This window comes from Paenibacillus sp. MMO-58, from assembly GCF_037146255.1.
Lineage (GTDB): Bacteria > Bacillota > Bacilli > Paenibacillales > Paenibacillaceae > Pristimantibacillus.
The window spans coordinates 115344-173014 of the sequence record NZ_JBBCVY010000007.1; the positions used below are offsets into that span (position 1 = coordinate 115344).

The following is a 57671-nucleotide window of genomic DNA, read 5'->3' on the forward strand; positions in this document are numbered from 1 at the left end:
TAGGCAGCATCCCGTTCTACAGCGGACTAAAGGCCAGCAAGCTGCCCGGAATGATCTCCATGACGGAAGGTCCGATGGACAATGGAACGGGTACGGCTCTTGCCCATAATCATCACGGCACTGCCGTTACCGCTTCGTCTGAACCCGTGAAGGAGATCTCAGTCGGCAGCCTGACAGGTCCGGCGGAAGGAAAAGCCGATGTATCTTTTACGCTGACTGCCGAGAAGAAGATCATTGCGCTGGCTTCCGGAAGAACGGTAGAGGCCTGGACCTATAACGGTCAAACTCCCGGACCGGAGCTCCGCTTCAAGAAGGGACAGCTGGTCGAGGTCAAGCTGATTAACAAAGATATCGAAGAAGGCGTAACGCTGCACTGGCATGGCCTTGATGTTCCCAATGCGGAGGACGGCGTAGCCGGAGCAACGCAAAATGCCGTCATGCCCGGCGAGACCTATACGTACCGGTTCGTAGCCAATCAGGTTGGAACCTTCTGGTACCATTCCCATCAGGATTCGCAGGAAGCCGTTGAAAAAGGGCTGTTTGGCCCGCTGGTGGTAGAGCCGGAGGAAGGAATACCACCCCATACGAAGGATATCACGGTGATGACCCATATCTGGGATCACCAAGGCGTTGCCATTGGAGATAACGAAGGCATCCAGCATGCGAAGATCGCGCCGGGAACTCAAGTACGTCTTCGCCTTATCAATACGGATGACTGGGTACGGCAGTCCTACGTGCTGCTCGGAGCCCCTTTTCAAGTAGCGGCCATTGACGGGACGGAGCTTCACGAACCGCAGGATCTGAATAAGATCAGACTTGATCTGATTACGGGCGGCCGATACGACGTGACCTTCACCATGCCGGACACGCATGTTACCTTAAACGTGGGGTTAGGCGGTAAGCTAGGCATCGTGATGAGTCCGGACGGACAAGGCGATTTGCCTAAGCAAATCGCTAACCTGCCAATCTTTGATCCTACCCATTACGGGACGCCGGCTGCAACGCCTTTTGACGCAAACAGCCATTTCGACCGCGAATTTACGATGGTGCTGGATAACCAGCTTGGGTTCTTTAACGGCAAACTCGCGCTAAATTATACGATTAACGGCAAAGTTTTCCCGGATACGCCAATGTTTATGGTCCGCGAAGGCGAGCTTGTGAAAACAACGATTATTAACCGCGGCGCCGTTGAGCATCCGATGCATCTTCACGGGCATCATATGCTGGTTCTTTCACGGAACGGCGAAGCCGTAGACGGCAGCCCTTGGTGGACCGATACGCTTGATGCGGCTCCGGGAGATGTCTACGAAGTTGCCTTTGTTGCCGATAACCCGGGACTGTGGATGGACCACTGCCATAATCTCGCCCATGCGGCGGCAGGCATGACGATGCATTTGATGTACGAAGGCATAACATCGCCGTATACGGTTGGCGAGGCTGCGCATAATCATCCGGAATAAAAAAAAATAAGAAAGACGCGAGGCTGCTCCTGTGGAGGAACAGCCTCGCGTCCTTTTATTTATGATCTTCCCCTTCGCTGAGCAGAGCGATAAACGCCTGAAGCGGCTGGGACATCCATTTGCGGGGATGAATCAAATACTGCAGGTCAAAGCGGATTTCCGGATGGGAGAACGGGAGAGCGGCTATTCGTCCCTGCCGAATATCTTCCGCGACTACCATGCGGGGCAGCAGCGCGAGGCCTAGACCGTTCACGACGCATTGCTTCACCGCCTCCGGATTGCCTAGCTCGAACAAGGCGGTAAAGGCGATCCCGCTCTCCCGCAGCACCTTCTCGAACATGCCGCGGTACACGCAGGTTTCCTCCGACATGATGAGCTCTATGCCGCTCAAATCTTGCAGCTCAATCCGGGGACGGCCGGCAAGCGGATGATCTGCCGGCGCAGCCAGTACCAGCGGCTCTTCCCGCAGCGGCCGGCATTCCAGCGACGCATCGGCCGGCTTGGCGTCAAGCAGCAGCCCGATATCGTATTCGCCGTCCTTCACCTTGCTGATAATGTGCGATTCGCGGTCCGGCTGAAGCTGGATGGTCAGCTCGGGGAACAGCTGGCGCAGCTTCTGCAGGTAAGGAGGCAGAAAGTAAGCCGCCAGCGAATCGATTGCGCCGATCACAAGCGTACCTCCCGCGTAACCCGCGACCTTTTCCTTCGATTGCTCGTACAGCTCCAGCATCTGAACGGCGAGCGCAAACAGCTTCTCGCCGGGCGGCGTCAGGCGCATCTGCCTGCCGTACCGCTCCAGTAGCGGCGCTCCGTATTCTTTCTCCAGCTTCTGAATCTGAATGGTTACGCTGGACTGCGCATAACCAAGCTCTTCCGCGGCGCGTGTAATACTCCGCCTTCTCGCTACCTCGCAAAAGGTCTGCAAATAAACCAGCTCCATGCTCCCACCTCGGCTTTTGCCTAATTATTAAAATTATTGATGCTAATCATGAATCATTATAGATAACTGTAATACTTCAGCCATGCTACAGTAAAGACAGAATTCATAATTACAAACGGGAGGCGCTGGAAATGCTAACGGAACAAGGTCTGAAAGGAATTTACGTACCGGTGGTAACGCCTATGGAGGTTGGCGGAGAAGTGGATACCCGATCATTCGAATCCTATGTGAAGCAGCTGGTTGAGGATGGCGTGAACGGGATCGTGGTAAACGGAACAACGGGGGAATCCCCGACGGTCACGCTGGAGGAAATGGCGGCTCTTACGGCAGCCGCACGCTTGGTCTGCGGGCCTGCGAACCGGCCGGTCATTGTTGGGACGGGAACGAACGATACGACTTCCACCGTGCGGAGAACCGCATTTGCCGGGGAGCTTGGCGCGGATGCCGCCCTTGTTGTTGTGCCCTATTACAGCCGTCCTTCCCGGGAGGGCATCATCGAGCACTACAGACAGGCAGCAAGCACGGGCCTGCCGATCGTCGCTTATGAGATTCCTTCGCGCACTGGAATACGCCTTGCTCCGGATACGGTCCGCGCCATTCTGGACCTGGACGGCGTTATCGGAATCAAAGACAGCTCCGGCGGAATCGAGCTGATGATTGAGCTTGCAAGCAGCGGTGATCACAAGCCGGTATTATGCGGAGAAGATCTTTACTTCCACGCTATGCTCTGCTGCGGCGCAGCCGGCGGCATGCTCGCATCCGCTAGCGTCCGGACAACGGCTTTCGTAGAGGTGTATGAGCAGCTCATGCAAGGCCAGCTTGAAGCAAGCAGGCAGTCCTTCGGCGCTCTGCTTCCTTTGATCCGTCTGCTGTTCCGGGAGCCAAATCCCGCTCCGTTAAAATATCTTCTTGCGCGGCGAGGCAGCATAGCCTCGGAGCATATCCGTCTGCCGCTTACTCCGGTCTCGGAGAAGCTGCGGCAGCAGCTGAATGCCTGGCTGTAGCCTCTAGCCGGCCGGAATAGCCTCCCACAGCGGGGAATGAGTAAAGCCTTCCATCGACCGGATCGTATAGGCCGGATGCGGGCTTGCCAGCTCGGCCATGTCTGCTTTACGGTCTACCGGCTTCACTTCCATAATGGCGATTCCCGAGCCTACCGCATGGTCAATGCCTGCCGCGATCGCGGCAGCATGGCCGCAGCGGGCCGACAAATAGATAACTCTCACCCGGATATCCGCCGCGCAAAAGACGCGCAGCATATCAGCCGAACGGTCTGTGCTGTAATTATCGACAAAAATAAATTCGTAGCTGGCGGCGGCAGGCTTCATGATTTGCTTCAGGCGCTTATAGGCGCCAAACAGCGATTCCTCGTCATTGCAGACCGGCACGATAATCGAGTAGGTAACTGGCAGACGCGTCATTTTCCCCATCCCCTTCGGACAAAATGTTGCTCTATACTGCTACTATAATCGATACAGCTTAAATTCCCCTTAATTTAAGTATAAGTAAACGCTTTACTTTTATGTCAAATATAGCACGACAAGCCTGATTCGCATATAGCTTGTAATGCCCACATTTTGCTATACTAACTGCAACATTATTTTTGATCCAAGAAAAGGGGATGACCTTAACGATGTTATACAACCGGCTGGGAGGAAGCGGACTGAAGGTATCCGCGCTAGGCCTCGGTACGAACTCCTTTGGTTCGCGGGCAGACGAAGCCGCTTCGGCGCGCATTTTACACGCGGCCATCGACCACGGAATCAATTTTATCGATACGGCTAATATTTACTCGGCAACGGCTTCGGAATCCATCATCGGCGCAGCGCTTGCGGGCAGACGCCATGAGGTTGTATTGGCAACCAAAGCCGGGCTCGTTAGAGGAGAAGGTCCCAATGCGAAAGGCTCCTCCCGCTACCATCTGATGCTGGAGCTGGAAGACAGCCTGAAACGGCTCAAGACCGACTACGTTGACCTGTATCAAATTCACACCTTTGACCCGGAGACACCCCTAGAGGAAACGCTGCGGGCGCTCGAGGATATGATCCGGTCCGGCAAAGTCCGGTATATCGGCGCCTCCAACTATGCCGCTTGGGAGCTGATGAAGGCTCTTGGACTTAGCGACCGCCTTGGCCTGAACCGGTTCGTCTCCATTCAGACAAGCTATTCGCTGGCTGACCGGACTCCGGAGCGCGAGCTTGTGCCCCTATGCCTCGATCAAGGCGTAGGCATTATTCCTTACTTCCCGCTGGCAGGCGGGATCCTTACCGGCAAATACCGCGCGGGCGAAGAAGCCCCTGCCGGTTCGCGCGCTGCGACCAACCCGGGCTTCACCCGTTTCTTCGGCGAGAACAATCTTGCGCTCGGAAGCCAGGTCAGCGAGCTGGCGGGTAAGCTTGGCTGCTCCGCAAGCGTCTTGTCCCTGGCTTGGCTGATGAAGCAGCCTGCCGTTTCCACCGTTATCGTTGGCGCTACCAGCACGGAGCAGCTGGAGCATAATCTAGGCAGCGTGGAGCTCCCGCTTGATGCGGCGCTACTAGACGAGCTGGATGCTTTAAGCCGTTCATTCCGTAATGGCGAACCTTTTGCGCTATACCGTTTGCCTTAGGCAAACGGATTCGCATCGGCAGGCATAGGACATCCTTCAAATGTTTGGATGAAACAGGATATTGACTTTTATACCTACTGAAAGGTAGAATGCGTACATGAACAGTAACAAAAACACGGCTGATTTGATCCTTGATACCGCCCAAGCGCTTGTGCAGGAAGTCGGATTTAACGGCTTCAGCTATGCTCACATTGCTGAAAAGGTTGGTATCCGCACAGCAAGCATCCATTACCATTTTCCGAATAAGGAGGATCTAGGGGAAGCGTTAATTACCCGGTATCATAAGGGATTCCTGGCTACCGTGGCTCAAATTGACGCCGATACGCAGAACAATCTGGACAAGATACGCAAATACGTCAATATCTTCAGCATCCCGGTCGATAGTTATTGCACGTGCCTGAGCGTAATGCTCTCTTCGGATCTGGCTACCCTTTCGGAGAAGGTTGGGGCAAAGCTGGCAGATTTCTTTACCGCCAACTTATCGTGGGTGGAGCGCGTTCTGGAGGAAGGACGCCGTGAAGGGGAATTACGTTTTGAAGGCGCGGCAAGCTTGCAGGCACATATCGTTTTGGCCTCGCTTCAAGGGGCTCAGCTGCTGGCAAGAAGCTTTCGGGATGTAAACCGGTTTACGATTATTGCCGATGGAGTCATATCCGCTTTAACTTAACGGGCAAAGCGGATATTTTTTCACCACTTAATCTACCTTTTAGTAGATAGACAAAAGCTCTTAAACCAACAAACGAATGGAGAGAAAATCAAATGAAAACACTCGTTATCGTAGCGCATCCTAACTTGGAAGCATCCAACTGGAACAAAGCATGGGTCGAGGAGCTGAGGAAACAAGGCGACATCACGATTCACGATCTTTACAAGGAATATCCGACCGAAAACATCGACGTTCAGCGCGAGCAGCAGCTTGTGGAAGCGCATGACCGCATCATTTTCCAATACCCGCTTTACTGGTACAGCACGCCGCCGCTTCTTAAAAGATGGTTCGATTCCGTACTGCAGTACAATTGGGCTTACGGTCCGGAAGCTACCGCAACAAAAGGCAAAGAAATCGGGGCCGCGATCTCGACTTACGGCACGACGGATTCGTATCAGCCAACCGGTTCCAACGGCTTTACGCTGGAGCAAATATTGGCGCCGCTTCAAGCGAGCGCGCGTTTCATCAGCGCCGTCTACCTTCCGCATTTCACGGTGAACGATACATCCGATGTAACGCCTGAGCGTCTGGCTCAAAGCAGTAAAGCCTACGTCGAGCACCTTAGAACGGTTAAACCGCTGGCGGTGGCCAAATGAAACCTTTGTCGTTATTGAAGAAGTCGATACCGATAATTGGGGCTGGGGCGGTCTGCCGGCTCTGGAGTATCGCCGCAAGGTAGCGGCGGAGAAGGCTGCTTCTGAAGGTTGAGATTCATACCGCAGGCTGTTCACCTCACATCTAATGACGAGGCGAACAGCCTTCTTTCTTTTATGCCTGCTCCGGCCAGCCCTTTCGCTCCCGCAAAATCCCGATAAACACCTCGGCCGCCTTCGTATGCTGCTGATGCAACCCGGTTAGAAGCGAGAAATCGCGTTCCACCGGCCTGCCGCCAACGGTCAGCTTGCTGATGGTGCCAAGCACGATCTCTTTGCGCACCGCCCAATGGGACAATAACGAGACGCCAAGGCCCGCTTCGACGGACTCCTTAATAATCTGAGTGCTGCCAAATACCATGCGGTTCTCCGGATTCAGCCCCTGCTCGAGGAACATCCGCTCGGTCACCTCCCGTGTCCCCGAGCCCTCTTCCCTAACGATCCAGGTCTCCTGCTGAAGCCTTATGGCATCAATATCGTCAGCCGAGCCAAAGGGATGGGACGAAGCCGTCACCACGTACATCCGATCCTTGGCCAAAGACTCGGCGTACAGCTTCCCATGCTCCAGCTCGCCTTCGACAATGCCGATATCCAGCTGCCCTTCGGCAACTAGCGAGCTAATTTCCTTTGTGTTGCCGATTGTAATGGTCGGCTTAATGAGCGGGTAGTGCAGCTGCAAATAAGCGATGGCATGAGGCAGCACGTATTCCCCAAACGTATAGCTGGCGCCAATGGACAGCAAGCCGCTGGCGTTATGCATCAGATCGTCTACCAGCCGCTGCATGCGGGTATACAATCCCTCTATTTCTTTGCCATGCTTGTACACAATCTCCCCTGCTTTGCTTAACCGGACATGCTTGTTGCTGCGGTCGAGCAGCTTGGTTCCGATGTTGTTCTCCAGCGCTTGAATATGCTGGCTGACGGCCGGCTGGGTCATATGAAGCGCCTCTGCGGCACGCGTAAAATGACGCATCTCCGCAACCGTCATAAACACAAGTAACGACTGATCCACGCTTTCAATCAACCTCCATCATAAGTAATTTATTATTATAATGATTATAACTATTTATTTTTCTTATCGTAAAGATCTGGTTAAACTAAACTCATCAACCAACAACAAACGTCGAGGTGACGACAGATGAGTACGTTAACCCATTCTACCTTTACTCCCAAAAATAAACGTTTCCTCCAGCCGCTGAACTGGCTGTGCGGCCTGCTGCTGACGGCCGCGGTTGCAACAGCCGCCTATGAGCTGGCCCGCCTGCCGGGACTTGATCGTCTCGGTCAGATGGCCCTGGCGCTGACTGGCACCATTATCGCCCGGCAATTTCTAGGTTACCCGGAGAGACTCCGGGCAGGCATTCAATTCGCTTCGAAGCATCTCCTTCGGCTCGCAATTGTATTATGCGGACTACGGCTGAATATCAGTCTGCTGCTCCATCAAGGTCCAGCCCTCCTGCTGCAGGGTGCCGTTACGATCATTCTTGCGATCAGCCTGACCCTTGGCATCGCCCGTCTGCTGAAGGCCGATGCTCCGTTGTCCCTGCTCCTTGGCATCGGCACCGGCATATGCGGAGCGGCGGCTATTGCTGCCGTATCCCCCATTGTGAAAGCCCGCGATGAAGACACCGCGGTCAGCGCCGGTCTGATCGCCTTGATCGGCACGGCCGCTGCAATCGGCTATACCGTACTTCAGCCTCTGCTTCCGCTTACAGCCGGACAATACGGAGTATGGAGCGGCCTTACGCTTCATGAAATCGCCCATGTCCCCCTGGCTGCTGCCGCAGCAGGTCAGGACGCCGTTAACGCCGGTCTGCTTGCGAAGCTAAGCCGGGTGCTGCTGCTCGTACCGGTCAGCTTTATTCTGATGCTGATCATGAAGCGCAAGAACAGGAGCAATAACGCCTCCGGAACAACCATTGCCTTCCCGTGGTTCCTGCTTGGCTTCGCGGCTATGAGTCTCTTCGGAAGCCTGACGCCCGGCACACCGCTTGAGCTGCCGGCTCATATATCCGATCAGCTGCTGAAAGCCCCGTCTTTCCTGCTTGCGATGGCTATGGTTGGTCTTGGGCTAAACGTGGATTTGCGCTCCCTGAAAGACAAAGCGCTGCGCCCGCTTGCCGCGATGGCAGCCGCTACCGTGCTGCTCTCGGCTGCGACTTACCTGCTTGTCTACTATGTTTATTGAAAAAGAAGCTGACCGCCCCCTTGTAACGGGAAGCGGCCAGCTTTTCTTATCCTTGCAGCGCCTTGCGGACGCTTAATATATATTTGGACTGGTCCAGCGGATTCACGCCGCGGCGCGTCCGTTCCGCCGTTACATCCGGAGGGCATTCTTCATAACCGGCGAAGAAGGTCGCCATCGTGCCGCGCCCCTTCGTGAGCGAGTTCAGCTCCATCGAGTATTCCAGCGACGTTGCCGCCGGCACGCGCCCTTCGATAAGAAGCCGATCGCCCTGCAGCGTTGGCGCCTCGAACGTGCCCCGCATCAGGACAATATCATTCATGACGCGGCCTCCGTTCTCCTCCGGTACAACGATTCGGAACTGGAGCACCGGCTCAAGCAGCTTTGTGCCTACCGAATCCAGTCCGTTCATAATAGCCATTGGCGTCGCCACGACAAAATCAAGCGGATGCGTGTGCCACACATGATGCTGGCCTTCGATCAGCGTAACTTTAAGGTCAACGACCTCCCAGCCCTTCAGCCCTTGCTGCAGCGCCTCCGGCACGCGTCTTGCCACCTCGTTCTGGTATTGCGGAAGCAAATCCTCCGAGCGGACAAACGCTTCGTATTGCAGACCGCTCCCGCGCTCGCCCGGTTCAATGCGGAACCGGAGGATTGCCCAGCACGGCTTCGGCATCAGATACGCGATATAGCCCTCGCCCGGCCGGGTTGGCGTCTCCTTGTAAATGACGGAAGGCTGGCCGAAGCTCACCTGCAGACCATACCGGTTCTCCAGCACGTTTGTCAGAATCTCGAGCTGAATCGGCCCCATCACCTTCACGTGCAGCTCCCGCTCGTCCTGCAGCCACTGCACATCCAGCAGCGGATCCTCGTCAGACAGCTCCTGAAGCGCCGCGACAACGGCGGGATACTGCTGCTGATCAGCCCAATGCGCCTGCACCGTAAGCAGCGGCACCGCAAGCCGCACTTCCTCCGGCACGGCATCGGGAACGCCGATAATATCCCCGATCCGCACATGCGACATGCCGCATACGGCTGCAATATCGCCCGCTTCCAGCATGCCTAGGTCCTCCGATCGGCTACCCTCTACCTTGCGGATTTGCGTAACCTTTTCCTCGATATTCTGCGTATGATTCCGGATCACGTCCCGGTTACGCATCGTTCCTTCGTACAGCCGGACAAACGCCATGCGCCCCATCGTCTTGTCGCGTTCAATCTTGAACACAATACCCGACAGCGGCACTTCCCGGTTCCCGCCTGGCTCAGGCAAATAATCGATGACGGCATCCATCAGCTCGCTTATGCCAATTCCTCTGCCGGACGCGCCGTACAACACCGGGAACAGCTCCGCTCGCTTCGTCATTCCGCAAGCGTGGCTTTTCCAATCCCCAGCTTCGCCGCTTATATATTGCTGAAGCAGCTCCTCATTTCGTTCCGCAACCGCTTCCACTAATGCGGTTCTTGCTTCCTCGTCGGCATCCGTTCCCCACAAATCCGCAGAGCCCGCGAACTGCTGCTCGCTTCCGATCGGATGCTGCACCTCTATGAAATCCGGCGTCAGATAGCTGCGGATATCCCGCAGTACCGCTTTACGGTCAGCGCCGATCCTGTCCATTTTATTGATATATATAATCGTTGGGATACCCAGCTTGCGCAGCGCGCTCCAGATCATCTCCGTCTGCGCCTGCACGCCTTCCACCGCGGATACGATCAGCACGGCGCCGTCCATCACCCGAAGCGAACGCTCGACCTCCGACAGGAAATCGACATGCCCCGGCGTATCCACTAGATTAATCGTTGTATCCCGCCATACGAAGGATGTCGTTGCCGCCCGTACCGAGATGCCCCGCTCCTTCTCCACATCCAGCCAATCCGTTAATGCCGTCCCCGCGTCTACGCTGCCAAGCGCACGCGTCCGTCCGCTGACGAACAGCATATGCTCGGTTGTTGTTGTTTTCCCCGCATCCACATGCGCGAAGATGCCTACGTTGCGCCGTCCGGCGCTGCTTGTGCCTGTCATTGCCCTGGTTCTCCATTTCTGCCGCAGCCTGCGGCATGCTGTACCTGCTTCTTCCTACAGACTAACGCAACCTGAACGGATGGACAATACCAAAAAAACAACCCATCCACGGATAAGCCGTTCCTTTATAAAAAAATTAAAATGTCCGGTAGAACCTTCTCGCGCTGTCCTTCTCGGCAAGCGGCAGGCGAAGCTCTACGGGCAGCATTTCCGGGAAAGCCTTATGCGGCTCGCGCTGATACCAATACGCAACGGACGAATAGTCATTGGCCTGACAATTGCCATGCCCGTGTTCGATGCTGAAGCGGATGGATTTTCTGAAAATAATCGGATCGGTTATATGATAGCGGTATTGCGTCATTTTGCCGGAATAATCGTTAAACGAGATCGTATTGCTCTCCTTCCACGCATCGCCGTTCTCTCGAATGGGCGCATAGAGCGATAATCCATGGTAAGGTGCGTAGTATTGACCCGACGGATAACCCCAAGCGGCGCAAAAATAATCCTCCGTCCCCGTGCCATGCAGGCGCGGCGGCCACGGTTCTCCGTCAATAAAGAACATGTCATCCCCTTCGCCCGGCCAGCTGAAGCCCGGAACAGGGTTGATGTGATCAATGCTCAGGTTGCAGCCTACGTAATGGCCTTCGCCTTCGGCATCCAGCAGGACGTAGTTCTCGTCGCCCGTCAGATTCTTAATCTCGCTCACCTTATCGTCTTGCGCGTAATTCGGTTTATGCTGCTGATCCTGCTCCGCCTTAAGCTGGTCAAGATCCGCCGTACCCTTGGTAGGATTCTCCCTTCTCCAAGAGGCATGGAAATAGAAGCTGTCCTCGGACACCGGCTGCTTCATGTAGTCCACATAGAAGTAGAGCACCATATCGTTCTCGCATTCGTTTACGATCTCGATCCGCGCGCTTTGGCGGAAGGGCATTTCGAAGAAGCAGTTCATGGCCGCTTTATTCTCCACCACGCCTTGGGTCGTAATCATGTTAAGCGGCATGGACACATAGTGGCTGGCCACGCCATGCCCAACCCCAAAGAAATCGCCAACTGGGGAATCCACGCTCGGTTCGGCCTCCCCATCCCAATACATGCGGATCAGCACTTTACGGAACGCGTATTTGTCCCGGGTCCCAATCGTCATCCAGATATGCTTGATAATGCCGGAGTCTTCAATATCGGAGATAACCGCCGCCGTTCCGGCTTTAATCTCCATAAAATCCCGATTGCCGCCGGTTTTGTCCCAACTGGAATCCCGATGAGAAGTCCCTTCCTTGCGCAGATACAATTCGTGCATCCTAATCGCTCCTTTTAAGCAGATAAATGAAAGATGACTCCCGAACATATTCGGGAGTCATCTTGGATTCACCTCTTATTTGCCGGCTGGAATAAGCAGCTTCTGGCCGACGTAAATCCGATTCGGATTTTTCAGCTTATTGTATTTAGCAAGCTGCTGCCAGGTCGTGCCGTATTGGCGAGCAATTCCCCATAATGTATCGCCCTTCTTCACGGTGTAGACGATATCGGCAGGAGCCTCCGGCTTCGGATCAGGCTTTGGATCAGGCTTCGCCGGCGGTTCCGGCTTCACGGGCGGCTTTGGATCGGGCTTCGCCGGCGGCTCGGGAACGGTTGTTGCCGGTGCCGCCGCAAAGCTCAGCTTGAACTCCGAATAGCCGTCTTCCGTTGGACCTACGTAAGAAAGCGATTTGACCGCTTCCGCCGCAGCTTTCGCATCCGGCGAGGTCTTAAAGGCTACATTCACCTTGTCATTGATCGGCGCAAGCGACCAGTTGCCGTCTGCTGTCGGGTTAATGGTCTTGAACGAGCGAATATAATCAATGATGACCTGGCGGTTCTCGTCCGGCGAAGCCAGTATAATCCGCTTACCGTCCGGATTCGCGAACTTGCTCGACGAAGCGCGATAGTTGTTTGATGCAACTACGAATTTCTTCGCCGAATCGATTGGTTTCCCCTCGTATTTCAGGTTCACAATCCGGCTGGACTTCGCGTTTAATACCGTACCGTCAGCTTTATATTTCGCGGGCTTTGATACATCGATCTGATAAGTCACCCCGTCTATAACGTCAAAGTTATAAGTAGGGAAATCATAGTTGATTAGCTCCTGCTTCTCCGTCGAAGCCGGGTCAATCGTATTGAACTGGCCTGCCGACCATTCCAGCCATTCCTTTAGCTCTGCTCCGGTTACGAGTACGGCATTCACCGTGTTGGAGTACAAATACAGGTCGGCTACATTCTTAATCGCGATGCTGCCCGCCGGAATGTTGGTGTAATAAGCAGGACCTTGCCGTCCGCCAGCCTTAAACGGCGCCCCTGCCGACAAGACAGGAATCCCTTCGTAATCGGTACCTTGAAGCTGTTTCTCCACGTACCATTTCTGCGCATTGGTCACGATCTGAATGGACGGGTCATCCTGCACCAGCGCAAAGAAGCTGTTAATCGGCGCCGTGGTTGTGCCAACCGGTCCACGCACATAATCCAGCGTATGCTGATGATCCTCGGCTACCGCATCCAGAACCTCCTGATCCGCATCAACCAGCGGCTTCTTGTTCACCGTATCGAAGATCGGCTTCACCGATGTTTTCGAATCCGCAACGGTCCATTTGCCGTCCGCAAGCTGCAGCGTCAGGTCAATAATGCCAAGATTATTGCCCCAGAAGCCCGGTTCTACAGCCGGCACTCCGTTAATTGTCCCTTTTGTCAGGTCAACGCCCGTCTTGCCTTCAAACGACTTGTCCGGAAACACTTTATGTGCATGGCCGAACAGAATCGCGTTAATATCCTTCACCTTGCTTAAGTAGAGCACCGAATTTTCCATTTGTTCCGTCTGCGGAATATCCTCAAAGCCGGAATGCGGAATCGCGATAATAATATCGGCTCCTTTGGCTTTCATCTCCGGCACGAATTTCTCGGCGGTCTTCACGATATCCTTCGTAATAACCTTGCCTTCCAGCTTGGCTTTATCCCACTGCAGAATCTGCGGAGGCACAAAACCGATAACGCCAACCTTCAGCTTATGAACGGCGCCGGCCTCGTCCTTCACTTCCTTGTCGAGAATAAGATAAGGGGTAAAATAGTTCTTGTCGTTGGACTCGTCTTTATCGCCGTCATCGACATAAACATTCGCATTTACATAAGGAAAGTCCGCTCCGCCAAGCGACGTCTTCAGGAAATCAAGCCCATAGTTGAACTCATGGTTCCCGATATTCCCCGCATCATAATCAAGCAGATTTAGCGCCTTATACACCGGATGCGTCTCTCCCTGCTTGAGTGGGTCCACCGTCGCTACATAATCGCCAAGCGGGTTGCCCTGAATCAGGTCCCCGTTGTCGAACAGGAGACTGTTCGCCGCTTCTTCCCGCGCCTGCTTGATCAGGGTCGCCGTCTTGGCAAAGCCGTACTCGTCGGTAGGCTTGTCCGCAAAATAATCGTAGTTCACGATGTTTACGTGCAGATCCGTAGTCTCCATAATCCTCAGCTCTACCGTCGTGCCGCCATCGGCCGCAGACGTTACCGCGGAAAACGGCAAGACCGTTAAGCCGGCTGCTACAACGGCCGAGAGTGTCCGCTTCCATGTTGATTTACTTGACTTCACCAAAACAAAATCCTCCCTATCTATCCCTATTTGTCGATGCTCACCTTACACAGAGATGTAATAACAGGATGACGACGGCATCATTTTCCTCATTTTAGGGGAAGTAATCTGAATTGTCACGCAATTATTTTGTAATTTTATTACTAATTATGTAAGGTTTTCTTTCGTTCAGTAAGGGTCATGAACAGATGTAAAAAAAGAGGATACCGGCTGAAGGCGTTAGCCATTCAACCCGTATCCCCTTATTCACACCATTCACACCTTCTAGCTTATTGCTCGGTCAGAATAACCGGACCGTTCGCCGTAATCGCAATCGTATGCTCATACTGGGCGGACAGCTTGCCGTCTCTTGTACGCGCCGTCCAGCCGTCCGAGTCGATCTTCATTTGGTAGGTTCCCACATTCAGCATCGGCTCAATGGTGAAGACCATCCCTTCCTTAATCCGCGGACCTTTATTTGGCGGCCCGTAATGCGGCACCTGCGGATCCTCGTGCATCTCTTGCCCGATGCCATGACCGATGAAATCGCGGACAACCGAGAAGCCTTCCGCTTCGGCATAAGCCTGGATCGCATGGGATACATCCCCGATCCGATTGCCGGCAACGGCTTTCTCGATCCCTTTATAAAGAGATTCTTTGGTCACGCGCAGCAAACGGTCCGCTTCTTCGGAAACATTGCCTACCGGGTAGGACCATGCGGAGTCTGCCAGCCAGCCGTTCAGGTTAACGACCATATCGATCGTTACGATGTCGCCGTCCTTCAGCTTCTCCTTCTTCGGAAAGCCGTGGCAGATAACATCGTTGATCGATGCGCAGGTTGCGTACTGATAGCCTTTATAGCCCTTCTGCTCCGGTGTCGCGCCGTATTGCTTCATCAGCTTCTCGGCGAATTGATCAATCTCGTGCGTCGTAATGCCCGGTGCGATTAACTTCGCGATTTGTCTATGGATTTCGGCCAAAATCTTGCCGGCTTCATGCATGCGGTTGATTTCCGCTTCCGTCTTAATAATAATCATGTGTGCTTCTCCCTTATATGGTGTTCAATAATGAGCATACCAAAGCGACAAGCTTACATGCAAATACTATATCTCGTACGCAAACGAAAATAACCCCCTCCGGGTCGCGGAGGGGGTTATTGAATAACCGCTATATTTTATAAAATGACCGTAATCATTGTTCTTCTGCTTCGTCATCGGATGCTTCTTCAGCATCAGTCTCTTCTTCTTCGGAAATAGCAGCCTCTTCTTCGGCTACTGCCGCTTCTTCTTCAGCTGCTTCAACCGCCTCTTCCTCGGCAGCCGCTACAACCTCTTCAGCGGATTCTTCAACAGCTTCTTCAGCTGCTGCTTGAACGACTTCTTCTTCATGGCTCATCGTAATCACCTCCTGTTTCTTTATACCTTAATTGTAGCGTTTTCATAGAATCCTACAAGAGGTGTAAAATGTCGTAATCTGTGAGATTATGACTAATACGACGAATTTTTTACAGGACTGGACTTTAGTCGGGTTCCGGTTGTAGCCTAAAGAATGAGGACTTCCAAAAACCCGCATGATATGCTGTACCTAAAGGAGATGAGCGCAATGAATAAAAGGACCATTCTTGGCCCTGTATTTATTCTTCTCGGAGCATACTTACTGTTGAATAAGGGAATGCATTTCGGACCGGGTAACCTGTTCGGCTACTTCTGGCCAAGCTTGTTCGTAATCCCGCTTGGTTTGTTCTTCCACTGGCTTTATTTTTCCATGACGGGGAGAAAAGGGATCGGCGTCCTGATCCCGGGCGGTATCCTGCTGGTGTCCGGCGTGACGTCGCAGATCGCCATGCTCTTCAATAACTGGGAGTATATGTGGCCCGGCTTTATCGTCGCGGTTGCAGCCGGCCTCTTCGAATTCTACTGGTTCGGCAACCGCAACAAGTGGCTGCTGATTCCGATCAACATCCTGCTCGTACTGGGACTGTTGTTTTTCGCCGTGTTCTCGCTTGGAACATTCCTCAATCAAGTAGAGGTTGTACGTCCGTTCCTTGCTATCGCGCTGATCATTATAGGGGCAGCCGCCCTGGTTATGCGCCGCAAAGAGAATTAGTCCGTTTTTGCTTCAAAAACAGAAAGAGCAGCCTCAGGTTGGAGGATGCTCTTTTTCTATTTAACAATTAATCGATTGTTTCGACACAATCCGCTATGTTCCTGTTCTCCCAACTGCGATATACTAGATTCCATATGTAAAATAATCCTATTGCTGTGCACCTTCAGGAGGAATACCGTTTGTCTATCAAGACCAAGCTGGCCTGGTTCATATCGCTTACCGTCATTGTCATTCTTAGCTTAAACTTATCGATTTACTATTTCTCGACCTCTTCCCAATTAAAAAAAGGCGCCGAGCAGCAAATGATCGGCATTGCCAAGCAGATTGGCGAAACCCTGGATGCCGCGCAAAGGTCAAAGCAGCTTATCGAGGATTCCGTCGGCGAGAAGCTTCGGCTCGCCTCCATCTCCGCGCAAGATAAGCTTGATCCGGATATTAACAATATCAGCAACGAGCAGCTCGTCAGATTAAGCCAGGAGCTAGGCGTGGATTATATTACGCTCTGGGCGAAGGACGGGGACGACATAACCGCTCAGAAATCCTCCAATTCAAAGGCGATAGGAGCAAGCTCCAAATCTTTAGGTTACTGGTACACCGCCTTCAGCCAGCTGTTTGAAATGCGCCAGGTCATCATTCCCCAAGGCCAGAAGCTTAATCATTTCTGGTCTCCGCCGATTACGATCATTCCTTCCGATTTGAATGACGTCAACAAATTAGGCTTTTATTATAATGACAAGACCAACTACCTGATTAATCCCATCGTTCATGCCGGGGCGTTTTTTAATCTGGAGAACCTGAAGAGCAGTGATGCCATTGCACAGCAGATTATTGCGGATAACCCTTCGATTCTCGAAATATCCGGGTTCAGCCCGGCTTTTTATAATGATCCCCAAGTTGTTTCCTTGAACAAAAAGGTACCGCCTTACAAGCTGGATAATCAGAGCATGATATTCGGCAGGTACAATTACATCGATCTCCATGACTACACCAATCTGATGAAAGCCGATCAGACCGGCGGGATTGTCACCACAAAAGTAAAGATTCACGGTCATAAAGTTCTGAAGAGCTTTATCCCCATGTCTGGAACAAGCAAATCCGTTATTGTTGTAAATTTCAATTATGCCGCCATTAAGGAGCCTTTATATCATCAGCTTCTTATTCAGATCCTGATCTCGCTTGGCCTGATTGGCGCCGCTATTGCCTGCAGTTCCCTCATTGCGGGATTTATGATCCGGACACTGGAAATGATTATGCAGCGGGTCCACGATATTTCGAGGGGCAACTTTGGCGAACAGATTGAGCTCGACAGCAATAATGAGTTTGGCGCGTTAGCCTCGCAGGTCAACGCCATGAGCTCTAATCTGCACAGTTACCAGACGCAGCTTACCGCTGCGGCCAAGGAGCTTCTCCATACGAAGCAATATTTGGAATCGTTCATCAACAATACCTCCGACGCCATTCATGTCGTGGATCTTGAGGGCAGAACGATAGATGCGAACAAGGCCTTTGAGACGATGTTCGGCTGGACGCTGGCAGAGGCTGCCGGACAAAAGCTGTCCATGTTTACGCCTGAAGTTTTGGCCGAGCTTGTAGAAAAGGGAAAAATCATTCTGAACGGCGGACAGGTAACGGACTATGAAACCGTTCTGTACAGCAAGGACGGGCAACCGGTTGAAGTGAGCATTACGTTGTCCGGCATTCGGGATGAACGCGGATATTTTGTTGCTTACGCATCCATTGCGAGGGATATTGCCGAGCGCAAACGGACGGAAGAGATCATGCGCCGGTCGGAGAAGCTGTCGGTTGTCGGACAGCTTGCGGCGGGAGTCGCCCATGAAGTACGCAATCCCCTTACCACCCTGCGCGGCTTCGTCCAACTGATGCAGAAGGATAGCAGGCTGGACAAGTCTTACCTGAATATCATGCTTTCCGAGCTTGACCGGATCAACCTCATCGTAAGCGAGTTTCTCGTATTCGCGAAGCCGCAGGCCGATCGTTATCAGGAAGCGGATCTGTATGCGATTATGAATGATATTATCGTCCTTCTTGACTCCGAGGCCAATATCCATAACGTTCAGATGATCACTTGTCTGGAGCCCGGCGTTCCGCCTCTTCGATGCGAATCCAACCAGCTTAAGCAGGTGCTTGTGAATGTGATGAAAAACGGCATGGAAGCTATGCCGGACGGCGGCGAGCTGACGCTGGAGCTGGCGCGGGAATCGGAAGAGAACATTCTGATCCGGATCAAGGATCAAGGAGTGGGCATCTCCGAGGAGGATCTAGCGCGGCTGGGCGAGCCTTTCTTCACGCGAAAGGCCGAGGGCAACGGCCTCGGCCTTATGATCAGTCAGCAAATTATCCAGCAGCATAAAGGAACGATCCGATACGACAGCAAGCCCGGCGAAGGGACCTGCGTCGAAATCCGTATTCCCCTTCGTTAACCCTCTTCCGGCGGAGATAGCATAATTCTGCCGTTCTCCAACTGGACCCGCGCCTTGCGATGATCCTTAAATCCGGCCGCCTCCAAATAGCCATGCGGCACTTGGAGGCGGCCTGCTTTGTCCAGCACCGCATACTCGACATGAGATTCGCTCTCCGTCTCATCCTCCGCCAGCTCGGCAAGCTCCTCCATATACGATTTGCGGCGAAGCATCTCCGAGGAGATTTTGCCGTCCCGGATTGCTACAACGCGGTCCACCTTGCGGGCCAGCTCCGGATCATGGGTTACGATCACCACCGTAAGCCCAAGCTCCCGGTTTAGCGTACGGAACAACTCCAGAATTTGCGCCGCCATCCTCGTATCGACCGAGCCGGTAGGCTCGTCGGCCAGCAGCAGCCGCGGATGATTGGCTAACGCAATGGCGATCGCCACCCGCTGCTGCTCCCCGCCGGACAGCTGCTGCAGCTTATGATGGGCACGGTGGGATAACCCCACCGCTTCGAGCAGCTCGCGCGCCCGCTGCTGCTTGCGGCGGCCGTTCAGCAGAATCGGCAGCTCGACATTTTGCTGCGCGGTCAGATAAGGAATCAGGTTTCTGGCGTTATTTTGCCAGACGAAGCCTACGCTCTCCCGCTTATATTTCACGAAATCCCGTTCCTTGAACTTCATCAGATCCTTGCCGTCCACCGTCAGACTGCCTGCCGTCGGGCGGTCAAGCCCGCCTAGCATATTCAGAAGCGTAGATTTGCCGCTGCCGCTGTTGCCGATAATCGCCATCAACTCACCGGCCTCCACATGGAGGTCAAGGCCTTGCAGCGCAAATACTTCCAGATCGTTTGCCTTGTAGATTTTGACCAAACCTTCGCAATGTATCAACGGTTAATCCTCCCCCAGCTTAATAGCCTGATGGATTTTGAGGCGCGAGAGCATGTAGCCCAGAATAATAAGGCCGATCAGAATGGTGGATCCCACGAAGACGTAGATCCGGATCGAGTCAATCGGGTCGACCATCACTTTAAACGGCGGTACCAGCTGCTTCGCGTCAAAGGCATTCTGGAACAGAGGAACAAATAAACGGCTGGCCGTCAGCCCCGTGACCAGACCGATCACAATCGCGGCCCCGGAGGTCAGCATCTGCTCGACCGTCAGCATTCCGATTAATTGGCGCAAGGACAAGCCCATCGCCCGCATAATTCCGTTTTGCAGCATCCGCCCTCGCAGCACCAGCGTCCAATAGAGCAGGAACCCAGCTAAGCTGATGACAAGCGAGATAATAAACCCAAGCGTCAAGGTGCCGTTAACCGCCATCAGGAACGGATCCGATTTGGCCGTAGTCAGCTTGCTCTTCATATCGGAAATATCAACAATGCTTAGCTTTTTGTCTTCGATATCCCGGTACAAATCGTTTACGCTTGCGTCCGGCTTCATCTTCAGCCATACCTGATAAGGCTCAAGCGACAAATAAGTCTGAATCTGCAGGCGGCTTCCCACAATGAGCTTAGGTGCCGGCGTCTCGGCATCCCGCGGATTCGGATTAAAGGTAGGGAAATAATCCACCACGGCATATACGACAAACGGCTGCATATCGATGCCATCCCAGCCTACCCAGATCGTATCTCCGGCCTTCAGCTTATTCTCGTCGGCCAAGGTTTTCGAGATCAGCACCGCATTAGGCGCTGCAGCCATCAGGTTCAAATAATCATAGAACGGATAATCAAGCAATCCGTCGCGGAACCAGGCCGTCTGACCGAATTCGTCCGTATCGATACCAACCAGCTTGGCGGAGCCGGAGCCTTCCTCGGTGCTGTAGGATGCATTGTCATGAATCAGCACTTTTGCCGTGCTCTCGACGCCGGCAAGCTGGGTATAAGGCTCAAAAGGCGGCTCCGAATAGTGGATGACCGGCTTTGTCAGCGTGACGGCCGCCTGTTGCTGCTGCGGCCCTCCTCCCGGATTTTCCGGTGGCTTGTCGTTTGGCCAGTTCGCCTGAAGAACAACGTCCGCCCCGCTCGCATACCGGATCCGGTCTTCTCCGTTATGATTGATGGTGCGGGCGGCGCTTGCGCTAAACATGCCGGTGGCGATCGTCATCATCAGGAATACCATCAGGAACTGATAACCCGCGCTCGAACGTCCGACCTGAATAAGCGTCGCATACATCGAAGGCGGCCACCATTTGCGCCCGACCCAATAGATTAATCGCAAGAAATAAGGGTATACCCTTAGCAGCAGCATACCTCCGCCCAAAATGAACAAGGCAGGCACCGCGAACTGCAGCGGATCGATATGCAGCGCTTCATTATCGAGGCCAAGCGTTTGCAGCGTCTTCATCCGCTCGTGGAAGACTTTAAGTCCGTACAAGGACACGGCAAGGGCAATCACGTCAAGGAACAGCTTATGCCAGAACGGCGTCTGCCGCATGCGGGCCAGCTGCTGCTTATGCCCGACAATCGTGGTTTTGGTCGCAAAAACGACCGGCACTAACATGACGATCAGAGCGGTAACTGCTGCCGCCGCCGCATACAAATAGACCTCGCTGTTCAGATGAACGCGGATGCCGGAGCGCTGAACGAAGGACATAAAACCGTTCGAGGAGCCCAGCACCTTCGTCAGGAACATTCCGAGCGGCGGTCCCGCAGCGACCGCTATCGCGCCAAGCAGCGTATATTCCGCCAGATAGGACAGCATAATCTGCCAGCGGGCGGCACCGCGGCTGCGCAGAACGGCAATTTCGGTCTTCTGCCGGTTCGTAATCAGATTCGATACCATAAAGACGTACAGGCCAAGCATCGCGAGTACGGGAACGTTGAGCGACCACATCAGAATGCGCAAATTATCGGAGCTTTTGAAGTAACGGTCGATAACCTCGACATATTGCGCTTCCAGCGTATAGTGGTAATTGGCTTTTACCTGTGCCTTCATGGTTTCGGCAGCCTTCAGATAACCGTCAATATTGCGGAGCTCCAGATCCTGATATTTCGGTACGATATGCCAAGCATTCGAATTAACAAGCAGGCGGTGCGTCTGAATAAACTCCTTATCCAAAACGTCGCTGCTCATGATCAGGGAACTCGTAAATCCGCTCAAATCCGGAGACAGGAAGAAAAGATCATCGTCCTCTTTCTTCGTCATGATGCCAACCGGCTTTACCCGGACTTCGTTTTTATTGAGATCCTCGAAGACAAACACCGTACCGAGTACCGTACGCAGCGTGTTTAGACCTTTTTCCGTCACGAGCACCTCGTACACGCCGTCTACCGGCTTATCCGCCGGCATCCGACCGTCAATCAGCTTGATATGCTGCTCGAGGTCTTTGACGCTGGTCAAGCTCGTGCGGTATATCTTTTTCTTCTCGCCCGGAGGCGGAGCCTGGTCAAGACTAAGATCAAACGCGGATGTGTATAAATCAGAGGTCTTCTCGATCAGATTCACCGGGATCATCGGAATCACTTTGCCCGTCATAAACCTTTCATTCGCCTGCATCTGCTTGATGCGCTGCTCCGCGTTGTTCACGCCGATATACGTGAATTTCATATTCATCGTGCCCGGGTAAGAGCTCAGCTGCGAGGACTCCAGTTCCTTCACCAGCATGCGGGACAGAATGGCCTCCGTATACGTCGGAATACTGGAGACGAGGCCGACTGTCAGGACAAGTCCGATCAGAAGGCTGAGCTCCAGCCATTTGTTTTGCGTCATTTTGCGCACAATCATGGACAATAAAGCCACAGGTAAGCCTCCACTTCGCGAAAAAAAGAATTAGTTCAGAACGATCGTCTGGCCTTCCTTCAGCCCGCGGACGATTTCCACCTCTGTTGCCGATTGAATGCCTACCTCGACGTCAACTTCCCGCAGGGCTTTCCCGTCCAGCACGCGGACAAACGTACGTCCCAGATAGGAACGTAGCCCGCTCTTCGGAATAAGGACCACATTCTTATGCTCCGTGAGGATGATGGATACGTTCGCGCTCGAGCCAATCTCCGCACCCTCCGGAAGCTTGTCGACATTCACGTATAGCGTGCTGCTGTATTTGGATTTGAGGTCCGGATCGGTTGTCAGCGGCGCGGAGGACGGCGTCTGCACAACCTTGCCCGTCGTTTCGAAATTTTTGCCTGCGGTAATCACCGCATTCATGCCCACCTGGACTTCGCCGATGCTGCCGGCATCGGAAGAGCGATAGGAAAACCGAAGCTTGGTTGGATCCGCCACCCGAACAAGCGTCTGGTAAGGCTGCACGAAATCCCCCTCTGCCAGCTCTTCGACAAAGATGACTTGGCCGTCCATCGTCGCGCGAAGCTTGCTCTGTTCGGCGGTCTGCTCCAGCTTGTCCTGCTTCAGCTGTTCGATCTCCAGCTGCAGCTGGGCAATATGTATTTCTTGCGCATTGCCGCCTTGCTTCGCTTGCTTCAAGGCGTATTCGGCCCGCTCCGCCGCCAGCTTCTGCTCCAGCGTCTGCACATCCAGGCCGTCTACGACAAGCTCGGCTAACAAATCGCCTTTCTTGACCTTATCGCCGGAGGAAACGTACAGCTTCTTCAGCCGTCCGCCCTGCGATTTGAACTGGGCATATTCGCTTGCCGTGGATTCGAACACACCCGAGCCTTTCACTTCACGTCGAATATCGCCCGTCTTCACCTCGTCGGTCGAATAATTCTGCTCCGCCGGCTTGACGAGCGGCGGCTTCAGGGGCTCTTCCTCGCTTGGAATAAGCGAGCAGCCCGCAAGCAAGGACAGGCTAACGGTCAGGGCAAAAGCTAAACTATAATTTCGCAGCTTCAACAATGGTTCCATCCTCCAGTTCATAGACTTCATCCACAATTTCCATAATGGCCGGGTCGTGTGTCGTCATGACGACCGTCATGCCCTCTTCCCGAACAAGATTGCGCAGCACGCTTAAAATATGCAGCCCGGTCCGGCTGTCCAGCTCCGCCGTAGGCTCGTCGGCGAGCAGCAGCTTAGGCTTATGGGCAATCGCCCGGGCGATCGCCGTCCGCTGCTGCTCGCCGCCGGACATCTCGAAGGGGCGGTGATGCATCCGCGGCTTCAGGCCGACGTAGTCAAGAGCCTGCAGGGCCGCTTCCTTCCTCGCCGATGCCGGAACGCCGGCTATCCGCATGGCGAATTCTACGTTCTCGTAAGCGGACATAAGGGGAAATAACGCGAAGGACTGGAAGATCAGCCCCATCTGCGTCCTGCGGATATCGCCCCGCGCCTTGTCGGACAGTCCGCTTAGCGCAATACCGTCGAAATCTACAGTCCCTTCCGTGGGCGAATCCAGTGCCCCGAGGAGATTAAGCAGCGTTGTTTTTCCCGAGCCCGATCTCCCCTTCAAAGCAACCAGGCGTCCGCGCGCAATCGATAGATTAACGCCCTGCAGGACAACAGCAGCGCCGGAACCGCGTCCAAAAGTACGCTTTAGCCCATCCACCCGAAGCAAGGTCTGCTCTTCCGTATAATCCTTGACATCGTGAGCAGAATCCGTCATTCTCCTCAACCCCTTTTTCTTCAGGCATCATCATGCCGTTTATAATGTAACCGCTGTCAAATTCCGTCGTTTCCTTGGATTTTACAGGAACTTACAGAAGGTGTAAATGCTATTTTTATAGGGTATGTAGCAATTTTAATAGAAAACGAAAAAAAGAGCATACCTCCCGGCATGCTCTTCTCTTCCCCCTATTTGCCTAGTCTCGTGCAATAACGGAAGAACGGCTTCAGATTCGCCTGCTGAAGCAGCGGAACGGCCGCTTCAATCTGCTGCACCTCCCAGTCCCACCATTTCACCTGAAGCAGTCTCTCAATAACATCGGGCGGAAAACGGTACTTGATGATGCGGGCAGGGTTCCCGCCAACGATCGCATAAGGAGGTACGTCCTTCGTCACCAGCGCATGCGTGCCTACAATTGCCCCGTGACCAATCGTAACGCCGGACAAAATCGTAGAGTAATGCCCGATCCACACGTCATTGCCGATCGTAACATTGCCATTGGAATACGCGCCTTCCGTAAAATACTGCGTCATGTACGCGGTAAAAGGGAACGAACTGATCCACTCGTAGTGATGATTACCTCCTAGAAATATCGTTGCGGTATTGGATACCGAACAGAACTTACCGATCGTTCCAATCGTATTTTCCGTCCACGACAGCACGATTGGCGTGCCCATCGTAAAGGGCCCGATAAACAGCTTATTGTTAACCTGCCGCGGAGGCAGCGCCTCCAAAATCGTCCTCATATTCGTCACTGCTCAATCATCCTCCGACCTATCAACTTGCCTCGCTTAGGAGCAGTATATTCATAGAGCGCTTGCTCCGTACAGGCTACCCGGCAGGCAGCGGCGGATATATGGCGGTTGCCCGCATCCCTTGTTTTGGCGGGACGGTATCAGTATGATGGGAGTATTGAATGGGTAGGAGAGGAAGATAAGAAAGATGAAATGGAGCGCTATCGAGCAGCTTGGGGATCGGGGGCTTGTCCTGCTGGACCGGATGAACGATTTCTCGGAGGAAGACCCGCTGTATGCCTTCGCCTTGGACGAGCTGCTGTGCAGAAGCACCGGAAGAGGCGGACCGGCTATATGCCATTTGTGGCGCCATCCCCGCGCTTTCATCATGGGACTGCGCGACAGCCGCCTGCCGGGAGCCGGAGCAGCCCGTGATTTGCTGGAAACGGCCGGATGGGACACCGCGGTGCGCAATTCAGGCGGAGCCGCTGTTCCGCTGGATACCGGCATTGTAAACCTGTCGTTAATCTTGCCGAAAAGCGACGTGCTTGATTTCCACTTTCACGACAACTTCGAGCAGATGTACGAGCTCATTCGGCTGGCGCTGCAGGCATCGGGCAGGCAGGTCGACAAGGGCGAGATCAGCGGAGCCTATTGCCCCGGCGATTTCGACCTCAGCATCGGCGGCTACAAATTCTGCGGCATCGCTCAGCGGCGCCAGGTCAATGCGGTCATCATTCAAGCCTTTATTGTGGCGGAGGGCTCCGGCGCGGAGCGTGCCCGGCTGGTCCGCTCGTTCTATGATATTGCGGCAGCGGGCGCGGATGCGGCCGACTTCCCCGTCGTAACGGCGGACAGCACCGCCAGCCTGGAGGAGCTTGCCGGACTTGGGGCGGATGCTTCGCTTGCGTTCGCGGCAGCTGTAAAGCAGGTCATCATGGCCGCCCAGGAAGGCCGCCCAGCGGTGGGCAGCCTTATCCTGCCGACGGCCGAACAGGTCCGCGAAATGGGGGAGACTTTGCATAACCGCTACGCGATATAGCGTTGAAAACGAAAAAAAGACCCTGCGAGGGTCTTTTTTTCGTTTTCATTCGCCGTTTACATGGGCCGTTTGAGTATGTGTACGCCTGAATAAGACCCCAGCAGGGTCTTATCGATGATTCATTCCCCGCTTATATTGCCATTTCAGTGTGTTTACGCCTAAATAAGACCCCGCCAGGGTCTTATTTAGGTTAACATTGACTCATTCGCGATCAATAAGACCCTGCGAGGGCCTTATTTAAATCGATAGCTGTTACATTCGGGGAACTCCAGTTAACTTAAGGCCCCCCAGGGATCTTAAGCACCCTCATACAGACTTTTAAGCCTCACTTAAGATCCTTAAGGGACCTTAACCCACGATAAACCCGCCAATAGGATGCCGCATGCAGCTCCTTGCGTCAACTTAAGGTCCCTCAAGGGCCTTAAACGACCTCGAACGAGCTCGGTCAGCTCACTTAAGGCCCCTAAGGGACCTTAAAAAACGAAAAAACTCATCATCAAACTTCGCGTGGCACCATCGCCCCACCAGCTTTACAGAGCTCGATATAGTCCTCTCAACCCGTAATCTCCAGCTCTTCCCCCAGCAGCTCCTTCAACCTAGGCACTACTACTGTCTTGAAATGCTGCGGATCCCTGGCGGTTATATACAGTACCGCACCTGCATTCTCTTCCGTATAGTTCAGGAAATAACGATACTCCTCCACCGGCTTGTTCTGTTCCACAATTGCTCCGGTAAACCACCAGTCCGTGAGCTCAAATGCACGTATGATTTCCTCTTGTGCGTTGACCCGGTACCACAATATGTTTTTGAAATAAACCGGACGATCGTTAGGCAGCAGCCAGACCGCATTGGTATCAGCCAACCGGCTGTTTACGAAAGATTGCGTAGCCTCACCCTCATCTTCCAGCGTATAAGTTCCATAAACCTCGTACACGGCAGACCCGATTTTTCGCAGCAGCTCTTCATTCAGCTCGTTCAGCGGGACTTCCTGGAAGTACGCCAGCAGCTGGTCCATTACAGCCTGACTCGCCTTCGGGTCACGTTCCGGTGCATAGTGGCGAAGCAATATCGCCTTCACGGCCGTACTAATCGTATGGTCCGGGTCAAGGATAGCACCGGCATGAAACGTCTCCGCCGCGTCCATCATCAGGCTCTCTTTATGCGGATCCTTATCCCGGTCCCAATTCGTATATTGAAACAAGACATCCGTACCCGGCTCGCGAAAAGCTAATATTACCTTGGCCATCGTCCCATAAGCGGCAGGTCCATAGCCTAGTTCATAGCCCTGTTCCAGCCGAAAAGGAAACGAATCTATAATTAACTTCAAACGCTTTTCCTCCTTATAACAACAAAAGTGCCGATAAGCATGTATCGACACTCTACTTATTAATTTTCCGGTTTCTCGCCGATCATCTCGAGCAGCGCGATTGGAATGTTGAACTGCTGATTGTCGATTTGCAGCATGCGGAGCTGCTCCTCGGCATCAATCACGTTGTCTCCCTTAATCTCGCCCATCTCCATGTGCAGACGTTCCATCTGGCGGTCAAGAGCCGTTACCGAGTCAGCAGCGGCCTTCAGCTCCTGCAGCAAACCTTCCGGTACCGCGGCATTGTATTTGTAGAAAATTTTATGCTCCAGGCTTGCCCAGAAATCCATCGCTATCGTCCGGATCTGCACCTCGATGCACACATGCTCCACGCGGTCGGACAGGAAGACCGGCACCTCGATAAGCATATGCAGGCTTTTGTACCCGTTAGGCTTCGGATTCTTGATATAGTCCTTAACCTCAATCACCTTCAGGTCGGACTGTCTCTTCAGCATTTCGGAAATAAGATAAATATCTTTAATAAAAGAGCACGTAATGCGCAGACCCGCGATATCCCGGATATTGTTCTTGATGCTTGGCAGCGAAATCTCCAGATTTTTGCGGACCAGCTTATTCATAATGCTCTCCGGGGATTTCAGCCGGGATTTGGTATGCTCAATCGGGTTATAGTCATGGAGCATTTGAAATTCCTCTTTCAGAATTTCGATCTTGGTCTCCATTTCGTCCAGCGCAAACTTATACGTCATCATAAACCGAGTAATCAATTGTTTCAGTTGTTGGAACTGCGATACACTGCTAAGAAGATTCATGCTTCTTGCCTCCTGGCTCCGGCCGCCTCTTTGTGTGATGACCGGTAGTATTCCTATTCAGTATAACGCCCGCAAGGCCGTAATCGCAATTTTACCGCCTACCAACCGCGCTTAGCCCTCTTTATTCGCGTAGCATATCCCGTTTTTGCATCCGTAGGAATAGATCTCCCCAGTATCCGGGTAGGTCATTCCCTTTCTGTTGAAATCAGAAGGCTCCATCTCATCAATCCTTTGCTTTAAGAGGTAGGCCATCTCGGCAGACAATGGCACATCCTTCATTCCCCCGATTGCAAATCCCGATTGACCCTCATAAGCCGTCAAAATCCAGCTGCTTCCGTCGCTCCTCTGCGCTCTGATAACATAGGTAAAAGCTTGTTCTAAGTTAGTTGACTCCTCATTGGGTTCACCAAACAGGGTCAAAAGACACCCCCTGTATCTAGCTATTGCTTCCGTCTCATACGCATAGCCAACAAGCTGTGATGTCCCCATCGTATCAGCATTCACTTTGGTGAAAGTGACATCTTTAATTAGGCTGGCGGAATTTCTTATCTCCTCTTCAACAGCTTGATTATCATTGAGAATATCTGCCTGAATAACATCGTTGGAGAGTATAGATTGTTCTTTTCCTAAGTATAAGCTTAAAAATATATAGGCCAAGACCCCTACAACAATCGAAAAAAACAGGTATTTTTTTTTGTTCACAGCATACCTCCACCGAACCATTCCTATTGATCCCGTACAGCAGAGTATTCAATTACATCCACTCGCCCTTCGCCACGAGGAACACTTTGCCGCCTATCTTAATCTCGAATTCCCCGTTCTTCTTCGAGGCATCAATCAGCAGCAGGGAGTCCCGTCCAACGGAGTAACCTTGCTCTACCCGAAGCTGGATATCGCTTGCGCCAAGCACCTCATGCTCCAGCAGATAACCGGCCAGATTGCCGTTTGCGCTGCCAGTTGCCGGATCCTCGTAATACCCGGTATCATTCACAAACACACGGACATGAAGATCGTTAGCCTCATGCACCGTTTCTTCCGTGAACACAAGAAGGTTGGCATCCGCTGTATCCTTGAGGAACTGCCCGAACTTCTGATGATGGATGGAGCAGCGCTTTACCGCATCCAGCGTCTTCACGGGTACGATAACGGAAGGCAAACCCGTTGAAGCGACCCGGATCGGCAAGTCTGCAGCTAGATCTTCCACGTTGATCTGGAGGATGTCCGCGATAACCGACGGATCAACAACCTCGCCAAAGGCCGGCTGCTTCTGCGTCATCCACAGGACGGGATTCTCCCCTTCTTCAAACGAGACGGGAATCTGACCCACGCCAAGATTCAACCGAACAGGCTCCTTCCCTTCCTTCTCGTACAGATGCCGAATGACATAGGCCGTCCCTAGCGAAGGATGGCCCGCAAACGGAATTTCCGCGTCAGGCGTAAAGATGCGAACGTTATAACCCCCGTCAGCCAGCTTATCCGACATAATGAAAGTAATCTCGGAGTAATTGAACTCCATCGCAATCTGCTGCATTTCGGAAGTCTCGAGCTCTCTGTCCGGCAGCAGCACCGCCAATTGATTCCCCTGATATTTCCGTTCCGCAAACACATCCACCATATAAAACTGCATTCAACTTCCTCCTCCCGAAAAATGAGAAAAGAACGCCTCCGCCTCATGCGCGGACACGCCCTCCTATTTACAACCTATAACCGCTCCAAACGGCGGATCGTCTGGTTGACCACCTCTGACAAAACGAGACCAATCGCAATCGTGCCCGAAATCATAAAGGCTTTGACGCCAAGCTGAACCGCGACATCATAGTCGTTCTCCACGACCCTGCGCATCGCATCGTAAGCGATGCCGCCCGGCACAAGCGGGATAATGCCCGCAACGCTAAATACGATAATCGGCGTCTTGTACAGCTTCGCGAACAGCTGGCTGATCACGGCTACGATAATGACGGCAATCAGCGTAGCCGGAATCGTCTCCAGTCCCATTTCCGTGCAGGACCTGTACAACAGCCAGCCTACCATTCCAACAACGCCGCATTGGGGAAGCATCTGTCTAGGCGAGTTAAAAATAAGGCCAAACGCCGCCGATGCAATAAAGCTTGTAACCGCTTGTTCGATCCACAACACTCCCGACATGCCCGTCCCCTCCTCGACTTTAGTAAAATGACAGCACCGCCGCGATGCCCGCGCCGATGGCAAACGCCGTCAGAAACGCTTCTACCCCTTTGGACAGTCCCGACACAAGATGGCCAGCCATCAGGTCGCGCACGGCATTCGTAATATGCAGACCGGGCACCAGCGGCATAACGGAGCCGATAATGACGGTATCCATATTAAGGGCTAGTCCGCTTTTTACAAGCAGAATCGTTACCCCGCCAAGAATCAAGGAAGCTACAAACTCCGCAAACAGCTTAACCGGCACCAGCCGGTGCAGCAGCACCATGCTGCCGAAGCCTAATCCTCCCGCCAGGACAGCCGCCAGAAAGTCATGCCACGGGCCGCCGAACATAACGAGGAAGCAGCCGCTCGATACCGCGGCCACAAGCACCTGCAGCCAGGTGGGGTAGGCGAAGGACAACTCGTCGATCTCCGTCAGCAGGCGGTGAGCCTCGCTCACCTCCAGCTTCCCCTGACTGATGCGCCGCGATATATCGTTCACTAACGTCACCTTGCGCAGGTTTGTCGATCGCTCCGAGATGCGAATCAGTCTAGTGGTCGGCACGGAAGCGTCCATCGCAAACAAAATGCCGGTTGGCGTGACATAGCTCTGCGCACCCGAAATACCGTAAGCAGCGGCGATCCGCACCATGGTATCCTCCACACGGTACGTCTCGCCGCCGTTCTGCAATATGATTTTGCCTGCAAGCAGGCAGGTCTGCGCGATGAGATGATAAGAATGAATGGGCTGCTCCATTGCAGTAGAAGTCATAGCTTAATTCTCCTTATGCCAATGTTACGTAGCGGTCGTCACCGGTTGATCCGCGGGAGCCCGCTTTACGAGCGCATGCTTCTCCCACGCCCGGCTCCGCCAGCGGAAGAACATCGCAAAGGCCCGCAGCCATTCATCTGCCGCAATCGCAAGCCAGATTCCGGGAAGGCCCATATCAAGCTGGAACACGAAGAAGTAACCAAGCGGGAGGCTCATGCCCACCATCGACACCGTACCCGCCCATAACGGGAACTTGGCGTCCCCGGATGCGCGAAGCGAGTTCACGAGAATAATGTTGATTGTGCGGCCCGTCTCCAGTATAACGCTGTAGAGCAGGACGTTTGCGCCCAGGCGGATAATTTCCGGATCGTTCGTGAACATCGTCATCAGTTGCTCGCGGAAAATCATTACCACCGCAATCATCACCGCGGTCGATGCGGAAGCCCAACCCGTACTGTACCATACCCGGTAATAAGCATCCGTCTGGCGGCCAGCGCCGATCATCCGGCCTACGATAATCGATGTGCCTAATCCAATCGAGAAGGCCATTAAATAAATGAACTGCGAGACATTAGCCGCATATTGACGAGCGGCAAGCGATTCTTCGCCAAGGAAGGTCGCATAATACAGGAAGACCATCTGGCAGCCTTGATACATGACCTGCTCAAGAGCGGACGGAATGCCGATTTTTAATATTTTGCCAATATACGACTTGGATAATGTGAAATAATAGCGAATCTTTACGCGAACTTCCATCATGCGATACAGCATCCAGAAGAAAACGACCAGCGCCAGCGCCCGGCTGATGACCGTTGATACCGCCGCACCGTGAACGCCCATCTGCGGGAATCCGAAATGCCCGAAAATCAGCGCGTAGTTGCCGATCAAATGGATGATATTCATGCCCAGCGAGACGAACATCGCTTCCTTCGTGAAGCCATGCACCCGGATAATCGCCGACACGGAATTAATTAACGCCTGCAGGAAAATAAACCCGCCTACGAAGGACAGATAAGACTTCGCATGCTCCAGCACTTCGCCGTGCAGGTTCAGGCTCTGCAGGATCAGCCCGTTAGAAATCACAAACACGATGCTCAATAAAAGGCCAACAATCAGGTTCAGCGTAATGCTAAGCGCCGAAATTTGGGCGGCTTCCTTCATCTGCCTCGATCCGATATATTGCGCAACAACGATCGAAGCGCCGTTGCCGATAACCTCGAGCACCAGCAAAGCAATAAACAGGTACTGATTGGAGGCGCCCACGCCAGATACCGCATTATCCGAGATTGCGCTCAGCATAAAGGTATCGGCAAGCCCCATCAACATAAATAACAATAATTCCAGAAAAATCGGCCATGTCAGAAATAAGAGATTAAACTCCTTCGATGGCTTCCCCGCTTGTGCGGCCGTCATGATGCACCTCTTCTTAAGTCAAATTCTTCTACGGCAGCTGCTTTAGCACCATCACGGCCGCACCGGCCGCAACAGCTTCTTCCTTAAGCAAACCTTTCGAGAACAACGGCTTATACTGCGGATAATAATACGTATGGCTTCTTGCTACCTCCACCGCCGTCTCAAACACGCTTTCGTGCGCATTAAGAAGCGCTCCCCCCAGAATGACCTTCTCCGGATGCAGCACGTTAATCAAATTCGCTAACCCGATTCCAAGATAAGCAGCAGCCTGCTTAAATTTCTCCTGCACCATTATATCACCGGCCGACAGGGCGTGGAGCAGTTTTTCGAAACTCCAAATTTCGCCGCTGTCGCTGTCGCTGCCGCTGCCATGGACCTCCCGGCCATGCGGAAGTGCTCCCGCCAAGGCCAGACCGCGTACCTCGTTCTCGATGGCATGAACCGACACAAAAGACTCCAGCGACCCGTTAATCGTGCCGCTAGGCTGCGAGAGGTCGCCGGCCTGAATAATCATTCGGCCGATCGCCCCTTCCATATCGGTTGCTCCGTATACCAGCTGGCCGTTCGACATAACGGCCGAGCGGAGACCGGCGCCCACATGCACGTACAGCATATGCTGATAGTACTCGCTTCTCAGCGCCCAATGCTCTCCCACAAGCGCCGTATTCGCGCCGTTGTCGAGCAGAACCGGAAACTCCAGCCGTTCCTCCAGCAGCTCGCAAATCGGCAGGTTATGCCAGCCCTGGGCAGGAAAATAAACGGGATCCAGAATAAGACCCCGTTCACGGTCAAGCGGACCTACCGCTCCAACGCCCATTCCGACAATGCTGGACGGCAGCAGGCTATGTTCCTGCAAGAACTGAAGAACGGCCTCCTGCACCAGGTTAAGAAATACGTCCGGCGTCATGCTCTCATCCATCTTCCAGCGTATGGCCGACATCCGGTTCATATGCATGTCGTATAGACCGATGGAGGAGTAGATCCGGGAGATCTCGAGTCCAAACAAATAGCCGTAGGTTGGATTCGTCTCGTAGAGAATGGGTCTTCTCCCGCCGGTAGAGCTGCCGCGCCCATGCTCGCGCAGCTTGTTTGCTTCAATCATCTCATCCAGCAGCCGCGTCATGGAGCTGCTTGGCATCGAGAATTCCTTTATCAGCTCAGCGCGCGATACGACGCCTCGCTGAGCAATGTAGGTATAGACCAGATTGGCCGGTGTCTTGGTAATGGACATAGGACTCCTTCATCTACCCGAATGAGTGTTTTTCAATAAGATTACAACGGTTTTTCAATACCGTCCATCCGGTGGCGCTGACGGAATTCCGACGGCGTCTCTCCGTACTTCTTGCGGAACAGCTGCGAGAAATGGCGCATGTCCTGATAACCGATCCGCTCGGCAACATCCGCAAGCTTCAGCTTGGGATTCAGCAGCATCTGCTTGGCTCGTTCCAGCCGCAAGCCGATAACATATTCCTTAAAGCCCGCTCCGGTCTTCTGCTTAAACAGCTGGCTGAAGTATACCGGATTCAAGTATACGATAGCCGCGACCTTCTCAAGCGATAGATCGGCGTGATAATGGGTTCGGATATATTGCAGGGCAACCTCAATGGATTGGTCGCTTCCGCTTGCGTAATGCTCATACACCTGCGTTGACGATGCCTGCCTCATCCGCTGCACTTCTCCCGGTACGGCATCGATATCTTCAATTCGGTCGGTATGCATGATCTGGAACGGCACGCGCAAATACTTGATCAGATGCGTGCGCAGCTCTTCCAGTAAACTTGTGATCGTTCCGCCCTCCGGAAGCGTAACAAGGCCAAGAAGGCTCTTACTGTCGTAAATCGTGACAAACCCTTGGCCATGCTTCTCGATCAGCTCGCCCAGCACGTTTTCGATCATGAAATGCTCAAGCTGAACAACCTTATCGCTCTCCATCTTAACCATAATCAGGTTAAAATGCGGATGGCTGTCCATAAACGGCGTCATATCGAAGCGTCCGATATCAAGTCCTTGGGCCCAACGCTGAAAAACCGCCTCCCGCAAATAGTTGCGGTTCAGCTTCAGTAGATCGGCCTCCTCCGTCAGCTCCCGCTCTTGCTCGATCTCCCCGCTGATCTTCTCGATCATCTCGGCCAGCACTTCCTTGCCGATTGGCTTAAGCAGATAGTCCTTCGCTCCAAGGCGTACGGCCTCCTGTGCGTAGCTGAACTCCGAATAGGCGGAGATTACAACCCATTTCACCCGCGGATACATGCTGCGGGTCAAATTCATCAGCTCAAGGCCGGTCATGCCCGGCATCAAAATATCCGTAAGCACAATATCGATCCGGTGCTTGCGCAGCTGGGCAACCGCTTCTTCCGCGTTGACGGCCAGATAGGTGCTGTATGCCGGAAACCGGTTGTTTAATGTCCGCTGGATGCCTTCCCGTATAACGTTCTCGTCATCCACGATTAATATGTTCATCGCCCATTTTACCTCCTCTAGCAGGCAGTGGTATTGCGATAATAACCGTCGTTCCTTTTCCTGATTCGCTTGAAATCCGCAAGCCATAGGGCTCGCCGTACAACAGCACAATGCGGCGGTGCACATTCGGAAGGCCAATTCCTCTTCTGCCTCGCCCCTGCTGCGCGGCATTGTAGTTGCGGCCGGGACTAGAGTCCTCAAGCATGGCCTGCAGCTTCTTCAGTTCCTCTTCATCGATGCCAACGCCGTTATCTTCAATAACGATACGCAGTTCATTGGCTTCCTCATCGGCTATTGTCGATACTCTCAGCAGTCCCGGACGGTCGAGAGGCTCAAGGCCGCTCTTCACCGCATTTTCGATGACGGGTTGAATCGTCATCTTCGGAACGATAGCATCAAGCCATATATCGTCCACCTGAATTTCGGTGCTTACGCGCCCGACCAGACGGTTTTCGATAATCGTCATGTAATGCCTCATTTGCTCCAGCTCCTGGCGGAGTGTCGTCTTCGAGGCCTCCTCCCAGTCGCTGCTGTAACGGAACATGTGGGACAGCGACAAAATAACGCGTCCCAACCGGTCATTCTCCCGCTCGTCCAGCATCCAATAAATCATATCCAGCGTATTGTACAGGAAATGCGGGTTCACCTGCGATTGCAGGGCCTGCAGCTCCGCGTTTTTTTCGCTAATGGAGGATAGAGTGATCCGTTCAATCAGCTCGTCGATCCGATGAACCATCCGGTTAAAGGATGAGACCAGGCTGTTAATTTCCTCGAACGATTTAACGTTCACCGCACCCCTGAAATTACCGAGCTCCACCTGCTTCATCTCCCTGATCAGAAGCTTTAGCGGCGAAGAGATGTTGCGCGAGATTAACGTCGCCAGCATCGTCGAGAGCAGAATGACGGCAATAATGACGGCAAGCAGATACAGTCTCGTCTGAACAAGCTCTTCGCTGATGTCCGTCTTTGGCGTCAGCCCGAATACCGTCCACTCCGCAACGGCTGTTTTGGCAGCAACAATTAATTGACTTGTCTTATTATCAACAACGATCTCATTACCCTTAGGTCTAGGCAACCCATTAAAAGAAGGTACCGCCTGCGACTCGCCAGTTGGCTCCATCGACAAATCATCCTGATTTTTATCCGTCGATGCGATTACGCCATTGTTCTTATCAACAATAAATACCCGGCTGTTTGGGCTGATCGACGCGTTAGACAAGGCCGATAGAATCGGATTCGGATCCGACTCGATCAGGACAATACCAACTGGCTTATAATTATTAAGATCAAACAGCTGACGTCCAAATACAAATACAGGCTCTGGCAGCATGCTGTTAATAACCGAGCCTTTCATCAAGCCAAGCCATACCATTTCGCCTTTTGAATTTTTAAGCTTGCTGTACCAATCGGCAGACGTGTAATCCTGATTGACTAGGCCGGCGAACCGCCGTTCATAGTTGTACAGCTTTCCGCCATTGGTCATGACATGGATGCCTATAATATCATCTCGCGAAAAGTATGCGGCTCCAATAATATTCGTAATCGCCCGTTCATTCATGACACTGACGCTTATATTCTTCTCATTGTCTGCTTCCTTAAGCAGTCTGGTCAATTCATAGTTACTGTTAAGTGATTTGGTCACGCTGTCATATCCCTCGAGAAGCAGATCAAATAACCCTACCGTTTGGGAAACGTTCTTCTCCGCAAGATCACTGATCTTTGAATGAATAATCTGGGTTGTCTTCTGATAATAGAGGAAGCTGACCAAGATGAGCAGCGTCATCATCGATGAAAACAGCAATAAAAACAACCGATTCTGTATAGAGTGCATTCCGTGATAACGCGCCAACTCTGGATCCTCCTAAAAGAATAATGCTCATTCCCTCATTGTAACACATGGCGAAACGGTTGCGCTGACCTGTGGCAGCGTAACCGTTTCGTATAGTAAAAATCTACAATTGCTAAAAATTCAAAAAAGCGGGGAAGGGGATTAACCCTTCACCGCGCCTGCTACCATACCTTTTGTGATCTTATCTGCGAGCAAGAAGTAAATAATGATAACCGGCAATGCCCCAAGCACGAGGAATGCGCCGATCGCTCCGTAGTTTACCGAATACTGGCTGACGAAGCTGTATACCCCGAACGGCAATGTTTTCAATCGTTCGGACGAGATAAAGGTTGCTGCCAGGATGTACTCGTTCCAGATGTTGATGAAGGTCAGAATACATACCGTCATCATCGGTGGAACCGATACCGGCAGGATAATGTTCCAGAATATCCGGAAGACGCCTGCTCCGTCCACGATTGCCGATTCTTCAATTTCATTAGGAATCGACTTCATGAATCCGCTTAGAATAAATACGGCAATTGGCGTCTGGAATGCAATGTAAGGCAGTATGAGCGACCAATGCGTATTCAGAATATGCATGTTCTTGAAGATAATCATCAGCGGCAGCAGTGTCGCCTGCATCGGAATCATCATCCCGATCAGGAAGAGAACCATAACCGCCTGACCGTATTTCCACTTGAAGCGGCTGATGGCAAACGATACTAGCGAGCTGAGGAACAAAACGCCAACCATGGTTATCAAGGTAACCTTCAAGCTATTAAGCAGATATTTAACGTAATTGCCCGACTCCATCGCAGCACTATAGTTGCCCCACTGTAGAGCATGCGGCAGAGCAAAGAATTGGCCGGACAAAATTTCTTCGTTAGTCTTTAACGAGTAGATAGCCAGCCACAAGAGCGGATACAATTGGGTGACAATCAGAGCTGACAGAAGAATCCACATCAATATTTTCCCGATCGAAAATTTTCTTTGCGGCTTTATTCTTGGCAGCACTGCCGTAGTTGTACTTTGGCTCATAGTCGTATCCCTCCTTCGTTACGTGTATTTCCGTTCCAGACGGTTGAATCCATAGTTGATGACCACTGTTGCTACAAGACAGACTACAACCAGAATGGCTGCAATGGCACTTCCGTATCCGTATTTCATCGACAAGATTGACATTCTGTACATATGCGTCGCGATAACGTCCGTTGCGTTACCAGGACCGCCGCCTGTCATAACCATAATCATGTCGAACGATTGCAGCGAGCCGATAAAGGCAAGGACAATCGAAATCTTGAAGATCGGAACGTTCATTGGCAATGTAATATACCAGTCAGCTTTCAAGCCTTCAGCGCCATCAATTTTGGCTGCCTCATAAATATCCGACGGAATGTTCTGAATACCCGTAAACTGGATGAGAGTGTGATAACCAAGGTATTGCCACAAAGCAACGAAGTACAAGCTGTACATCGCGATATCTGGATCCGTCAACCACTGCTGGGACCAGCTGTGCAGGCCTACCCAGTCAAGCACCTGGTTAAGCATGCCGCCCATGGACGCAGGGTTGTAGATTGTTTTCCAAAGTTGTCCGATAATAACAACCGACAAAATTACCGGCATAAAATAACTGGATACAAGGAAATTCGGCTTCTTTACGAAGCGGCTAAGCAAGATTGCGACAAACAAAGCGATTGGAATTTCAAGCATAGAAAATACAGCAAACATTAGGGTATGGCGTACAGCTGGCCAAAATACGGCATCATGGAACAACAATTTATTGAAGTTGTCCAGACCAATAAATTTTGATGAGCCGATCCCGTTCCATTCAAGCGTGCTGGTATACAAGGAAACGATGATTGGAACAAAAACCAGACAGACATAGAGTATCAAACACGGCAGCACGAACAGCGCTATCGTTAATTTCGAAACCTTCAGTACGTTCATCTCGTGTGCCCTCCTATCTTTTAGCTATTTTTTCAACATCCGTACAAAAGGGGTTCCTGGGAGAGAACCCCTTTCGCACAGTGTGCAGCTTTTTATATTTCTATCTTTTGTTTAATGATTATTTATTGCTTTCGTAAGCAGTTTGGTGCTCTTTAGCAACTTCAGCCGAATCTTTCTTCTGAACGAAGATGTTTTGGATAGAAGTCAAGTGACCTTGGGAAGTACCAGGGTTCATTGTGTTATCGAACGACAGGTCGCCGCCTTTAACATCTTTGAACAGGTCCAGTACATTGATCGCCATGTCGGAGTAACCAGCAGCTTTGAAGTCGCCGTCAACTTTTTGAGCAAGACCTACAGCGCCTTTAACCGCGAATGCTTCTTTAGGGAAGTTCAGCATGAAGTAGTTCAGGAAATCTTTTGTTTCTTGCAGGTGTTTGCTGTCTGCAGAGATCGCGAATGCGGAACCTGGAGCAAGCATGAATTGGTTAGGGTCGCCTTTGCCGTTTACCGTAGGGAATTTGAATACGCCTACTTTATCCTTCAGAGCTTCGGATGTTTCGATACCGCCAGTTGCCCACGAACCCATGTAGTACATTGCAGCTTTACCCGTTTTGAAAATGTTCTCGCCAGCGTTATAGTCGAACGATGTAACGCCTTCTTGGAACGCTCCTGCTTGAATCAGGTTTTGCATAGCGTCTACAGCTTCAACGAATGCTGGATCTTCGAATGTTTTCTTGCCAGCTACAACATCAGACAGGAAGCCAGGGCCGCCGTTTGTGCGAAGCAGGATGTTCATGAACAGGAACGAACCCGTCCAAGTATCTTTCTCACCGATTGCCATTGGCTGGATGCCTTTAGCTTTCAGGGTTTTAACGTCTGCGATCATTTCTTCGAATGTTGTTGGCGGGTTAGCAATGCCAGCTTGTTGGAACAGATCTTTGTTATAGTAAACTACGCCGATGTTGTTACCGTCCGGCAATGCGTACAAGTTATTGTCGAATGTATAGAAGTCAAGAACGCCGTCTTGGAATGTATCCTTCAGGCCGTTTTGCTCAACCATGTCGTTCAGCGGTGCAAACAGTTTTGCATCAACGTAAGGCTGCATTTGAGCTGCCGGGTTAACGATTGTGATGTCCGGCACTTCATGCGAGGCTGCTTGCGTTTTGAGCTTTTGTTTTTGTTGGTCCGTATTCAGGGAGTCCAGCTCGATCTTCACGTTTGGATGATCAGTTTCGTATTGTTTTACGATCTTTTTCATCATGCCGTTTTTCGGATCCGTTGGATCTGGATAAATGTTCTGGAAAGTAATCGTAACTTTCTCGTTGCTAGCCGGCTTTTCTGTAGCCGCGTTAGTCGCTCCCGCATTGTTGGAAGCGCCAGAGTTGGCATTTTTGTCGCCGTTATTGTTACTCGAGCCGCATGCTGTCAAGCTGATTGCCAAGGAACCTGCAAGTACAAGACCAAGAACGCTCTTCATATTCATTTTAGCCATTTGTTTATCCCCCTTGTTTGTGATGCTTTTATTATCTTGAAATCTGCAAACCCTTACAATGTGTGAACTTAGGATATCAGGTAGGTTTTCTTTAGGTCTTGAGATTCCCCACCTTGAAAAACCCCACTCGAATACTGTCGAACTTTACTGAACCGTGCGGTTATTATTTGTTGCTTCCTGCCTCGAAATCCCTTCCGGAACGATTGCCAGGTTATGCGTTGACTGAAAAAAGAGCTGCATCCCGGGTCCGGTTGACCGAGGGATGCAGCTCTTCCATTTGAGACTCCGTTCATTTAAGCCGCCGTAATTTTGTATTGCTTCTTATGCTTGCTCCAGCTGAACTTCATGCCTTTCATCTTGCAGTACTCCTTTAGCGGAATCATTACTCCATTAGGTCCTTTGTAGGGCTGCTCCGTAAAAGCCGCAGTCTTGCCGTCCATATGAACCATAACCGGAGCATTGTCCAGATCCAGCGCCTTCAGCTTCTCCAACAGCTGTTTGGCCGACTCCCCTTCCCTTGCTCCGTTCACGCGGAAGCCGTTTGTCTGCCCGCGGCCGTTGATCCCTTCCTTAACCGTAAAGGACAACGAAATACCTACTTCCTTCAAAATATCCAGTACTTCCGCATTATAAGCCCCGTAAGGAAACGCGATAATGCCCTTTGTATTTCCAAGCTCCGCTTTCAAGTGCTGCTCCGCTTTCTCGAGATCCGTCTTCACGCGGGTATGGTATTCCTCGTCCGTCTCGACACGCTGCTCTTTCTTCAAATATTGGTGGCGGGTCAGAACGGGCTTCGTCAAGCCGTCGGCGCGCATAACGCCGTATTTGTGGCTGTCGTAAGTATGGTTATAGAAGGACATGCCGGACTTTTGCATCTCGCGCATCTGGGTCCAGGTCATCTTCGGACGGCCGACCTGCTTCGGTTTGTCCGCATTGTCCGCTCCGGAGACAATCACGAAGTTAACTGCCGGATAGTTGTGCTGCTTCAGTACCGGAAAGGCCTTCGTATAGAAGCTCTCATAACCGTCGTCAAAAGTCAGCAGTACCGCATTATCCGGCACATTGCCTTTATTCGCGATAAAATCCGCATATTGATCGATGGAGATGACATGGAATCCGTCTGCCTTCAGCAGTTCCATCTGCTCCTTGAACACATCTAGCGAAATAGCCGATTCCGCCTCCGCGTTATTGGTTTTCTTCGCCGTCTTATCCGATATATCATGGTACATGAGTACGGCAACCTTATCCGAATAGTAAATTCCGTTTGCTCCCGGATTCTCCAGCGTCCATTCCAGCTTGGATTTAAAGGTCGACTCCAGGAATGCAGCGGGCACCATCGGTTCGCCGTCAACTAGATCCACGGCAGGCGGCTGCTTGAGCTTCTCGCCGTTGACATAGAAGCTGACCGGTTTATTGCTTTCCGGCACGGAACAAGCAACAGTTAGGAGCCCTAAACAAATGAGCAACAGAATAACATTGGTCCAAAGAGCTACACGAACACGAATCATTAACTTACTTCCCCCTAAATAAACAATCCATTTCATAGTTTTACAAATACTGGACGTGATTAGACAAAAAAAATATCCGCGATCTACTACAACTACTAAACGCAGTATATGGCTGGAATGTTGCTCCATTATGATAATTTTTTAATGGTACAATTCATTATATAGGGAGGGGAATGAAATGAAAATCGCAATTTTCGGGGCAACCGGCCGTGTTGGGCGTATTGTTACGGCTCTTGCGCTACGCGACGGTCATACGGTAAAAGCTCTTGTGCGGACGCCGGATAAAATAAAGGAGCTGGCGGACAGCTCGCCCGGACTGACACTCGTGGAAGGGAATGCGGCTTCCGCCGAGGCCGTCGCCGAAACCTTATCCGGGGCAGATGCCGTCATCAGCGCATTAAGCACCGACGGCGGCTCCCTCTTATCGGACAGCTTCCCGCTTATCCTCGAAGCCATGAAACGGCTTGAGGTCAAAAGGATCGTCGCCATTGGCACGGCGGGAGTACTGGATAGCCGGACTGAACCCGGCTTGCTGCGGTATCAATCCAGCGAATCAAGAAGAACGCTCACCCGGGCCGCCGAGGAGCATCATGCGGTGCTGCGGCTGCTGGAGGAATCATTGCTCGATTGGACGCTGGTCTGCCCGACTTATTTGCCGGATGCTCCGGCCGTGGGAGGTTACCGGGCAGAGCGCGGCTACCTGCCGGAGAATGGGACCCGGATTACGACAGGCGATACGGCCGAATTCGCCTATATGCAATTGTTTAGCAGCCAGTATGTAAGAATGAAGGCGGGTATTGCCTATTAATAGAAAAAGCCGGGCTTTTGCGTTTGATACGCAAAGCCCGGCTTTCTTTTCAGGACGTAGAATTACTTGCTAAGCAACGCTTGGATCTCGGAGTCGATCCGCTCCGGCGTTACGTTTGGACCAAACCGCTTCACGACTTTGCCTTCCTTGTTCACAAGGAATTTCGTAAAGTTCCATTTGATACGCTTCGAACCAAGGATACCTCGTGCATCCTTCTTCAGCTTCTGGAATAGGGGATGCGCAGTGTCGCCGTTAACGTCAATTCTTGCGTAGAGCGGGAAGTTCACGCCAAAGTTCAGCTCGCAGGACTGCGCAATCTCCGCGTTATTCTCAAGCTCCTGATTCATAAACTGGCTGCTCGGGAAGCCTAATACGGCAAAGCCCTTCTCCTTGTACGTGTCATGAAGCTTTTGCAGTCCTTTGAACTGCGGAGCAAACCCGCATTTGGTCGCCGTATTTACGATTAGCAGCACTTGGCCCTGGTAAGGGGCCAGCGTTTGCTTCTCGCCTTTAATCGTGTTTACTTCAATATTGTATAAGGACATCCTTGATGCAGCTCCTTTTATAATGGATTGTTATTAATTAAATTGTATGCAATTTATATAGCAATGTCAAATACCGATTTTTCTTTTTTGACACGTTTCAGAGGTGGTGCTACAATACAGTCACCCAATTAATTTGCATACAATTTATATAGAGAAGATAAATCAACAAAGGGGCTGCTGCCGTTATGGACACCAACGAACTGCTGAAGCTGGAGAATCAGCTATGCTTTGCATTTTATTCATGCTCAAGAGAAATCACGAAGCTGTACCGTCCTTTACTCGCCGAGCTGGGACTTACGTATACGCAGTACATTACGATGCTTGCCTTGTGGGAGCAGGACAATGTATCCGTGAAGGAGCTGGGAGCGAAGCTCCTCCTTGATTCCGGAACGCTCACGCCGCTGCTTAAGAAGCTGGAATCCATGGGGCTTCTGACAAGGGCGCGGGACAAATCCGATGAACGGCATTTGATCGTCCGCCTAACCGAGCAAGGTCAAGCGCTTAAGGATAAAGCCTCTTGCGTGCCCCTGCGGCTATTTGAAGGCACGGCGGTTGAGCCGGAAGAAATCTTCGCGCTGCGAAGTCAGGTGCAGACGCTGATGAGCAAGATGAACGACGCTACCTAATAGGAGAAGACTTCCTGTAACAAACAGGAAGTCTTCTCCTATTTTGTAATGCCTATTGACTCCATACCATACCCCTTGTATAGTTAGTTACATGAGTAATCAACCACTCAGGTAACTAAGAGGTGAGGAAAACACTATGACCTTAATCATCGACGATAGTCGCCCTATCTTTGTACAGATCGCAGAACGAATCGAAGACGACATCATTCAAGGAAGGCTTCCGGAGGAAGCGCAAGTCCCTTCGAAGAACGAATTCGCCTCCTTTTATCAGATTAACCCCGCTACGGCGGCAAAGGGCGTCAACCTGCTGGTGGACGAAGGAATCTTGTATAAGAAAAGAGGGATTGGAATGTTTGTAGCCACAGGCGCACGTTCCGTGCTGGTCGAGAAGCGCAAGGAGCAATTTTTCGAGCAATACGTCGTAACCATGATGCGGGAAGCAAAGAAGCTGGGCATTTCGGCAGATCAATTAACGGAAATGATTCGGAGAGGGGAGGCCAAATAATGAGCAACGTTGTTGAGGTAAACCGTTTAACCAAATCGTACGGGAATGTTACGGCCGTTAACGAGGTATCGTTCAAGCTTGAGGCGGACAAAATTTACGGCCTGCTGGGAAGAAACGGCGCCGGCAAAACCACGATCATGCATATGATTACCGCCCAGCTGTTCGCCACAAGCGGCGTGCTGAAGGTATTCGGCGAAGAGCCGTACGAGAACTCCCGCGTGCTCAGCCAAATCTGCTTCATTAAGGAAAGCCAGAAGTACCCGGACAACTACACGGTAAACGATGTGCTGGAGCTGTCCTCCTCCCTGTTCCCGAACTGGGATAGAGAGTTTGCGAATGATCTGGTCAAAGACTTTCAGCTGCCGCTTAAGCGCAAGATGAAAAAGCTGTCCCGCGGCATGCATTCTTCCGTCGGTATTATCGTCGGGCTGGCCAGCCGCGCTCCGCTTACGATTTTTGACGAACCGTACCTGGGTCTCGACGCCGTTGCCAGAGCTTTGTTCTACGACCGGCTGATCGAGGACTATTCCGAGAATCCGCGGACGATCGTCCTGTCGACGCATTTGATCGATGAGGTAAGCCGTCTGCTCGAGCATATTATCGTCATCGACGGAGGCAAGGTGCTTATTAATGAGGATGCGGAAGAGCTGCGCGGCTCCGCCTATTCCGTGGCAGGCACGGCAACTGCGGTTGAAGGCTTTATCGCCGGCAAAACCGTCATTTCGCGAGAACCGTTCGGCGCTCTTCTGACAGCGGGGATTACCGGCAGATTGTCCGATCAGGAACGGAAGAAAGCCGATGCTCTTGGCCTTGCGATCTCTCCGATTTCCTTGCAGCAGCTGATCGTTCAGTTAACGAGCAAAAAAACGGATGTTAAGGGAGGCTCCCATAAATGAACCGAATTGGCAATGTACTGAAAATGCATCAACGCGACAAGTTCGCTTGGCTGATCATCCCGTTCATGATTCTTGGCTCAAGCTTTGTGATCAATATGATCGTCGGGTTTCTGAGCGGCGTAGAGATTTACACCGGCGGTCTAATGTCCATCTTTATCTACATGCTTGTGCTTGGCATCATTGTTCTCCCCCAAACCTTTCCTTTTGCGATCAGCTTCAGCATCCGTCGGACCGACTATTATGCGGGAACAATCTTACACACGTTGATCTCCGGCGGTTTCACGGCTATTATTCTGCTCTTGCTCAGCGCAATCGAGAAAGCGACCAACTTCTGGGGTATGGGCTTACACTTCTTCCATCTTCCTTTTCTGACGGACGGCAATATCGTTCAGCAGTTTATCGTTTACTTCCTGACTCTTGCTCTGCTCTTCTTCTGGGGATTCACGATCGGCAGCGTATTCCGGAAATTCCGGGCGATTGGCTTATTCGTTCTGACGCTAGCCTGCCTGCTTGCCACAACCATTATGATGGTCCTCATTATCTCCAAAGACTGGTGGGATGAGATCGCGAACTGGTTTATTGATCTGACGGCCTTCGAGCTGTCGCTGTGGTTCCTGCCGATCATTCTTATCTTCGCCATCGTCTCCTTCGTGCTCATCCGCAGATCGACAGTCTGATTTTTTGCTCCCCCTTATCCGGGCATCCAGTGTCATCGGCTGTTGCTGTTGAATACAACGGTAATACCAATGCTGCTGGACGGCCAGACAAGGGGGATTTTTATATGGATTTGCGGAGCTTGTTGAACCTTGATGACTATGAACGGCTGGAGGTAATCCATGATGCGCGCAGCGGACTTACCGCAGTTATCGCAATCCATAGCACAAAGCTTGGCCCCGGGCTTGGGGGCTGCAGAATGTGGAACTACCCCTCCGTGGAGGATGCAATCATAGATGCCGTCAGGCTGGCCCGGGGCATGACGTATAAATCGGCGATGGCGGAGCTGCCCTTCGGCGGAGGGAAAGCGGTTATTATCGGAGATCCGGGCAAGGACAAAAATGAACGGCTGTTCCGGGCTTTCGGGCGGTTCATTAACCGGCTGCAGGGCGAGTATATTACCGGCATGGACGTCGGAACAACCTCAGCCGATATGGACTGGGTGTTTCAGGAGACGCGTTATGTCACCGACATTTCCGGATCGCTTGGCGCGGCGGGTACCTTTACGGCGGATATGACCGCTTACGGCGTCTTTCTGGCGATGAAGGCCTCCCTGAAAAAGTTGGACGGCTCGGAAAGCCTGTCCGGCAAAGTCGTTGCGGTTCAGGGACTCGGAAAAGTCGGCATGTTCCTCTGCCGATACCTGGCGCTTGCCGGAGCCAAGCTGGTCGTATCCGACCTGAACGATGAGCTCGTCCGGAAGGCCGTGCAGGACTACGGTGCACAGGCTTCCGGCGTGGATCAAATCGCGCGCGAGCTATGCGATATCTTCTCCCCTTGCGCGCTTGGCGGCATCATCAACGATGCGAGCATCCCCCAGCTGCAGTGCCGGATTGTTGCCGGAGCGGCCAACAATCAGCTGGCGGAGGAACGGCACGGCGATGTGCTGCATCGGCGGGGCATCCTTTATGCGCCGGACTATGTAATCAACGCCGGCGGCATCATCGTGACCGCCGCCGAGCTGAACGCCAACTCCCCGTCCTACGCCAGAAGCCGCGTCGAACAGATCTACCGCACGTTGACGAATGTGTTCGATTGGTCCGACAAGCATGGCGTATCCACCGCCAAAGCCGCAAATCAGCTGACCGAGCAGTTGCTCGGCGAGTAAGCTTTTCACACGCAGCAAGGGCTGCTCCCTGGTCGCCATGACCATAAGGAGCAGCCCTTGCTGCCGTCTTTCGGTTATTCGATTTCTGCCTTCTACTCCTTTATAATGGGAACATAAGCAAGTTACCCGAAAGGAGCCGGAACAAATGAAAGAAGAAATTATTAAACGACTGACCTCGTATGTCATCGTCGATACCCAATCCAATGACGAGGGCGAGACCTGCCCATCAACGCCGGGCCAGCTTACGCTTGCGAACCAGCTTGTCGAAGAGCTCAAATCGATCGGGATGCAAGAAATTACGATCGACGCCAACGGTTACGTAATGGCGACTCTGCCGGCTAACACCGATAAACAGGTACCAACTATCGGCTTCCTGGCACACGTGGATACGGCAACCGACTTTACCGGCAACAACGTAAAGCCGCAGCTCGTCGAATATGAAGGCGGCGACATTACGCTGAACGAAGCGCTGGGCGTCGTACTGTCGACTAAAAATTTTCCGGAGCTGGGCAACTACAAAGGCCATACGCTTATGACGACGGACGGCACAACCCTGCTTGGCGCCGACAATAAAGCCGGCATTGCCGAGATTATGACGGCCATGGCCTATCTGATCGCGAATCCGGACATCAAGCACGGCAAGATCCGCGTTGCATTTACGCCGGATGAAGAGATCGGCCGCGGCCCGCATCGCTTTGACGTCGCTGCTTTTGGCGCCAAATATGCCTACACCGTCGACGGCGGTCCGCTTGGCGAACTGGAATACGAGAGCTTTAACGCGGCTGCAGCCAAAATTACCGTCAACGGCACCAACGTCCATCCGGGCACGGCCAAAGGCAAAATGGTCAACTCGATGAAAATCGCCATGGACCTTCACAGCCGTCTTCCGGCTGCCGAAGCGCCTGAGTTTACCGAAGGCTATGAAGGTTTCTATCATCTGAACACGCTGCAGGGCGATGTGGAACAAACCAAGATGTCCTACATCATCCGCGACCATAACCGCGAGAAATTCGAAGCGAAGAAAGCGAATATCTCACGTATTGTTGAAGAGATGAAAGCGATCCATGGTCCAAACAGCATCGTACTTGAGTTGAAAGACCAGTACTATAACATGCGCGACAAAATCGAGCCGGTATTCCATATCGTCGAGATTGCCCGCGATGCGATGGAGAGCCTGGATATTAAGCCGCTTATCAAACCAATCCGCGGCGGTACCGACGGCTCGCAGCTGTCGTACATGGGCCTGCCGACTCCGAATATTTTCACCGGCGGCGAGAATTACCACGGCAAATTCGAATATGTCTCCATCGACAACATGGTTAAGTCCGTGCAGGTAATTGTCGAGATTATCAAACGTTTCGAGGCACGCGGCGAAGAGTAATTACGAAGGCCGTTCTACTTCGAACAGCTCGCCAAGCTTCGCGTACGAAGCGCCTGCCAGACGGCTGACCGGTTGAAGAGCTGCCGCATCGACATGATTCCGTTCATCTATGATGGATTCATGAAGATGATAGCGGACAACACGGCCGATCAGCAAGTCAACAGTAGGAGCTTCTGCCGTTCCGCCAAGCGGAATCGCCTTCTCCAGCACGCATTCCAGCCGGACCTTGGCTTCCGCAATGCCGGGGACGGAGATTCGTTCACTAGGCACGGCGGTCAGACCGGCGAGAGTAACCTCGCTCTCTTCCGGCGGCAGGCTGGCTGCCGTAGCATTCAGCTTTTCAACATACGATTCATCCGCAATGTGAACGACAAACTCACCTCTTGCGATGGCATGACGAGAGGTATCCTTCCGGATACCTCTTTTGCGCTGCACGGATACGGAGATCAGCGGCGGATCAGCCGTTACGATATTGAAATAACTGAATGGCGCCGCGTTCAGCACGCCGTTCTCGGATAAGGTCGTTACCAGAGCAATCGGCCTTGGAATAACCGTACCCGTAAGCAGCTTGTAATTCTCACGCTCGCTTAAGGTTTCTGCATCAATCCGGATCATGCTTCCGCCGCCTCCTTTTCTTAGAAATGATCTTTATACCAAGCTGCTGCCGCCGCCACTTCCGAACGGGTAAGCTGATGGCCGAACCGTTCCCAATGCACGTCTACCGTTGCGCCCGCGCCGCCAAGCAAGCCTTCCAGCTCGTTTGTCTCTTCGGGCGAGCAGATCGGATCGTTCTCGCCTGCCCCGATAAATACCGGCACTCCGGACAAATCCGGCAATTCTAGACCCCGGATCGGCACCATCGGGTGATGCAGAATAGCCCCGCGCAGCGAGTCCTTGTAGTGGAACAGCAGGCTGCCTGCGATATTGGCACCATTGGAATAACCCACGGCTACCAGGTTATTTCGGTCGAACCCATACTCCTCTGCCGCTTGGCCAAGGAAATCATTCAGTTCCTTTGTCCGGAATACCAGATCCTCCAGATCGAATACGCCTTCCGCAATCCGGCGGAAATATCGTGCCATTCCGTTCTCGGATACATTGCCCCGGATGCTCAGCACGGACGACTCCGGCGAAAAGGCTGCCGCAAGCGGCAGCAGGTCATGCTCCGTGCCGCCTGTGCCATGGAACAGGACGAGGACCGGCGCCGCCGGATTCGTCCCCTGTTTGAATATATGCTTCATGGTATATACCTCCCCTAATATAAATTGTCACCTATTAACGATCCAGTTCCATTACCCGTACGTCAAACGGAGTAAGCAGCTGCTCCAGTGTTTCGCGGTGCTGCTCGTACCATGCCGGCAGCATCAGTTTTTCCCCGAGATGTTCAGGCTCTTCGTCACGTGCGAACCCTGGAGGATCCGTAGCGATCTCGAACAGTATGCCGCCTTGCTCACGGAAGTAGAGCGCATTGAAGTACTGACGGTCGACGATTGGCGTTGGCTGGAAGCCGTTGGCGGCTACATGCTGCTGCCAAGTGAGATGCTCGGCATCGTCTTTTGCTCTCCAAGCGATATGGTGAACGGTACCGTGACCGCCATGACCGGCCGCCATTGGCTCCGTATTCACGTCGATGATGTTGCCGAGTTCGCCGAACGATTGGTAACGTGCCAGACCGTTCTCTTCGTCCACTTTCGACAGGCCCATTACATGCTCCAGCAATTGTGCGGTGGCCGCAGGATTGGTGCTGTACAGAATAGCGCCGCCAAAGCCTTTGATCGCATTATCGGCCGATACGCCGCCAAACGACCATGTGCTTCTTGGACCTTCTTCGCGTGCTACCAGTTCTACAAGCAAGCCGTCCGGATCGGCGAATTGCAGGTACTGCTCGCCAAAGCGGGAGGTCTCATTGAATTCGATCTGGAATTTTGCAAGGCGTTCTTTCCAGAAGCCCAGCGTACCTTCAGGTACAACGTAAGTGGTGTAACCTACTTGACCGCCGCCTACGACGCCTTTACGGGAGTTTTCCCAAGGGAAGAACGTGATGATTGTGCCAGGGCTGCCGGCTTGATCGCCGAAGTACAGATGGTACACTTCCGGTGCATCAAAGTTGATTGTTTTTTTCACGAGCCGGAGACCAAGCACCCCTGCGTAAAAGTCTGTAGTCACCTGAGGATGTTTCACGAAAGCCGTAATATGATGGATACCTGCTGTACGTTGATTTGTCATTATTTCCACTCTCCTAATGGGTTAGTTTTAAAATTTTTAAGAATCTTTAATTTAAGATATAGGGCCTGACTAGATGTATATGGCTACGACCAACTCTATTTGTAGGTCGTCTGCGCGAACTTGCCTAATTTCTTGAGTAGTAGGCTTGCCGCCTGCTTCTCTTCCGCTGTCAGTCCTCCGACCGCTCCCTCAATTACGAGGGTATGCTGCGGGAATACTTCTTCAATGAAGCGTGTCCCTGCTTCTGTAATTTCAGCGTAGATCAGCCTCCGGTCTTCGGTTGAAGCTCTGCGGCTGACAAAACCTTTCTTCTCCAGCTTATCGATGACGTAAGTGATATTGCCGCTGCTCATCAGCACCTTCTCGCCGATTTGTTGCAAGGGCTGCGGACCTTTGTGATACAGAAGCTCCAGCACTCCGAACTCGGTCCGGTTAAGGCCATGTTTGCGGATATCCCGGTCGGCATGAGCGTTCACCCATTGGCTTGCTCTGGCAAGCGCGATGTAAAGATCAAGGGAATCATCTTTTTCCTTTTCCATTTGCTCGCCTCGCTTTCGTTTATCTTGATTTTAAGATACTTTATTTCGAGGCAATTGTAAAGAGGTTTTTGAAAAAAAGTTTTTTGGGGCTGTCCAATATTGGACAACCCCTTTGCTATCTTTGCCTCTATGCGGGGTTTAGCGCAAATTAGGCGCGGAATTTTCGCTTGGCGCTTTGTTAGGCGCCGGATTTGGAGCTGCGTTTGGCGCTTGATTGTTAGGCGCGATGTTGTTGCCGCCGCCATTGCTGCCGCCGGTACCGCCACCGCCGAATCCTTTGCCGCCGCCGGTACCGCCTGTACCACCGCCGCCAAAGCCCTTACCGCCTTTGCCGCCTTCTTGCATTTGGCCGCCTCCGCCGCCAAAGCCTTTACCGCCTTTGCCGCCTTCTTGCATTTGGCCGCCTCCGCCGCCAAAGCCTTTGCCGCCTTTGCCGCCTTCTTGCATTTGGCCGCCTCCGCCGCCGAAGCCTTTACCGCCTTTGCCGCCTTCTTGCATTTGGCCGCCTCCGCCGCCGAAGCCTTTGCCGCCGCCTGCTCCGCCGCCGCCACCGATACCTGCACCGCCGCCTGCTCCGCCGCCTCCGATACCTGTGCCGCCGCCTGCTCCGCCGCCACCGATACCTGCGCCGCCGCCTGCTCCGCCGCCACCGATACCTGCGCCGCCGCCTGCTCCGCCGCCACCGATACCTGCGCCGCCGCCTGCTCCGCCGCCGCCACCAGCTCCTGCGCCGCCACCAGCTCCTGCGCCGCCACCAGCTCCTGCGCCGCCGCCAGCTCCTGCGCCGCCGCCTGCTCCGCCGCCACCGCCAGCTCCTGCGCCGCCGCCTTGGCCAACGCCAAGACCTCTAGCTTTGCCGACGCCTTTGGCGCTTATCTTCTTACCGTATTTAGCCGTGTTGTAGGAGTAAGTAATCGACTGGAATGTTTTTGCGTCCACCGAGCCAGTCACCGGAAGGCCATGCGTTTTTTGATAATGCTTGACGCCTCTTACGGTTGTATTGTCATAATAACCGTTGATTTTGCCGGAATAGCTGCCGATTCCCTTCAGCATCCCTTGAATAACATAGATGTCCGGTCCTTTGGCTCCTTTGCCGACCGCAAGAGTTGTTCCGGCACCGCCAAACATAAGTGCAGCAGACAAAACAACTGCACCAAGGATTTTTCCGGCCTTTTTAGCCTTCCCTTTATTTTCGCCATCGCGGGAAGACAACATCCAATCCCATTTCATTTGTTACTACACCTTCCTGTTCTCGTTGAATTGTATTTCCACGCCTTACTATTCCCCAATTCAAAATTTCATACGGTGAATTTCCGATTTAAAAAATTAAAGAGTTTATCGTAAAAATTAAACATGTTGCGCCAACCCTGATTTTTCTCCGGAACCCTTGTTATATAATGATGTCGCTTTCATTTCATTTATTGAACGGGGGTCTTGGCATGCTGAACGACAACTATATCGCATTCAGTTATCACGAAGGCCATTTTCCGCTTTCCTGCGACGGGAAGGCGGCCGATATTTACGTATCCGAACAAGATTACGCAGGTGTTATCCGGGCAGTATCCGACTTGCAGCAGGATATTTATAAAGTCACGCAAACCAATCCGCAAATTTTTCATCAGACTGAAAATCTGAAGAACAGCACGGTTATTATAGGCACAATCGGACAATCCGGCTTGATCGACAAGCTTATCGCGGAAGGAAGGCTTGAAGCCGCCGGCCTGACGGGCAAATGGGAGTCTTTCGTGCTGCAGACGGTTGCCAATCCGCTGCCGGGCGTGGACGAAGCGCTTGTCATCGCGGGAAGCGATAAACGCGGCACGATCTACGGCATTTACGACATTTGCGAGCGGATTGGCGTATCGCCTTGGTACTATTGGGCCGATGTTCCGATTCGCAAACAAGCGGCATTAATGTTCCGCAACGGCATCTACAAGCAAGGCGAGCCGTCCGTCAAATACAGAGGTATTTTCTTAAATGATGAAGGGCCTTCCCTTATGGCTTGGGTTCGGGAGAACTTCGGTGATTTCAAACATAATTTTTATGAAAACGTATTCGAGCTTTTGCTCCGCCTTAAGGCGAACTATCTATGGCCGGCCATGTGGGACAATACCTTTTACGAAGATGACGATCTGAATCCCGCGGTTGCGGATATGTACGGCATCGTAATCAGCACCTCCCACCACGAGCCTATGCAGCGTCCGCATGGCGACTGGAAGAAGCATAAGCAAGGGCCATGGGATTATTCCGTTAATGAAGAAGTTCTCTACAGCTTCTGGGAGGAGGGCATTCGCCGGAGCGCCAGCTACGAGAATGTCATTTCGCTTGGGATGCGGGGAGACGGCGATGAGGCAATGGGAGGTCAACTCTCATTTCAGGAGAAAATCGAACTGCTTCAGCGGATCGTCCAGGACCAGCGCCATATTATTGGCGAGCAGATGCAGACGGATCCTTCGGAAGTCCCGCAGTTATGGGCATTGTATAAAGAGGTTCAGGAATATTACGAGAACGGCATGCGCGTGCCGGATGACATTACGCTTTTGTGGTCCGACGACAATCATGGCAATCTGCGCAGAGTACCCACCGAAGAGGAACGGAGCCGTTCCGGAGGGGCGGGCATCTACTACCATCTTGACTACGTGGGCGGTCCTCGTTCTTATAAATGGGTTAATACAGTGCCGCTCGAGAAAATTTGGGAGCAGATGCACAAAGCCTACGAGTACGGCGCAAACCGGATCTGGATATTGAATGTGGGCGATTTAAAGCCGATGGAATGCCAGCTGGAGTTCTTCCTTCGGATGGCATGGAACATGGACGAATGGAATAAGGACAACATTGGAGACTACAGCACCCGTTGGGCGGAGCAGCAATTCGGCTCCATCTATGCGGAAGAGGCCGCGCTTATCATTAACCGGTATTCCAAATGGAACGGAAGGCTGAAGCCGGAGCTGCTGAACGCCGTCCCGCTCTACAGCTCCGTGCATTATAAAGAGGCGGACAACTTGCTGGCCGAGCTTCATGAGACCGTCAAGCTGGCCGAGCAGGTGTATCAGGACATTCACGCTGCGGCAAAAGACGCCTTCTTTCAGACGGTGCTTTATCCGGCCAAAGCTTCTGCCCAAGTACTGGAGATGTATATCCGCGTCGCAAGAAGCAAGATGTATGCCGCTCAGGGACGTGCTTCCGCAAACCTGGAGGCCAAGCTCGCCAAGCAGCTTTTCGAGGCGGACGCAGCGCTTACCTATGCTTATAATCATGAGCTCGCAGACGGTAAATGGAACCACATGATGGATCAGCTTCACATCGGCTATACGTACTGGAATCAGCCCGAAGAGCATATTATGCCGGAGGTTGGCTCGATCAAGCTGACCAGCGAGAAATCCGGATTAGGCGTCGCAGTCGAAGGCTCCGAGCTGGCATGGCCGCGTGACCCTCAGCTTCCTGCTCTTTCCTTCGACACGTACGCAAGGGAGCGCCGTTATATCGATCTGTTCAATCAAGGAACGGACGCGTTCACTTTCTGCGCAAGGGCCGATCTGCCGTGGATTAAGTTAAACCGTACGACAGGCAGCGTTGAAGTGGAAGAACGACTATGGATAGAGATCGACTGGAACGAGGTACCGGTAAGCGATAAAATCACCGGAAGCATCACCTTGATTGATCTGCTAACCAGCAAAGCTTTCTCCGTCATGATTCACGTTATGAATCCCGCATCGCCTACCCGCGAAGCCTTGACCGGTTTTATGGAGACTAACGGATATATCTCTATCGAGGCGGAACATTACAGCACGAACAACGAAGGCGGCGGAGCAAGCTGGCAGGTCATTCCGAATTACGGCAGAACCCTGTCTTCCATGGCCGTATTTCCGGTAACTGTCCCTTCGAACCCCGTACCTGAGCCAGGCGAATCGCCTTGCCTGGAGTACGAAGTATACTTGACAACGCCTGGCGAGCTTACCGTAACCGCCCTGATCGCTCCAACGATTGACTTTATTCCGGGACAAGGCTTGCGGCTTGGCGTTTCATTTGATGACGGCCCCGTTCAGGTGGCAAGCGCAATCGGCCTAACCAAGGAGGGCGGCTATTCGGAGTCCGATTGGGAGCAAAGCGTTATTCTGAATATCCGCTCAGTCGTAACGAAGCATGCAATCCCGGAGACCGGTTATCATACGCTTAAAATATGGATGGTTGATCCAATCGTTGTCCTGCAAAAAATCATAATCGATACCGGCGGCCTAAAGCCCAGCTATCTTGGCCCGCCGGAAAGCTACCGGGGTTCACGGTAGCAACAGCAAACCCTCTCCGTTTAAGCCGGAGAGGGTTTTGTCTTTAGGATACGAATCTGACGTCGGCCACCTTGCCGCTTTCCACAAAGCCGATATTCTGATACACCTTATTGGAATCGGGGTTGGTCAAATCCGCATACAGCATGGGGATCCTGTTTTCTTGCACGATCAGGCCGCAGCAGGCGGCAACCGTCGCGCTCGCAAACCCTTGCTTTCGCAGCTCCAGCGGCGTATAGACATAATTAATGCGGGCATGGCGCGGAGAACGGTGAGCGATATGCGCCATGGATACCGGCATTTGATCAACGATCCATATGTATAGATTGCCTGTTGCGATCGTATTACCCGCCGCGGGCAATTGGCTAGCCGGATGGACCTTGTAGCCGTATGCGCTTTCCGCAAAGCCGGCCATAAAATCCGCGATTAGCGGAGCGTCCGAGGAAACGGTTGGCCGCAGCTCCCCCTTCACTGCCGATGGGTACCGGATATCCGGACAATAATAAGCTTCCATCCCCATTTTATACTCGGGGCGCACACGGTAGCGTACAGCGTACAGCTCCGCAAACAGCTTGGCATGCCTAGGCTCCGCCGTAATTCCGCGAAGCGTATGACCGGTAAGCTTCACCAAGGCTTTGAGGAGAAGGAGTCTTTCCTCCTCCGGAAGTGCCTCATCCACCCACAACCAGGCATTATGACCAGGCGAACCGGCAAAAATCGCGGACCCCCCTGCGGCTCTATAGATAACCGACTGACTCATTTCGCATATCCGGTGCAGCAAATTCAACTTTACCTCATCCGGGATAAATAAAGGCGATCTTAAAGCATCCATAGCCTGCTCGCCAGGCAGCAATCTTTCCCACATCGCGACTTCTCCTTTCCTATATGGTTCGCGCACAAAGAAATTCCTCCCAGTCTATATGTATCTGATGTATTCGTCAATCCTGCAAAAAGCCCTGCTCGCTGAGCAGGGCTTTTGCTTAATTTTTAGGCATGAACAGGCTCGGGGCGCTTCATTTGGAGCGGTGGAGGGATCAGCCACCCTTTCTTTTTGGACATCTCCAAAATACGCAAACCCAAGGCTGCCTTCGTCATGTGGTATTTGCCAAATAATGCGCCAATATCTTCCCTAATCGAAATACCCATTGCCTGACTGCATGCCACAAGACCCGTTGACAAACCGCCGGCAATGCCAAAGGCGATTTCGTTATCCGCGAATCTTGCTCCAGCAGGAATATCTTCAAGCTTAACCGGCGGTCTTTCGGGCATCGCAGGAGCAGGCGTTATCCCGTTATGGGTAAGCAACGCATCCAATTCCTTCGATTCCAGCCTCGACTGATCAATAAGATCCTCCAGGATCTTTTTGAGATCTTTATCGCCGGCATGGCTTAAATAAGCCTGACAGCAGGAAACGGCGCTTTTGGCCACCATAGACGCCTGCCATACGGCGTAGATCTCACCGTAGTGCATCGGCTCGTCTTTGGGATTACCACTTAGAATCCCCATATTTAGGTGCGCTCGCGATCACGGCTTCTAAGACCGAACAATCCGGCCAGACCAAGCAGACCAAGCCAGCCCCAGTTATTATTGCGGTTATTCGTGGTTGCCAAAGTACGGTAATTGCCGTTTGTTAAGGCGTGTGTTCCTGTAACCGTACCTGTAGTACCTGTTGTACTATAGCTGTTCATTCGGTTTGTATTGCCAATGAAGCTGTTTCGGTTCGGATTATAACCGTTATTGGTGCTGTAAGTGCCGGTAGTATTTAATCCGTAGCCGTTGGTCGTGCTGTAGTTATTAGTGCCGTAAGGATTTGTGCCGAATCCGTTCGTTCCGTTCATTGTTCCGTTGTAGTTGTTCGTACGGTTGGTTGTCGTGCTGCCGCCATCCGTTCCGTAAGTTCCGTAAGTCGTGGAACCGTAATGCGTGCTGCGGAAGTTATCCGTTGCGACCTCATCTTTGGCTGACGCAGCAAAGGCTGGTACAGAAGCGGCAGACATAAGAATAGTTGCGGCGCACAGCGTAGAGAACAATTTCTTTTTCATTGGCGAAAAACCTCCCTCGGATATTTGGTACATCCATAAGTGTGCTGTGAGGAAGGCACTGATATTCTGCCAGATTTTTAACTGGTGGGAATGCGGCCTATATCCAAACCATTCCTTCCGAATATAGTAATCTCATCAGACAAGACTTGGGAGGGGACAAGGGCGAGATGACCAAAGCCATTATTGTAGAAATCGAATTTAACAACCGTTCGAACAGAGGCGGTGTTTACCGGATTGGACTGACCCCTCAGTGGATTAAGTACCGGATGTCCATCTTTATGAAATATACGCTTCAAAGCCTGCTCAAG

Annotated in this window: 54 protein-coding genes (2 of these 54 cut by a window edge); 18 read left to right on the forward strand and 36 right to left on the reverse strand. The window is 52.4% G+C overall.

All coding sequences use genetic code 11. The annotated features are described in order from the left end of the window. Nucleotides 1-1460, forward strand: partial view of a multicopper oxidase family protein gene (locus tag WFJ73_RS20780; protein WP_336774861.1) — the 3' portion only. 634 nt of this gene lie to the left of the window's left edge; the window shows 1460 of its 2094 coding nt (coding positions 635-2094); the start codon falls outside the window, past its left edge; the stop codon is at nucleotides 1458-1460. 55 nt (nucleotides 1461-1515) lie between these two features. Here the strand turns inward: WFJ73_RS20780 and WFJ73_RS20785 are convergent, their stop codons facing one another. Next, the gene (locus WFJ73_RS20785; protein WP_336774862.1) at nucleotides 1516-2400 is read right to left on the reverse strand and encodes a LysR family transcriptional regulator; all 885 of its coding nucleotides are present in this window, start codon (nucleotides 2398-2400) and stop codon (nucleotides 1516-1518) included. A 131-nt stretch (nucleotides 2401-2531) separates the two neighbouring features. Between WFJ73_RS20785 and dapA the strand changes: the two genes are divergently transcribed. After that, a complete protein-coding gene (gene dapA / locus WFJ73_RS20790; protein WP_336774863.1) occupies nucleotides 2532-3404 on the forward strand; it encodes a 4-hydroxy-tetrahydrodipicolinate synthase in 873 nt (290 codons plus the stop codon). A gap of 3 nt (nucleotides 3405-3407) precedes the next feature. Here the strand turns inward: dapA and WFJ73_RS20795 are convergent, their stop codons facing one another. Beyond that, nucleotides 3408-3821, reverse strand: coding sequence for a glycosyltransferase (locus tag WFJ73_RS20795; protein ID WP_336774864.1), 414 nt, complete (start codon nucleotides 3819-3821; stop codon nucleotides 3408-3410). Nucleotides 3822-4033: 212 nt separating this feature from the next. Between WFJ73_RS20795 and WFJ73_RS20800 the strand changes: the two genes are divergently transcribed. The 3 genes from WFJ73_RS20800 (at nucleotide 4034) to WFJ73_RS20810 (ending at nucleotide 6310) form a co-directional block, all read left to right on the forward strand. Then, nucleotides 4034-5008 carry an aldo/keto reductase gene (locus WFJ73_RS20800; RefSeq protein WP_336774865.1) on the forward strand — a complete coding sequence of 325 codons (975 nt, stop codon included), beginning with the start codon at nucleotides 4034-4036 and terminating at the stop codon, nucleotides 5006-5008. Nucleotides 5009-5105: 97 nt separating this feature from the next. Continuing rightward, nucleotides 5106-5675, forward strand: a complete 570-nt coding sequence (locus tag WFJ73_RS20805) for a TetR/AcrR family transcriptional regulator (protein WP_336774866.1) — start codon at nucleotides 5106-5108, stop codon at nucleotides 5673-5675. A gap of 92 nt (nucleotides 5676-5767) precedes the next feature. Then, on the forward strand, nucleotides 5768-6310 hold the full coding sequence (locus tag WFJ73_RS20810; RefSeq protein WP_336774867.1) for an NAD(P)H-dependent oxidoreductase: 543 nt from the start codon (nucleotides 5768-5770) through the stop codon (nucleotides 6308-6310). Nucleotides 6311-6482: 172 nt separating this feature from the next. On the opposite strand, the gene WFJ73_RS20815 is transcribed toward WFJ73_RS20810, so the two are convergent. Further along, nucleotides 6483-7379, reverse strand: a complete 897-nt coding sequence (locus WFJ73_RS20815) for a LysR family transcriptional regulator (RefSeq protein WP_336774868.1) — start codon at nucleotides 7377-7379, stop codon at nucleotides 6483-6485. Between the two features lie 126 nt (nucleotides 7380-7505). Between WFJ73_RS20815 and WFJ73_RS20820 the strand changes: the two genes are divergently transcribed. After that, a complete protein-coding gene (locus tag WFJ73_RS20820; protein ID WP_336774869.1) occupies nucleotides 7506-8555 on the forward strand; it encodes a YeiH family protein in 1050 nt (349 codons plus the stop codon). 46 nt (nucleotides 8556-8601) lie between these two features. Here the strand turns inward: WFJ73_RS20820 and WFJ73_RS20825 are convergent, their stop codons facing one another. The 5 genes from WFJ73_RS20825 to WFJ73_RS20845 all read right to left on the reverse strand — a co-directional run bounded on the left by WFJ73_RS20825 (nucleotide 8602) and on the right by WFJ73_RS20845 (nucleotide 15559). After that, nucleotides 8602-10572, reverse strand: coding sequence for a translation factor GTPase family protein (locus WFJ73_RS20825; protein ID WP_336774870.1), 1971 nt, complete (start codon nucleotides 10570-10572; stop codon nucleotides 8602-8604). A gap of 136 nt (nucleotides 10573-10708) precedes the next feature. Further along, the gene (locus tag WFJ73_RS20830; RefSeq protein ID WP_336774871.1) at nucleotides 10709-11869 is read right to left on the reverse strand and encodes a glycoside hydrolase family 172 protein; all 1161 of its coding nucleotides are present in this window, start codon (nucleotides 11867-11869) and stop codon (nucleotides 10709-10711) included. A gap of 75 nt (nucleotides 11870-11944) precedes the next feature. Then, nucleotides 11945-14185 carry a bifunctional 2',3'-cyclic-nucleotide 2'-phosphodiesterase/3'-nucleotidase gene (locus tag WFJ73_RS20835; protein WP_442955979.1) on the reverse strand — a complete coding sequence of 747 codons (2241 nt, stop codon included), beginning with the start codon at nucleotides 14183-14185 and terminating at the stop codon, nucleotides 11945-11947. A gap of 269 nt (nucleotides 14186-14454) precedes the next feature. Next, nucleotides 14455-15201 (reverse strand): type I methionyl aminopeptidase, encoded by a 747-nt coding sequence (gene map, locus WFJ73_RS20840; RefSeq protein WP_336774872.1) that lies wholly within the window; start codon nucleotides 15199-15201, stop codon nucleotides 14455-14457. Between the two features lie 154 nt (nucleotides 15202-15355). Beyond that, a complete protein-coding gene (locus WFJ73_RS20845) occupies nucleotides 15356-15559 on the reverse strand; it encodes a hypothetical protein (protein ID WP_336774873.1) in 204 nt (67 codons plus the stop codon). Nucleotides 15560-15766: 207 nt separating this feature from the next. Here WFJ73_RS20845 and WFJ73_RS20850 point away from each other — a divergent pair, with 207 nt between their 5' ends. Together WFJ73_RS20850 and WFJ73_RS20855 are read left to right on the forward strand one after the other, a co-directional pair. Continuing rightward, nucleotides 15767-16270 (forward strand): hypothetical protein, encoded by a 504-nt coding sequence (locus WFJ73_RS20850; RefSeq protein ID WP_336774874.1) that lies wholly within the window; start codon nucleotides 15767-15769, stop codon nucleotides 16268-16270. Nucleotides 16271-16449: 179 nt separating this feature from the next. After that, complete coding sequence (locus tag WFJ73_RS20855) at nucleotides 16450-18711, forward strand: ATP-binding protein (protein WP_336774875.1); 2262 nt, start codon at nucleotides 16450-16452, stop codon at nucleotides 18709-18711. On the opposite strand, the gene WFJ73_RS20860 is transcribed toward WFJ73_RS20855, so the two are convergent. From WFJ73_RS20860 to WFJ73_RS20880, 5 genes are all read right to left on the reverse strand, one after another. Beyond that, a complete protein-coding gene (locus WFJ73_RS20860) occupies nucleotides 18708-19586 on the reverse strand; it encodes an ABC transporter ATP-binding protein (protein ID WP_336774876.1) in 879 nt (292 codons plus the stop codon). The genes WFJ73_RS20855 and WFJ73_RS20860 overlap by 4 nt on opposite strands. 3 nt (nucleotides 19587-19589) lie before the next feature. Further along, a complete protein-coding gene (locus WFJ73_RS20865; protein WP_336774877.1) occupies nucleotides 19590-22436 on the reverse strand; it encodes an ABC transporter permease in 2847 nt (948 codons plus the stop codon). A gap of 30 nt (nucleotides 22437-22466) precedes the next feature. Next, complete coding sequence (locus WFJ73_RS20870; protein ID WP_336774878.1) at nucleotides 22467-23489, reverse strand: efflux RND transporter periplasmic adaptor subunit; 1023 nt, start codon at nucleotides 23487-23489, stop codon at nucleotides 22467-22469. Further along, nucleotides 23467-24192, reverse strand: a complete 726-nt coding sequence (locus tag WFJ73_RS20875; RefSeq protein ID WP_336774879.1) for an ABC transporter ATP-binding protein — start codon at nucleotides 24190-24192, stop codon at nucleotides 23467-23469. The genes WFJ73_RS20870 and WFJ73_RS20875 overlap by 23 nt, the downstream gene beginning before the upstream one ends. Before the next feature lie 188 nt (nucleotides 24193-24380). Beyond that, nucleotides 24381-24938, reverse strand: a complete 558-nt coding sequence (locus WFJ73_RS20880) for a CatB-related O-acetyltransferase (RefSeq protein WP_336775076.1) — start codon at nucleotides 24936-24938, stop codon at nucleotides 24381-24383. A 196-nt stretch (nucleotides 24939-25134) separates the two neighbouring features. Here WFJ73_RS20880 and WFJ73_RS20885 point away from each other — a divergent pair, with 196 nt between their 5' ends. Beyond that, complete coding sequence (locus WFJ73_RS20885) at nucleotides 25135-25968, forward strand: lipoate--protein ligase family protein (protein WP_336774880.1); 834 nt, start codon at nucleotides 25135-25137, stop codon at nucleotides 25966-25968. A gap of 553 nt (nucleotides 25969-26521) precedes the next feature. On the opposite strand, the gene WFJ73_RS20890 is transcribed toward WFJ73_RS20885, so the two are convergent. From WFJ73_RS20890 to WFJ73_RS20955, 14 genes are all read right to left on the reverse strand, one after another. Continuing rightward, a complete protein-coding gene (locus tag WFJ73_RS20890) occupies nucleotides 26522-27295 on the reverse strand; it encodes a hypothetical protein (protein ID WP_336774881.1) in 774 nt (257 codons plus the stop codon). 59 nt (nucleotides 27296-27354) lie between these two features. Then, entirely contained in the window at nucleotides 27355-28104 is a 750-nt protein-coding gene (locus tag WFJ73_RS20895) for a GTP pyrophosphokinase (protein ID WP_336774882.1), read from the reverse strand. Between the two features lie 111 nt (nucleotides 28105-28215). After that, a complete protein-coding gene (locus WFJ73_RS20900) occupies nucleotides 28216-28806 on the reverse strand; it encodes a hypothetical protein (protein ID WP_336774883.1) in 591 nt (196 codons plus the stop codon). Nucleotides 28807-28858: 52 nt separating this feature from the next. Further along, nucleotides 28859-29731 (reverse strand): PhzF family phenazine biosynthesis protein, encoded by an 873-nt coding sequence (locus WFJ73_RS20905; protein WP_336774884.1) that lies wholly within the window; start codon nucleotides 29729-29731, stop codon nucleotides 28859-28861. Nucleotides 29732-29805: 74 nt separating this feature from the next. Continuing rightward, complete coding sequence (locus tag WFJ73_RS20910; protein ID WP_336774885.1) at nucleotides 29806-30249, reverse strand: threonine/serine exporter family protein; 444 nt, start codon at nucleotides 30247-30249, stop codon at nucleotides 29806-29808. A 19-nt stretch (nucleotides 30250-30268) separates the two neighbouring features. After that, nucleotides 30269-31042: a threonine/serine exporter family protein gene (locus WFJ73_RS20915; protein ID WP_336774886.1), complete on the reverse strand. Its 774-nt coding sequence runs from the start codon at nucleotides 31040-31042 to the stop codon at nucleotides 30269-30271. Nucleotides 31043-31066: 24 nt separating this feature from the next. Next, nucleotides 31067-32455: an MATE family efflux transporter gene (locus WFJ73_RS20920; protein WP_336774887.1), complete on the reverse strand. Its 1389-nt coding sequence runs from the start codon at nucleotides 32453-32455 to the stop codon at nucleotides 31067-31069. Nucleotides 32456-32483: 28 nt separating this feature from the next. Further along, a complete protein-coding gene (locus tag WFJ73_RS20925; RefSeq protein WP_336774888.1) occupies nucleotides 32484-33686 on the reverse strand; it encodes an ROK family protein in 1203 nt (400 codons plus the stop codon). 41 nt (nucleotides 33687-33727) lie between these two features. Further along, on the reverse strand, nucleotides 33728-34915 hold the full coding sequence (locus tag WFJ73_RS20930; protein ID WP_336774889.1) for a response regulator: 1188 nt from the start codon (nucleotides 34913-34915) through the stop codon (nucleotides 33728-33730). Beyond that, nucleotides 34893-36764, reverse strand: coding sequence for a cache domain-containing sensor histidine kinase (locus WFJ73_RS20935; protein WP_442955974.1), 1872 nt, complete (start codon nucleotides 36762-36764; stop codon nucleotides 34893-34895). Before WFJ73_RS20935 ends, WFJ73_RS20930 begins: the two co-directional genes overlap by 23 nt. Nucleotides 36765-36905: 141 nt before the next feature. Beyond that, on the reverse strand, nucleotides 36906-37706 hold the full coding sequence (locus WFJ73_RS20940) for a carbohydrate ABC transporter permease (RefSeq protein ID WP_442955980.1): 801 nt from the start codon (nucleotides 37704-37706) through the stop codon (nucleotides 36906-36908). Between the two features lie 93 nt (nucleotides 37707-37799). Further along, nucleotides 37800-38690: a carbohydrate ABC transporter permease gene (locus WFJ73_RS20945; RefSeq protein WP_251653516.1), complete on the reverse strand. Its 891-nt coding sequence runs from the start codon at nucleotides 38688-38690 to the stop codon at nucleotides 37800-37802. A gap of 118 nt (nucleotides 38691-38808) precedes the next feature. Further along, nucleotides 38809-40182, reverse strand: a complete 1374-nt coding sequence (locus WFJ73_RS20950; protein ID WP_336774891.1) for an extracellular solute-binding protein — start codon at nucleotides 40180-40182, stop codon at nucleotides 38809-38811. A 293-nt stretch (nucleotides 40183-40475) separates the two neighbouring features. Further along, a complete protein-coding gene (locus WFJ73_RS20955; RefSeq protein WP_336774892.1) occupies nucleotides 40476-41690 on the reverse strand; it encodes a polysaccharide deacetylase family protein in 1215 nt (404 codons plus the stop codon). Between the two features lie 178 nt (nucleotides 41691-41868). Between WFJ73_RS20955 and WFJ73_RS20960 the strand changes: the two genes are divergently transcribed. Beyond that, the gene (locus tag WFJ73_RS20960; protein WP_336774893.1) at nucleotides 41869-42498 is read left to right on the forward strand and encodes an NAD(P)-dependent oxidoreductase; all 630 of its coding nucleotides are present in this window, start codon (nucleotides 41869-41871) and stop codon (nucleotides 42496-42498) included. A gap of 62 nt (nucleotides 42499-42560) precedes the next feature. Here the strand turns inward: WFJ73_RS20960 and WFJ73_RS20965 are convergent, their stop codons facing one another. Then, entirely contained in the window at nucleotides 42561-43043 is a 483-nt protein-coding gene (locus WFJ73_RS20965; protein ID WP_336774894.1) for a glutathione peroxidase, read from the reverse strand. Between the two features lie 185 nt (nucleotides 43044-43228). Between WFJ73_RS20965 and WFJ73_RS20970 the strand changes: the two genes are divergently transcribed. The 6 genes from WFJ73_RS20970 (at nucleotide 43229) to pepT (ending at nucleotide 48273) form a co-directional block, all read left to right on the forward strand. Then, the gene (locus WFJ73_RS20970; RefSeq protein WP_248756618.1) at nucleotides 43229-43669 is read left to right on the forward strand and encodes a MarR family winged helix-turn-helix transcriptional regulator; all 441 of its coding nucleotides are present in this window, start codon (nucleotides 43229-43231) and stop codon (nucleotides 43667-43669) included. Nucleotides 43670-43805: 136 nt separating this feature from the next. Continuing rightward, complete coding sequence (locus WFJ73_RS20975; protein WP_336774895.1) at nucleotides 43806-44174, forward strand: GntR family transcriptional regulator; 369 nt, start codon at nucleotides 43806-43808, stop codon at nucleotides 44172-44174. Then, nucleotides 44174-45070, forward strand: a complete 897-nt coding sequence (locus WFJ73_RS20980; RefSeq protein WP_336774896.1) for an ABC transporter ATP-binding protein — start codon at nucleotides 44174-44176, stop codon at nucleotides 45068-45070. The genes WFJ73_RS20975 and WFJ73_RS20980 overlap by 1 nt, the downstream gene beginning before the upstream one ends. Next, nucleotides 45067-45747 carry a hypothetical protein gene (locus WFJ73_RS20985; protein ID WP_336774897.1) on the forward strand — a complete coding sequence of 227 codons (681 nt, stop codon included), beginning with the start codon at nucleotides 45067-45069 and terminating at the stop codon, nucleotides 45745-45747. Before WFJ73_RS20980 ends, WFJ73_RS20985 begins: the two co-directional genes overlap by 4 nt. Nucleotides 45748-45851: 104 nt before the next feature. Further along, nucleotides 45852-46892: a Glu/Leu/Phe/Val family dehydrogenase gene (locus tag WFJ73_RS20990; protein ID WP_336774898.1), complete on the forward strand. Its 1041-nt coding sequence runs from the start codon at nucleotides 45852-45854 to the stop codon at nucleotides 46890-46892. A gap of 145 nt (nucleotides 46893-47037) precedes the next feature. Continuing rightward, a complete protein-coding gene (pepT, locus tag WFJ73_RS20995; RefSeq protein WP_336774899.1) occupies nucleotides 47038-48273 on the forward strand; it encodes a peptidase T in 1236 nt (411 codons plus the stop codon). Here pepT and WFJ73_RS21000 read toward each other — a convergent pair whose 3' ends face one another. The 5 genes from WFJ73_RS21000 to WFJ73_RS21020 form a co-directional block, all read right to left on the reverse strand. After that, complete coding sequence (locus WFJ73_RS21000; protein ID WP_336774900.1) at nucleotides 48274-48888, reverse strand: flavin reductase family protein; 615 nt, start codon at nucleotides 48886-48888, stop codon at nucleotides 48274-48276. A 20-nt stretch (nucleotides 48889-48908) separates the two neighbouring features. Then, nucleotides 48909-49514: an alpha/beta hydrolase gene (locus WFJ73_RS21005; RefSeq protein WP_336774901.1), complete on the reverse strand. Its 606-nt coding sequence runs from the start codon at nucleotides 49512-49514 to the stop codon at nucleotides 48909-48911. Nucleotides 49515-49548: 34 nt separating this feature from the next. Further along, nucleotides 49549-50499, reverse strand: coding sequence for a VOC family protein (locus tag WFJ73_RS21010; RefSeq protein ID WP_336774902.1), 951 nt, complete (start codon nucleotides 50497-50499; stop codon nucleotides 49549-49551). Between the two features lie 95 nt (nucleotides 50500-50594). Next, nucleotides 50595-51038 (reverse strand): MarR family winged helix-turn-helix transcriptional regulator, encoded by a 444-nt coding sequence (locus WFJ73_RS21015; protein ID WP_248756609.1) that lies wholly within the window; start codon nucleotides 51036-51038, stop codon nucleotides 50595-50597. A 138-nt stretch (nucleotides 51039-51176) separates the two neighbouring features. Continuing rightward, complete coding sequence (locus WFJ73_RS21020; protein ID WP_336774903.1) at nucleotides 51177-52268, reverse strand: peptidoglycan-binding domain-containing protein; 1092 nt, start codon at nucleotides 52266-52268, stop codon at nucleotides 51177-51179. 209 nt (nucleotides 52269-52477) lie between these two features. Here WFJ73_RS21020 and WFJ73_RS21025 point away from each other — a divergent pair, with 209 nt between their 5' ends. Beyond that, a complete protein-coding gene (locus WFJ73_RS21025) occupies nucleotides 52478-55324 on the forward strand; it encodes a glycosyl hydrolase 115 family protein (RefSeq protein ID WP_336774904.1) in 2847 nt (948 codons plus the stop codon). Between the two features lie 43 nt (nucleotides 55325-55367). Here WFJ73_RS21025 and WFJ73_RS21030 read toward each other — a convergent pair whose 3' ends face one another. The 3 genes from WFJ73_RS21030 to WFJ73_RS21040 form a co-directional block, all read right to left on the reverse strand. Then, nucleotides 55368-56186, reverse strand: coding sequence for a GNAT family N-acetyltransferase (locus WFJ73_RS21030; protein WP_336774905.1), 819 nt, complete (start codon nucleotides 56184-56186; stop codon nucleotides 55368-55370). A 122-nt stretch (nucleotides 56187-56308) separates the two neighbouring features. After that, the gene (locus WFJ73_RS21035; RefSeq protein WP_336774906.1) at nucleotides 56309-56827 is read right to left on the reverse strand and encodes a DUF3231 family protein; all 519 of its coding nucleotides are present in this window, start codon (nucleotides 56825-56827) and stop codon (nucleotides 56309-56311) included. A gap of 2 nt (nucleotides 56828-56829) precedes the next feature. After that, nucleotides 56830-57363 carry a WGxxGxxG-CTERM domain-containing protein gene (locus WFJ73_RS21040; RefSeq protein ID WP_336774907.1) on the reverse strand — a complete coding sequence of 178 codons (534 nt, stop codon included), beginning with the start codon at nucleotides 57361-57363 and terminating at the stop codon, nucleotides 56830-56832. A gap of 167 nt (nucleotides 57364-57530) precedes the next feature. Here WFJ73_RS21040 and WFJ73_RS21045 point away from each other — a divergent pair, with 167 nt between their 5' ends. Further along, nucleotides 57531-57671, forward strand: the 5' end (the start) of a protein-coding gene (locus WFJ73_RS21045; RefSeq protein WP_336774908.1) for a glycosyltransferase family A protein. It continues 567 nt past the right edge of the window; 141 of the gene's 708 nt are visible here — the first part of the coding sequence; the start codon lies at nucleotides 57531-57533; the stop codon falls past the right edge of the window.

Coding starts and splice junctions, on each gene's coding strand:
- WFJ73_RS21015 (WP_248756609.1), bottom strand. CDS start 51,038: ATGGAAAAGGAAAAAGATGATTCCCTTGATCTTTACATCGCGCTTGCC.
- WFJ73_RS20805 (WP_336774866.1), top strand. CDS start 5,106: ATGAACAGTAACAAAAACACGGCTGATTTGATCCTTGATACCGCCCAA.
- WFJ73_RS21025 (WP_336774904.1), top strand. CDS start 52,478: ATGCTGAACGACAACTATATCGCATTCAGTTATCACGAAGGCCATTTT.
- WFJ73_RS20875 (WP_336774879.1), bottom strand. CDS start 24,192: ATGACGGATTCTGCTCACGATGTCAAGGATTATACGGAAGAGCAGACC.
- WFJ73_RS20975 (WP_336774895.1), top strand. CDS start 43,806: ATGACCTTAATCATCGACGATAGTCGCCCTATCTTTGTACAGATCGCA.
- WFJ73_RS20785 (WP_336774862.1), bottom strand. CDS start 2,400: ATGGAGCTGGTTTATTTGCAGACCTTTTGCGAGGTAGCGAGAAGGCGG.
- pepT (WP_336774899.1), top strand. CDS start 47,038: ATGAAAGAAGAAATTATTAAACGACTGACCTCGTATGTCATCGTCGAT.
- WFJ73_RS20910 (WP_336774885.1), bottom strand. CDS start 30,249: ATGTCGGGAGTGTTGTGGATCGAACAAGCGGTTACAAGCTTTATTGCA.
- WFJ73_RS20980 (WP_336774896.1), top strand. CDS start 44,174: ATGAGCAACGTTGTTGAGGTAAACCGTTTAACCAAATCGTACGGGAAT.
- WFJ73_RS20920 (WP_336774887.1), bottom strand. CDS start 32,455: ATGACGGCCGCACAAGCGGGGAAGCCATCGAAGGAGTTTAATCTCTTA.
- WFJ73_RS21030 (WP_336774905.1), bottom strand. CDS start 56,186: ATGTGGGAAAGATTGCTGCCTGGCGAGCAGGCTATGGATGCTTTAAGA.
- WFJ73_RS21035 (WP_336774906.1), bottom strand. CDS start 56,827: ATGGGGATTCTAAGTGGTAATCCCAAAGACGAGCCGATGCACTACGGT.
- WFJ73_RS20925 (WP_336774888.1), bottom strand. CDS start 33,686: ATGTCCATTACCAAGACACCGGCCAATCTGGTCTATACCTACATTGCT.
- WFJ73_RS20895 (WP_336774882.1), bottom strand. CDS start 28,104: ATGAATCTTCTTAGCAGTGTATCGCAGTTCCAACAACTGAAACAATTG.
- WFJ73_RS20905 (WP_336774884.1), bottom strand. CDS start 29,731: ATGCAGTTTTATATGGTGGATGTGTTTGCGGAACGGAAATATCAGGGG.
- WFJ73_RS20950 (WP_336774891.1), bottom strand. CDS start 40,182: ATGGCTAAAATGAATATGAAGAGCGTTCTTGGTCTTGTACTTGCAGGT.
- WFJ73_RS20800 (WP_336774865.1), top strand. CDS start 4,034: ATGTTATACAACCGGCTGGGAGGAAGCGGACTGAAGGTATCCGCGCTA.
- WFJ73_RS20960 (WP_336774893.1), top strand. CDS start 41,869: ATGAAAATCGCAATTTTCGGGGCAACCGGCCGTGTTGGGCGTATTGTT.
- WFJ73_RS20970 (WP_248756618.1), top strand. CDS start 43,229: ATGGACACCAACGAACTGCTGAAGCTGGAGAATCAGCTATGCTTTGCA.
- WFJ73_RS20795 (WP_336774864.1), bottom strand. CDS start 3,821: ATGACGCGTCTGCCAGTTACCTACTCGATTATCGTGCCGGTCTGCAAT.
- WFJ73_RS20915 (WP_336774886.1), bottom strand. CDS start 31,042: ATGACTTCTACTGCAATGGAGCAGCCCATTCATTCTTATCATCTCATC.
- WFJ73_RS20880 (WP_336775076.1), bottom strand. CDS start 24,938: ATGAGGACGATTTTGGAGGCGCTGCCTCCGCGGCAGGTTAACAATAAG.
- WFJ73_RS21040 (WP_336774907.1), bottom strand. CDS start 57,363: ATGAAAAAGAAATTGTTCTCTACGCTGTGCGCCGCAACTATTCTTATG.
- WFJ73_RS20940 (WP_442955980.1), bottom strand. CDS start 37,706: ATGTGGATTCTTCTGTCAGCTCTGATTGTCACCCAATTGTATCCGCTC.
- map (WP_336774872.1), bottom strand. CDS start 15,201: ATGATTATTATTAAGACGGAAGCGGAAATCAACCGCATGCATGAAGCC.
- WFJ73_RS20955 (WP_336774892.1), bottom strand. CDS start 41,690: ATGATTCGTGTTCGTGTAGCTCTTTGGACCAATGTTATTCTGTTGCTC.
- WFJ73_RS20825 (WP_336774870.1), bottom strand. CDS start 10,572: ATGACAGGCACAAGCAGCGCCGGACGGCGCAACGTAGGCATCTTCGCG.
- WFJ73_RS20885 (WP_336774880.1), top strand. CDS start 25,135: ATGAAATGGAGCGCTATCGAGCAGCTTGGGGATCGGGGGCTTGTCCTG.
- WFJ73_RS21000 (WP_336774900.1), bottom strand. CDS start 48,888: ATGATCCGGATTGATGCAGAAACCTTAAGCGAGCGTGAGAATTACAAG.
- WFJ73_RS21005 (WP_336774901.1), bottom strand. CDS start 49,514: ATGAAGCATATATTCAAACAGGGGACGAATCCGGCGGCGCCGGTCCTC.
- WFJ73_RS20930 (WP_336774889.1), bottom strand. CDS start 34,915: ATGAACATATTAATCGTGGATGACGAGAACGTTATACGGGAAGGCATC.
- WFJ73_RS20965 (WP_336774894.1), bottom strand. CDS start 43,043: ATGTCCTTATACAATATTGAAGTAAACACGATTAAAGGCGAGAAGCAA.
- WFJ73_RS20820 (WP_336774869.1), top strand. CDS start 7,506: ATGAGTACGTTAACCCATTCTACCTTTACTCCCAAAAATAAACGTTTC.
- WFJ73_RS20850 (WP_336774874.1), top strand. CDS start 15,767: ATGAATAAAAGGACCATTCTTGGCCCTGTATTTATTCTTCTCGGAGCA.
- WFJ73_RS20985 (WP_336774897.1), top strand. CDS start 45,067: ATGAACCGAATTGGCAATGTACTGAAAATGCATCAACGCGACAAGTTC.
- WFJ73_RS21020 (WP_336774903.1), bottom strand. CDS start 52,268: ATGAAATGGGATTGGATGTTGTCTTCCCGCGATGGCGAAAATAAAGGG.
- WFJ73_RS20810 (WP_336774867.1), top strand. CDS start 5,768: ATGAAAACACTCGTTATCGTAGCGCATCCTAACTTGGAAGCATCCAAC.
- WFJ73_RS20990 (WP_336774898.1), top strand. CDS start 45,852: ATGGATTTGCGGAGCTTGTTGAACCTTGATGACTATGAACGGCTGGAG.
- WFJ73_RS21010 (WP_336774902.1), bottom strand. CDS start 50,499: ATGACAAATCAACGTACAGCAGGTATCCATCATATTACGGCTTTCGTG.
- dapA (WP_336774863.1), top strand. CDS start 2,532: ATGCTAACGGAACAAGGTCTGAAAGGAATTTACGTACCGGTGGTAACG.
- WFJ73_RS20830 (WP_336774871.1), bottom strand. CDS start 11,869: ATGCACGAATTGTATCTGCGCAAGGAAGGGACTTCTCATCGGGATTCC.
- WFJ73_RS20845 (WP_336774873.1), bottom strand. CDS start 15,559: ATGAGCCATGAAGAAGAAGTCGTTCAAGCAGCAGCTGAAGAAGCTGTT.
- WFJ73_RS20945 (WP_251653516.1), bottom strand. CDS start 38,690: ATGAACGTACTGAAGGTTTCGAAATTAACGATAGCGCTGTTCGTGCTG.